Below are 57,671 nucleotides of genomic sequence, written 5' to 3'. Positions count from 1 at the left end.
CGATCGGCGGTCCAGCGGCTCAACACTAAGGGCATCTATGACCTCACAGCAGTACCCGACCCGGTTGCCTTGCGGCAACCGGGTTCTTGATTTGTCCCGTACCCATGTCATGGGTATCCTCAACATCACCCCCGATTCCTTCTCCGATGGCGGGCGCTTCAGCCAGCGCGACGAGGCCCTGCGCCACGCCGAGGCGATGGTGGCGGCCGGCGCGACGCTGATCGACGTCGGCGGCGAGTCCACCCGTCCGGGCGCCCGGGCGGTGTCTCCCACCGAAGAGCTGGAGCGTGTGGCGCCCATCGTCGAGGCGATCGCCAGCCGGCTCGACGTGATCATCTCGGTCGATACCTCCACGCCCGCGGTCATGCGCGAGTCGGCGCGGCTGGGGGCTGGCCTGATCAACGACGTGCGAGCCCTGGAGCGCGATGGTGCGCTCGACGCCGCCGCCGATACCGGCCTGCCGGTGTGCCTGATGCACATGCGTGGCGAGCCGGGCACCATGCAGGACAATCCGCATTACGACGACGTGACCGCCGACGTGACGCGCTATCTTGAAGAGCGTATGGCCGTGTGCGCGGCGGCTGGCATCGACGCCGGGAAGATCATCCTCGACCCGGGGTTCGGTTTCGCCAAGACGCTCGATCACAACCTGAGCCTGTTCAAGCACATGGAAGCGCTCTACCGCCTGGGTCGCCCCCTGCTGGTGGGTGTCTCGCGCAAGAGCATGATCGGCCTGACGCTCGATCGCCCGGTCGGCGAACGCCTCTATGGCAGCCTGGCGCTGGCGGCATTGGCCATGACCAAGGGTGCCAGCATCCTGCGTGTGCACGATGTGGCCGAGACCGTCGACGTGGTGCGCATGATCGCCGCGGTGCAGAACGCCGAATAAGAACATTGGAGTCCCTATGAGCAGAAAATACTTTGGTACCGACGGTATCCGTGGCCGCGTCGGCGAATACCCCATCACCCCCGACTTCATGCTGAAGCTTGGCTGGGCCGCCGGCATGGCGTTCCGCAAGCAGGGCAACTGCCGCGTGCTGGTGGGCAAGGACACGCGGATCTCTGGCTACATGTTCGAGTCCGCGCTCGAGGCCGGGCTTTCCGCGGCCGGCGCCGACGTACTGCTGCTCGGGCCGATGCCGACCCCGGCCATCGCCTACCTGACGCGTACCTTCCACGCCGAGGCGGGCATCGTCATCAGTGCGTCGCACAACCCGCACGACGACAATGGCATCAAGTTCTTCTCCGGGCAGGGCACCAAGCTGCCGGATGAGGTGGAGCTGATGATCGAGGAGTTGCTCGACCAGCCGATGAACGTGGTGGAATCGGGCAAGCTGGGCAAGGTTTCGCGCATCAACGACGCGGCTGGCCGCTACATCGAGTTCTGCAAGAGCAGCGTGCCGACCAGTACCAGCTTCGAAGGGCTCAAGCTGGTGATCGATTGCGCCCACGGTGCGACCTACAAGGTGGCCCCGAGCGTGTTCCGCGAGCTGGGCGCCGACGTCACCGTGCTGCATGCCGAGCCCGATGGCCTGAACATCAACGAAAAATGCGGCTCCACCCATATCGAGTCGTTGCAGGCCGCCGTGTTGGTGGGGCATGCCGACCTGGGGATCGCCTTCGACGGCGATGGCGACCGGGTGCTGATGGTCGATCACACCGGTGCCATCGTCGACGGTGACGAACTGCTGTTCATCATCGCCCGCGACCTGCAGGAGCGCGGCAAGCTGCAGGGCGGGGTGGTGGGCACCCTGATGAGCAACCTGGGCCTGGAGCTGGCGCTCAAGGAGCTGGGCATCCCGTTCGCCCGGGCCAAGGTCGGCGACCGCTATGTCATGGCCGAGCTGCTCGAGCGCGACTGGCAGCTCGGTGGCGAGAACTCCGGGCACCTGGTGTGCTGCAACCACACCACGACCGGCGACGCCATCATCGCGGCCCTGCAAGTGCTCATGGCGCTCAAGCGCCGTGGCGAGAACCTGGCCCAGGCGCGCCAAGCCATCCGCAAGTGCCCGCAGGTGCTGATCAACGTGCGCTTCGGTGCCAGCAAGGTCGATCCGCTGGAAAGCCCCGAGGTGAAGGAGGCCAGTGCCAAGGTCACCGAGGCCATGGCGGGGCGTGGCCGGGTCCTGCTGCGCAAGTCCGGCACCGAGCCGCTGGTGCGTGTGATGGTCGAAGGCGACGACGAAAACCAGGTCCGCGGCCATGCCGAAGCCCTGGCCAAGCTGGTCGCCGAAGTTTGTGCCTGAAAGACGCTTGCCAGCGCAGTTCGGGTTGGGTAAGATCTGCGCCCACTTTGACCGACGAGGTAAAGCATGCGTCGCCCCATGGTAGCTGGTAACTGGAAGATGCACGGTACCCGCGCCAGCGTCGCTGAGCTTATTCGGGGCTTGAGCAATCTGGCCCTGCCGAGCGGTGTGGAGGTCGCGGTGTTTCCGCCGGCCCTGTTCATCAATCAGGTGATTGATGGCCTGGAAGGCAAGGGAATCACCGTTGGAGCCCAGAATTCTGCTGTACAGCCCGAACAGGGCGCGCTGACCGGCGAAATCGCCCCGAGTCAGCTGGCTGAAACGGGTTGCAGGCTGGTATTGGTCGGGCATTCGGAGCGTCGCCAGATCGTCGGCGAGAACGACGACGTGCTCAACCGCAAGTTTGCAGCCGCCCAGGCAAGTGGTTTGAAGCCCGTGCTCTGTGTAGGGGAAACCCTCGAGGAGCGCGAGGCCGGTAAGACGCTCGAAGTCGTGGGGCGTCAACTGAGCAGTATCATCGATGCGTTCGGTGTTACGGCTTTTGCCGATGCGGTAATCGCCTATGAGCCCGTTTGGGCCATCGGTACGGGTCTGACGGCCTCGCCCCAGCAAGCCCAGGATGTGCATGCCGCCATCCGAGCCCAGCTGGCGGCGCAGGACGCCGAAGTTGCCGCGAAAGTGCAGCTTCTGTACGGCGGCAGCGTGAAGGCGGCCAATGCGGCCGAACTGTTCGGCATGCCGGATATCGATGGGGGGCTCATTGGTGGAGCGTCCCTGAACGCAGACGAATTCGGTGCAATTTGTCGCGCCGCAGGAAACTGAACAAATGCTGGAAACAGTCGTAGTTGTTTTTCATCTGTTGGCTGCACTGGCAGTGGTCGTGCTGGTATTGCTGCAACAGGGTAAAGGTGCGGAAGCAGGTGCATCTTTCGGCGCAGGTGCTTCAAATACTGTGTTCGGAAGCCAAGGTTCCGCTACCTTTTTGAGTAAAGTTACTGCTATACTTGCTGCCACTTTCTTTTTGACTGCTCTTGGGTTAGGATACTTCGCTAAAGAGAAAGCTCATCAGCTGACTCAAGCAGGTCTGCCAGATCCAGCAGTACTGGAAGTCAAAGAGCAGAAGCCGGCAGTAAATGATGATGTACCGGTGCTCCAGGAGCAGAAGAGCGAAACCACCAACACTGGTGATGTACCTCCTCCAGCCGAAGAGCAGAAGTAACGGGTTTCAAGTAGTAGTATTGCCGAGGTGGTGGAATTGGTAGACACGCAACCTTGAGGTGGTTGTGCCCATAGGGTGTAGGGGTTCGAGTCCCCTTCTCGGTACCAATTGAAGCATGAGAGCCCGCTTTAGCGGGCTTTCTTGCAGGTGGAGGTCGGATTGACCCTGTAGAGGGTTCGGTCTTATACTTTCGCCCCAGCTTTGACGCGGGGTGGAGCAGCTTGGTAGCTCGTCGGGCTCATAACCCGAAGGTCGTTGGTTCAAATCCAGCCCCCGCAACCAGCCATAGCGGAGCCCCTTTTCAGGGGCTTTTTGCTAGCTGGACAGTTCTTCGCGTCGTTGTCCAACGGCGTTTTCAGGGATGGGCGCTTTGCCCATTTTTTATTTGCACAGCATGCACGAGGGGGTTCAGGTGTCGAGCAAGCTAGAACAGTTGCAGGCCTTGTTGGCCCCGGTTGTCGAGGGTCTTGGCTACGAATGCTGGGGGATCGAGTTCATCTCCCAGGGCAAGCATTCGGTCCTGCGTATCTACATCGACAAGGAAGGCGGTGTCCTGGTGGACGACTGCGAAGTGGTCAGCCGTCAGGCCAGTGGCGTTCTCGACGTGGAAGACCCGATCAGTACCGAATATACCCTCGAGGTGTCCTCTCCAGGCATGGATCGCCCGCTGTTCACCCTTGAACAGTTTGCCAAGCATGCCGGCGAACAAGTGAAGATCAAGCTGCGTACGCCCTTCGAAGGTCGTCGTAACTTCCAGGGCCTTCTCCGCGGCGTGGAGGACCAGGACGTGGTGGTCCAGGTGGACACACATGAGTTCCTGTTGCCGATCGACTCGATCGACAAGGCCAATATTATTCCCAGTTTTGACTGAGACGTGCCGGGCCCGGCGGACTATCCGGGCCCAATGGCTTGCGCAAGGCGAGGCGTACGATGAGCAAAGAAGTACTGCTGGTTGTTGAATCGGTATCCAACGAAAAGGGTGTACCACCCGGCGTCATTTTCGAAGCGCTGGAAGTGGCTCTGGCCACTGCAACCAAGAAACGTTTTGAGGATGAAGTCGACCTGCGTGTGGAAATCAACCGCCACACGGGTAGCTACGAGACCTTCCGTCGCTGGACCGTGGTCGACGAGGACGCGCTCCAGGACCCGGCGATCGAGACTTGGCCGAGCAAGATCCACGAAACCCACCCCGACGCCAAGGTCGGCGACGTGATCGAGGAGAAGATCGAGTCGATCGAGTTCGGTCGTATCGCCGCCCAGACCGCCAAGCAGGTGATCGTGCAGAAGGTCCGCGAGGCCGAGCGCGCCCAGGTGGTCGACGCGTACCGTGAGCGGGTCGGCGAGATCATCTCCGGCACCGTGAAGAAGGTCACCCGCGACAACGTCATCGTCGACCTGGGCAACAACGCCGAGGCCTTGCTGGCCCGTGAAGACATCATTCCACGCGAGACCTTCCGGGTCGGCGTGCGCCTGCGCGCGCTGCTCAAGGAGATCCGTACCGAGAACCGTGGCCCGCAGCTGATCCTGTCGCGTACCGCGCCGCAGATGCTGATCGAACTGTTCCGCATCGAAGTGCCGGAAATCGCCGAGGGCCTGATCGAGGTGATGGCCGCCTCCCGTGATCCGGGATCGCGCGCCAAGATCGCCGTCCGCTCCAAGGACAAGCGTATCGACCCGCAAGGCGCCTGCATCGGCATGCGCGGTTCGCGCGTCCAGGCCGTTTCCGGCGAGCTGGGCGGTGAGCGCGTGGATATCGTCCTGTGGGACGAAAACCCGGCGCAGTTCGTCATCAACGCCATGTCGCCCGCCGAGGTCGCGGCGATCATCGTTGACGAGGACGCCCATGCGATGGACATCGCCGTGGCCGAGGACAACCTGGCCCAGGCCATCGGCCGTGGCGGTCAGAACGTTCGCCTGGCCAGCCAGCTGACCGCCTGGACCCTGAACGTGATGACCGAGAAGGACATCCAGGCCAAGCAGCAGGCAGAAACCGGTGACATCCTGCGTAATTTCATCGAGGAACTGGAAGTCGACGAAGAGCTGGCACAGGTGCTGGTCGACGAAGGCTTCACCAGCCTCGAAGAAATTGCCTACGTACCGTTGGAAGAAATGCTCAACATCGATGGCTTTGACGAGGACATCGTCAACGAGCTGCGTGCTCGTGCCAAGGACCGTTTGTTGACCAAGGCCATCGCTACCGAAGAAAAACTGGCAGACGCCCATCCGGCCGAAGACCTGCTCTCCCTCGAGGGCATGGACAAGGACCTGGCGGCGGAACTGGCGGTGCGCGGCGTGGTTAACCGCGAAGACCTGGCCGAGCAGTCTATAGACGATCTGCTCGACATCGACGGCATCGACGAAGAGCGTGCCGGCAAGTTGATCATGGCCGCCCGAGCCCACTGGTTCGAGTAATTAGGCGTGGCCTGAGGAGAGAAGTGCATGACGCAAGTCACGGTGAAAGAACTGGCCCAAGAGGTCGAGGCACCGGTAGAGCGCCTGCTGCAGCAGATGCGTGAGGCAGGTCTGCCGCACACCGACGCCGGTCAGGTAGTGACCGATAATGAGAAGCAGGTTCTGTTGACCCATTTGAAAAGTAGCCACAAGAGCAAGGTGGAAGAGCCGCGCAAGATCACGTTGCAGCGCAAGACCACCAGCACCCTGCGTGTCGCCGGTAGCAAGAGCATCAGCGTAGAAGTACGCAAGAAGAAAGTTTTCGTGCAGCGCAGCCAGGAAGAGATCCAGGCCGAGCAGAAGCGCGAGCTGGAAGAGCGCCGCGCGGCCGAGAACGCCGCCCGCGAGAAGGCCGACGCCGAAGCGCGCCAGCGTGCCGAGGAGCAGGCCCGCCGCGACGCGGCCGAGGTCGCCAAAGCCGCGCCGGCGCCTGCGCCTGCCTCTGAGCCTGCACCGGCTCCGGTAGCGGTCGAGGCACCTGCCGTCGACGAGGCCCCGCGTGCGGCCGAGCGCAAGAAGGACGACAGCCGCCGCAGCGACAGCCGTGGCCGCGACGACGACCGCCGTGGTGGCGAGCGTCGTGGCGAAGCGCCGCGTGTCTCGATCAAGGTCAAGGTCAAGGAGAAGGAAAAGGCGCCGACTCCACGTGCCGCACCGCGCACCACCGACGAAGAGAGCGATGGCTTCCGTCGTGGCGGCCGTGGCAAGGGCAAGCTGAAGAAGCGCAACCAGCATGGCTTCCAGAACCCGACCGGCCCGGTCATCCGCGACGTCACCATCGGCGAGACCATCACCGTCTCCGAGCTGGCGCAGCAGATGTCGGTCAAGGCCGCCGAAGTCGTCAAGTTCATGTTCAAGCTCGGTACCCCGGTCACCATCAACCAGGTGCTTGACCAGGAAACCGCCCAGCTGGTAGCCGAGGAACTGGGCCACAAGGTGACTCTGATCAGCGATACCGCCCTGGAAGACTCCCTGGCCGAATCGCTGAAGTTCGAAGGCGAGATCGAGCCGCGTGCGCCGGTAGTGACCGTCATGGGCCACGTCGACCACGGCAAGACCTCGCTGCTCGACTACATCCGTCGCGCCAAGGTCGCCGCGGGCGAGGCCGGTGGCATCACCCAGCACATCGGTGCCTACCACGTGGAAACCGATCGCGGCATGATCACCTTCCTCGACACCCCGGGCCACGCCGCGTTCACCGCGATGCGTGCCCGTGGTGCCAAGGCCACCGACATCGTCATCCTGGTGGTGGCGGCCGATGACGGCGTGATGCCGCAGACCATCGAGGCCGTGCAGCACGCCAAGGCCGCCGGTGTTCCGCTGGTGGTGGCCGTGAACAAGATCGACAAGCCGGGCGCCAACGACGAGCGTATCCGCAACGAGCTGGCCGTTCACGGCGTGACCTCCGAGGAGTGGGGTGGCGACACCCCGTTCGTCAAGGTTTCGGCGAAGATGGGCACCGGTGTCGACGACCTGCTCGAGGCCGTGCTGCTGCAGGCCGAGATCCTCGAACTCACCGCCACCCCGACCGCGCCTGGTCGTGGTGTCGTGGTCGAATCGCGCCTGGACAAGGGCCGTGGCCCGGTGGCCACCATCCTGGTCCAGGACGGTACCCTGCGCCAGGGCGACATGGTCCTGGTCGGCTCCAACTATGGCCGCGTGCGCGCCATGCTCGACGAGAACGGCAAACCTGTGAAGGAAGCCGGCCCGTCGATCCCGGTCGAGATCCTCGGCCTGGATGGCACGCCGGAAGCCGGTGACGAGCTGTCCGTGGTCGCCGACGAGAAGAAGGCCCGCGAGGTCGCCCTGTTCCGCCAGGGCAAGTACCGCGAGGTCAAGCTGGCCCGTGCCCACGCCGGCAAGCTGGAAAACATCTTCGAGACCATGGGTCAGGAAGAGAAGAAGACCCTCAACATCGTCCTCAAGACCGATGTGCGCGGCTCCCTCGAGGCGCTGCAGGGCTCGCTCGGCGGCCTGGGCAACGACGAAGTGCAGGTCCGCGTGGTCGGTGGCGGCGTCGGTGGTATCACCGAGAGCGATGCCAACCTGGCCCTGGCGTCCAACGCGGTGCTGTTCGGGTTCAACGTGCGTGCCGATGCCGGTGCGCGCAAGATCGTCGAGCAGGAAGGTCTGGATATGCGTTACTACAACGTGATCTACGACATCATCGAAGACGTCAAGAAGGCCCTGACCGGCATGCTCGGCAGCGATGTCCGCGAGAACATCCTGGGTATCGCCGAGGTGCGTGACGTGTTCCGTTCGCCGAAGTTCGGCGCCATCGCCGGCTGTATGGTCATCGAGGGTACCGTGTACCGCAACCGTCCGATCCGCGTACTGCGCGAGGACGTGGTGATCTTCGAAGGCGAGCTGGAGTCGCTGCGTCGCTTCAAGGACGACGCTGCCGAGGTTCGTTCGGGCATGGAGTGCGGCATTGGCGTCAAGAGCTACAACGACGTCAAGGTCGGCGACAAGATCGAAGTCTTCGAGAAAGTCCAGGTGGCCCGTACCCTCTGAGGCGCGGGCATGGCGAAAGCCCCGCCCCAGGGCGGTCGGCGGAGCCTCTGAAGGTGGCGCCCGGTCAGGCATGAGCCTGTCCGGGCGTTTGCCGCTTTAGTTACAGGTAGCAAGAATGGCAAAAGAATATAGCCGTACCCAACGCATCGGCGACCAGATGCAGCGCGAGCTGGCCGAACTGATCCGTCGTGAAGTCAAAGATCCGCGCGTCGGCCTGGTGACCATCACCGCCGTCGACGTCAGCCGCGACCTGGGCCATGCCAAGGTCTTCATCACGGTCATGGGGGCGGACGGCTCCGATGCGGTCGGGCAGTCGCTCAAGGCCCTCGGTAGCGCCGCGAGCTTCCTGCGCCTGCAACTGGGCAAGGTGATGAAGCTGCGCAGCGTGCCGCAACTGCATTTCCACTTCGACGAGAGCATCAGCCGGGGCGCCCACCTGTCGGCGCTGATCGAGCGGGCGATGGCCGAAGACCGCCTGCACAAGGATGCCGACAAAGCGGACGCCGAGGAGTAACCGGTGGCCCAGGTCAAACGAATCCGCCGCAATGTCAGCGGCATCATCCTGCTCGACAAGCCCCTGGGCTTTACCTCCAACGCGGCGCTGCAGAAGGTCCGTTGGCTGCTCAACGCCGAGAAGGCCGGCCATACCGGCAGCCTCGATCCCTTGGCCAGCGGTGTGCTGCCGTTGTGCTTCGGCGAGGCGACCAAGTTTTCCCAGTACCTGCTCGACTCCGACAAGGGCTACGAAACGGTCATGCAACTGGGGCAGACGACCAGCACCGCGGACGCCGAGGGCGAAGTCCTGCAGACCCGCGAAGTGACCGTTGGTCGCGCCGATATCGAGGCCGTGCTGCCGCGTTTTCGCGGGCAAATCAGCCAGGTACCGCCGATGTACTCGGCGCTCAAGCGTGACGGCCAGCCGCTTTACAAACTGGCGCGTGCAGGAGAGGTAGTGGAGCGCGAGGCGCGTTCTGTTACTATTAGCCGCTTGGAATTGCTCGAGTGCGAAGGCACCCGCGTGCGCCTGTCGGTCGGTTGCAGCAAGGGCACCTATATCCGCACCCTGGTGGAGGATATCGGCGAAGCCCTGGGATGCGGCGCCTATGTCGCTGAACTGCGTCGAACCCACGCCGGGCCTTTCGAGCTGGCACAGACCGTGACCCTCGAGACGCTCGAGCAGGCCCATGCCGAAGGTGGCAACGAAGCGCTCGACCGCTTCCTGATGCCGTCCGACAGCGGGCTGCAGGACTGGCCACTGGTGCGTCTCTCCGAGCACAGCGCGTTCTACTGGCTGCACGGGCAGGCGGTACGTGCCCCGGATGCACCGCAGTTCGGCATGGTCCGGGTACAGGATCACAATGAACGCTTCATCGGTATCGGTGAAGTGAGCGAAGACGGGCGCATCGCGCCGCGTCGACTGATTCGGTCGGAATGACCGGAACCGCAGGCCGAGGCCCTGGCTGAAACCTGCGTAATCGAGGGTGGCTGTTAATAGGCACGGTCACGCCTCTTCTATTAATACGGGGATTCGTCCCTGGCCTATTGGAGCCCGTTCGCGGGCCCCTTGATCAGGAGAAGCCAAATGGCCCTCAGCGTTGAAGAAAAAGCTAAGATCGTTGCCGAATACCAGCAAGCCGCCGGCGATACCGGTAGCCCGGAAGTGCAGGTTGCTCTGCTGACCGCCAACATCAACAAGCTGCAAGGCCACTTCAAGGCCAACGAGAAAGACCACCACTCCCGTCGTGGCCTGATCCGTATGGTCAACCAGCGTCGTAAGCTGCTGGACTACCTGAAGGGCAAAGACACCACTCGTTACAGCGCCCTGATCGGTCGCCTGGGCCTGCGTCGCTAATAGCGGCCTGGCCAGTGGTGTGCATGGCGTGTCGCATGCTTCGGGAGCGCTGCCTGGCAGCGTTGCCGTCGGACACGCCACGCGTATCTGCGAGGTTGGCAGCCTGGTGTTGCTGAGCGGATTTTCCGCCCGGTGGCCAGGCTCCCAGCCTCGTGTTGTATCTGGACGGTCAATGGGGCCGATACCCCGTTCTGCCCAAGCATTCGCAAGAGCAAGTTCCCCCAGAGCCACTGAAAAAAGGTAGGAAACCGTGAACCCGGTAATCAAGAAATTCCAGTTCGGTCAGTCGACCGTTACTCTCGAGACGGGCCGCATCGCCCGCCAGGCGACCGGCGCCGTGCTGGTCACCGTCGACAACGACGTCACCGTGCTGGTGACCGTGGTCGGTGCCAAGCAGGCCGATCCAGGCAAGGGCTTCTTCCCGTTGTCGGTCCACTATCAGGAAAAGACCTACGCTGCCGGCAAGATCCCTGGCGGCTTCTTCAAGCGTGAAGGCCGTCCTTCCGAGAAGGAGACCCTGACCTCGCGCCTGATCGACCGTCCGATCCGCCCGCTGTTCCCCGAAGGGTTCATGAACGAAGTGCAGGTCGTCTGCACCGTGGTTTCCACCAGCAAGAAGACCGATCCGGACATCGCTGCGATGATCGGTACCTCGGCTGCCCTGGCCATTTCCGGTATTCCGTTCGAAGGCCCGATCGGCGCTGCCCGCGTCGCGTTCCATGAAAGCACCGGCTACCTGTTGAACCCGACCTACGAGCAACTGCAGGCCTCCAGCCTGGACATGGTCGTCGCCGGTACCGAAAGTGCCGTGCTGATGGTCGAATCGGAAGCCAAGGAGCTGACCGAAGACCAGATGCTGGGTGCCGTCCTGTTCGCCCACGACGAATTCCAGGTCGTGATCCAGGCCGTCAAGGAACTGGCCGCCGAAGCCGGCAAGCCGACCTGGGACTGGCAGCCAGCCGCCGCCAACACCGAGCTGCTGAACCTGGTGCGCGCCGAGTTCGGCGAGGCCATTTCCCAGGCTTACACCATCACCCTCAAAGCCGACCGCTACAACCGCCTCGGCGAGCTGCGCGACCAGGCCGTCGCCCGCCTGTCCAACGAAGAGGCTGGCCCGACCGCCGCGCAGATCAAAGAGATCTTCGGTGAGCTGGAATACCGCACCGTCCGCGAGAACATCGTCAACGGCAAGCCGCGTATCGACGGCCGTGACAACCGCACCGTGCGTCCGCTGAATATCGAAGTCGGCGTACTGCCCAAGACCCACGGTTCGGCCCTGTTCACCCGTGGCGAAACCCAGGCCCTGGTCGTCGCGACCCTGGGCACCGCCCGTGATGCGCAGCTGCTGGACACCCTGGAAGGCGAGAAGAAAGACGCCTTCATGCTGCACTACAACTTCCCGCCGTTCTCGGTGGGCGAGTGTGGCCGCATGGGTGGTGCCGGCCGTCGCGAGATCGGTCATGGCCGCCTGGCCCGCCGTGGCGTCCAGGCCATGCTGCCGAGCGACGACGAGTTCCCGTACACCATCCGCGTGGTTTCGGAAATCACCGAATCCAACGGTTCCAGCTCCATGGCCTCGGTCTGCGGTGCTTCCCTGGCACTGATGGACGCTGGTGTGCCGATGAAGGCGCCGGTGGCCGGTATCGCCATGGGCCTGGTCAAGGAAGGCGACAAGTTCGCGGTCCTGACCGACATCCTGGGTGACGAAGACCACCTGGGCGACATGGACTTCAAGGTAGCCGGTACCGCCAAGGGCGTCACCGCGCTGCAGATGGACATCAAGATCAACGGCATCACCGAAGAGATCATGGAAATCGCCCTGGGCCAGGCCCTGGAAGCGCGCCTGAACATCCTCGGGCAGATGAACCAGGTGATCGCCCAGTCGCGCAGCGAGCTGTCGGCCAACGCCCCGACCATGCTGTCGATGAAGATCGATACCGACAAGATCCGCGACGTCATCGGCAAGGGTGGCGCCACCATTCGAGCCATCTGCGAAGAGACCAAGGCCTCGATCGACATCGAAGACGATGGCTCGATCAAGATCTTCGGCGAGACCAAGGAAGCTGCCGAGGCCGCCCGCCAGCGCATCCTGGGCATCACCGCCGAGGCCGAGATCGGCAAGATCTACGTCGGCAAGGTCGAGCGCATCGTCGACTTCGGTGCCTTCGTCAACATCCTGCCGGGCAAGGACGGTCTGGTGCACATCTCCATGCTCAGCAACGAGCGTGTCGAGAAGGTCACCGACGTGCTGAAGGAAGGCCAGGAAGTCGAAGTACTGGTGCTGGACGTGGATAACCGCGGCCGCATCAAGCTGTCGATCAAGGACGTTCCGGCTGCCAAGGCTTCCGGCGTCTAAGCGACACGGCTGACGAAAAAGACCCTGCGATCCCTTTTGGGGACGCAGGGTCTTTTTTTAGCTGCAAGCTGCCAGATGCAAGAAAGAGGCAGGCGGCGATCATGAGGGCCGAGCGCTGTCAGGGCATTCTGCGCCGATCAGCTTGAAGCTGGAAGCTTGCGGCTTGACGCTCGGGAGGACTTGCATCTTGCATGCAGGATTGTGCCAGGGCTTGCAAAATGCACGACCAAGAGGGCAAGTGTTTTTTGTAAGCCTTTGATTTAAAAGAAGTTAAGCGAACCGGAAAAGCTGGCACACGCCGTGCAACATCACTCATACCTGACGCCAGGAATCTCGGCGCAGACCTTTCGAAAAACAGGAGTGTCTCGTATGAAGAAGTTCGCCATTGCTGCCGCTACTGCTACCGCTCTGACCCTGACCATGGCTAACGCGGCATTCGCCCAACAGCCCGCCCAGGCCCCGATGATGCTGGCGGCCGGTGAGGTGACCAAGACCAAGGAAGCGGCCTCCGATACCTGGATCACCACCAAGGTCAAGGCCGACCTGATGACCGAGAAAGGTATTCCTGGCAGTGACATCAAGGTCGAAACCAACAAGGGTGTGGTGTCCCTGTCGTCCGATGTGGCCATTACCGCGTCGCAGAAAGAGCAGGCGATCGCCATCGCCCAGAAGATCGAAGGCGTGCAGGCCGTGTCGGCTGACGGTCTGAAAGCCGAATAAGGGATTGTCCCGTCGGCCAAAGGGAATTGGCCATCCTAATTCCTGGGGCGCGAAGCGGCCCCAGGCTCTCTCTCACCCCACCGGATTACGCACCACCACATCGCTCTCGAAACATACCTGCTCGACGATCAACGGCTCCACCAACGGCCGGCTGTCGCGAAAATGCGCAGTCTGGGTATGCGCCTCGTACGCCGCATCGTCGCGGTAGATCTCGTACAGGTAGATCACATCCGGATCCTCGCGATCCTGCGACACATCGAACACCAGGCAACCGGGTTCGTTGGCCACCGAGGCAGCGGCATTGACTTTGATGGCATTGAGAAAATCTTCGGCGCTGCCAGGCTTGACGCGGGTCTTGATGAACAGACTGTACACAGGACGTTCCTTTTGTTTTAAATTCGTTTCTGAATTGTATACAAAAAAGGAATCGCGTCCATGTCCGAACTCCCTGTCCGCCCCGGCCGCCTGAACGGCCTACGCCACCTGGCCCTGCTGGTGCCGAACCTGGAAGAGTGCGAGCGCTTCTACGTCGACCTGCTCGGCATGGAAGTGCTGCACCGTGCCAATGAAGACCTGGTCTACCTCACCTGTGGCAACGACAACCTATCCCTGGGGCGCGGTGCCGGCGCCGCCAATGGTTTGCAGACCCTGGACCACTACGGTTTCATCGTCGACAGCGTCGAGGAGCTGGAGGCCTGGTATCAGTACTTCAAGGCCCATGGCGTGACCCTGCTGGACCGTCCCTTCGACCATGGCGACGGGGCGCGCAGCTTCCACCTGCTCGACCCGGCAGGGAACAAGGTACAGCCGCTGTATCACCCGGCGGTGTCCGGGCAGCGGCTGGTCTGAGCAGGGTGTTGGATGTGGGGTAGTTGGGGCGCGAGGCGCCCCAGATTGACGCGTCTGGCTTACTCGGCGTCCAGGTGCATGGGCGTGATCACCCGGCCATCGGCCTCGGCCTGGCCGAGCGTGGTATCGAGGAAGTACACCCGGTCGTCTTCCAGCTGGCCCTTGTCCACCAGGTAGTCCTTGATGCTAGCGGCTCGGGCCTGGCCCAACTGACGCAACAGTGCGGCGTTCTCGGCCCAGGATTTGATCACTGCTTCACGCAACTTGGTGGTGCGCTCGTCGCGGCTCAGCTCCTGCCATTCGGCAGGTGGCTGCTGCTTGAGGCGGGTGCGGTAGATGCCTTCGAGCATGGCGGGCTTGTCATCCTCGTCGACTTCCAACAGGGAGGCGTTGGCCGGTACCTTGTCACCGCGTCGCTGCAGGATCTTGTACCAGATGGTCTGGTATTCGCGCTCCAGGCGCTCCTGGGCAATCAACGGGCCATCGCTGCTCTGGGCGCTGGTTCCCTCGATCTCCAGGCGCAGTTCCGGCCGCTCCTTGAGGGCGGCGGCCAGCTTGTCCAAGGCCGATTGGGCGTCGCCGCTCAGTTCGCTGGAGCCGGCCGTGAAGGCTACGGTGCCGAGGTCCTCCGCTCCCCCTCCGGCGACCAGCCCGCCGATGAACTTGAACGGCGCCTGAGCCGCGCGTAGGACCAGGTTGCGCAAGGTTTGCCAGACGATCGGCATGACGCTGAACTCAGGGTTGTTCAGGTCGCCGGACACCGGCAGCTCGATGGAGATCTTGCCCTCGGTGTCCTTGAGCAAGGCCACCGCAAGGCGGATCGGCAAGTCCACGGCGTCCGGGCTGTCGACTTTCTCCCCCAACTGCAATTGCTCGACCACCACCTTGTTCTCGGCCTTGAGCTGGCCATTGGTGATCAGGTAGTGCAGGTCGAGGTTGAGCCGGCCCTTGCGAATGCGAAAGCCCGCGAACTTGCCGGAGTAGGGTGTCAGGGTGGTCAGCTCGACGCGCTTGAAGCTGGTCGCGATATCCAGGCTGGCCAGTGGGTTGAACGGGTTGAGCGCACCTTTGATGGTCACCGGGGCGTAGCGGTCGACCTTGCCCTTGACGTCCACCTTCGCCGGTGCCGGCTTGCGGTTGTCGATGGTGCCGATCTGGCCGTTGAGCTGCTGGATCGCCGTGGCGAAGTGGGGCCGCAGGGTCAGGTCGGCGAAGTTCGCCGAGCCGTCGTCGATGTCGATCCCGCCGATGCGGATGCCCAGCGGTTTCTCGGCGCTGGCATTGGCCTGGCTGGGAGCGGGCGCGGGGCTGGCCGGTTGCGGGATCAGCAGGTCGTCGACGTTGGTGGTGCGATCCTCGTTGATGATGAAGCGCGCATAGGGCTGCAGCAGGCTCACCTTGTCGATCGACAGGGCATCGCCGTGGACATAGGACAGGCCGTCGAGGTCCAGCCGCTGCCATTTGACGAAGTCCCGGTCCTTGAGGGTATCGAGGGTGTGCAACTGGCTGACCTGGGCCTTGCCGCCAACGCTGAAGGCCAGTGGCTCGGTGCTCTTGAGATCGACCTTCAGGTCGCTGGCGAGCATGCCGCTGCGCAGCTCCAAGCGGATGAACGGGCTGATGTAGGCCTGGGCCACGCGCAGGTCGATGTCGCGGGTGCTGACGTCGAGCTTGGCGGTGACCGGGTCCAGGTTCACCTGCCCCGCGGCCTGCAGCTTGCCCTGCTTGCCGACGCCGGTGTCGAGCTTGAGGGTGAAGGGTGACTGGTTGAGGCTGTCGAAACCCTGCACGTCGAGGTTGAGCGGGCCGACGTCCAGCGCCACGGGTTCCTTCTGGCTACGGTCGGCCAGGTGCACCAGGTAGTTGCGCAGTTGCACGTCCTTGAGCAGCACCTGCCAGGGTTTGGCAGGGGCTTTCGCGGCATTTTCCTCGGGGCTGGGCTCGGCGGCGGCCGGTTCGGTCTTTTCCTGTGGGGTGGCCTTGGCCGGTTGGCTGGCGAACAGCTTCTGCCAGTCGAGCTGGCCGTCGGCTTCCAGCGCGGCCCAGGTTTCGAGTTTTTCGCTGCGCACCTTGCCGACGGTGACCAATTGCTTGGCCAGGTCGATGGACGTCTCGCTCACCTCCAGCGTGGCCAGGCGCGCCAGTGGGCGACCGTCCGGGGCCTTGATGGCGAACGGCGCGATGCGTACCGAGGTCTTGTCCAGCAACAGCTCGGTTTCCTTGGCCAGGTTGAGTTTGTAGTGGGCATCGAGGCTCACCACGCCGTCCTCCAGCACCAGGGGCACGGCGTCGCGCACGTAGGGCCAGAAGGCCTTCATCTTGCCTTCGGTGACCTTGAGGGTGCCTTCCGAGGCGATGGGCGCCAGGCTCAGGGTGCCGCTCCAGTCGATACGGCCGCCGTTCGGGCCGTTGGCCACCAGGCTCATGTCGGCGTTGTCGTCCGGCAGGGTGCTGAGGTTCTTCAGCTCCAGGTTCATGGAGTCGTAGAGGAACTCGATGGGCTCGCTCGGGCGCAGGTCCTGGAAGTGCAGGTAGCCTTCGCTGAGCTTGATGCTGCCGATGCGCAGGGGAAACGGGTCGCCTGCCGGCTCCTGCGGCTCGGGTTCGCTGGGCGGCAGCTTGAACAGCTGGGTCAGGTTGAGGGTACCGTCCTTGGCGAACAGCACCTCGCTGCGCGGCTTGTCCAGTTCGACCGCCTCCAGGTGCAGGGCTCCGGTCCACAGGCTGTCGAGCGAAAGATTCGCATACAGGCGTTCGAAGCCCACCTGTTCCTTGCCGGGCTCGCCGATCTGCAGCCCGTGGAGGGTGAGTTCGAGGCTGAACGGGTTGAGCTCGATGCGCTGCAAGTGCGCCGGCACCGTGGCGTACTGGGCCAACTGCTGGTTGGCGATACGCAGGCCGACGCCGGGAAGAATGAAAAAGCCGAGCAGGCTGTACAAGGCTACGATGGCCAGCAAGGCGCCGAGGGCGCGTGTCAATCCTTTGGGCATGTATGGCGTCATCTATCTGGAGCAGGGGTGCCTTGGAGTATGGCACGTTAAAACGGTTCCAATGAAACGAGCAGAATAGCTCACTCGATGCCCATGCGCCGCCTGGCACGGTGCGCCGAACCGTCGCGCATGGCCCAGCGCAGCACTGGCGCGGTACGTTCGATGCCCAGGCGGATCATGCGGCGCTGCAAGGGGCCCTGGTGCAGGTCGAGCATTTCACGGGCCCAGTCCGGCAGCAGGTCGATGCCGGCACGCAGCATCAGCTTGCCCACCGGTTCGGCCAGGCGGCTGGGCGCGGGCGCTTCGAGCAGGATCTTCATCACTTCATGACTGCGCGCATCGCACTGCAACTGTGGGCGCATGCGTCGCAGGTAATCGTCCACCTGGCGACAGGAGCGCGGTACGTCGCGTGCCCCCAAGCGTTCGGCGATCAGGGCGATCTCGTCGTAGTAGCTGTCCTGGTCGGCGAGTGAGAGGTTGGGGTTGCGGTAACGCAGGTGGGCGGCGAGGAAACTGCTGACCTCGGCGACGTGGACCCAGGTCAGCAGGTCAGGGTCGCTGGCGGCGTAGGAGCGGCCATCGGGCGCGGTACCGACCACTTGGAGATGGATGGTGCGGACCTTGTCGATCAGCCATTCGGCGTCGCGGGTCGAGCCGAAGGTGGTGCCGGAGATGAACTGGCTGGTGCGGCGCAGGCGGCCGAGCAGGTCCTGGCGGAAGTTGGAGTGGTCCCAGACCCCGGCCAGGGCCAGGGGGTGCAGCAACTGCAGCATCAGGGCGCTGATGCCACCGACCAGCATGCTGGGAAAGTCGCCGTGCACCTGCCAACTGATGCTCTGTGGGCCGAACAACCCCGGATCGCCCTTGGGCGACTCCAGGTCGAGCTGGCCGAGGGCCAGCCCAGTAAGGCTCATGACCTGGGTTTCGATGCGGCGGCGTAAGGTTTCCATGGTGACCTGCTGTAAAAGGCAGCCCGCCATGGAGCTGCCGTCATTGATTCAAGCGTTTGTCGATCAGCCCCTGCACGACGCTCGGGTCGGCCAGGGTCGAGGTATCGCCGAGGTTGTCCAGCTCGTTGCAGGCGATCTTGCGCAGTATACGCCGCATGATCTTGCCCGAGCGGGTCTTGGGCAGGGCCGGGGCCCACTGGATCAGCTCTGGCTTGGCGAAACTGCCGATCTCCTTGCTGACCAGGGCCAGCAGTTCGGCCTTGAGCGTGTCGTCCGGGGTGACGCCGTTCATGGGCGTGACGAAGGCGTAGATGCCTTGCCCCTTCAAGTCGTGGGGGTAACCGACCACCGCGGCTTCGGCGATGCTGTCGTGCAGCACCAGGGCGCTTTCCACCTCGGCGGTGCCGATACGGTGGCCGGAGACGTTGATCACATCGTCGACGCGCCCGGTGATCCAGTAGTCGCCATCAGCGTCGCGGCGAGCGCCGTCGCCGGTGAAGTAATAACCGGGCATGGGTTTGAAGTAGGTGTCGACCATGCGCTGGTGGTCGCCGTAGACGCTGCGGATCTGCCCCGGCCAACTGGCCTTGATCGCCAGCAGGCCGGCGCCGGGGCCTTCGATGAGCGTGCCTTTGTCGTCCAGCAGCACCGGTTGCACGCCGAACAGTGGCTGGGTGGCGCAGCCTGGCTTGAGCTGCCGGTTGCCCGGCAGCGGGCTGAGCATGATGCCGCCGGTTTCGGTCTGCCACCAGGTGTCGACGATCGGGCAGCGCTTGAGCCCGACCTCCTCGAAGTACCATTCCCAGGCTTCGGGGTTGATCGGTTCGCCCACGCTGCCGAGCAGGCGCAGGCTCTGCCGCGAGGTGCCCTGCAAGGGGCCTGTGCCTTCGCGCATCAGAGCGCGCAAGGCGGTGGGCGCGGTATAGAAGATGTTGACCTGGTGCTTGTCCACCACCTGCCAGAAACGCGAGCTGTCCGGGTAGTTCGGCACGCCTTCGAACATCAGCGAGATCGCCCCGTTGGCCAGTGGGCCGTAGACGATGTAGCTGTGGCCGGTGACCCAACCGACGTCGGCGGTGCACCAGAACACCTCGCCGTCGCGGTAGTCGAACACCACCTGGAAGGTCAGGGTGGCCTGCAGCAGGTAGCCGGCGGTGGTGTGCAGCACGCCCTTGGGTTTGCCGGTGCTGCCGGAGGTGTAGAGGATGAACAGCGGGTCTTCGGCCGCCATGGCTTCGGGCGGGCAGTCGTCGCCGGCCTTTTCCGTGGCCTCGTGGTACCAGAGGTCGCGGCCCTCGCTCCAGGCCACCTCGGCGCCGGTACGGCGCACCACCAGCACGCTGCTGACGTCGGGACAACTGGCCAGGGCCTTGTCCACGTTCTGCTTGAGCGGGATGCGCTTGCCGCCACGGATGCCTTCGTCGGCGGTGATGACGGTACGGCAGTCGGCATCGAGGATGCGATCGCGCAGGGCATCGGGCGAGAAGCCACCGAACACCACCGAATGGATGGCGCCGATGCGCGCGCAGGCGAGCATGGCATAGGCGGCTTCGGGGATCATCGGCATGTAGATGCACACCCGGTCGCCTTTGCCGACCCCGCGCGCCTTGAGCGCGTTGGCCAGGCGGCAGACCTGGCGGTGCAGCTCGCGGTAGCTGATGGCCCTGGAGTCGTTCGGCTCGTCGCCCTCCCAGAGCAGGGCGGTCTGCTCGCCGCGTGTGGCCAGGTGACGGTCGATGCAGTTATGGCTGACGTTCAGCTGCCCTCCATCGAACCAGCGCGCAGCGCCAGTCCTGAGGTCGCACTGCTGTACAGTCGACCAGGGCTTGATCCAGTCCAGACGCTTGGCCTGTTCGGCCCAGAAGGTATCGGGATCCTCCACCGACTGGCGGTACAGGCGACGGTATTCTTCGGGGGTGAGCTGGGCGGACTGGCTGACGGCCTGGGCCTGGGGATAATCGCGGATATCGAACATGGCGGGTTGTCCTGCTCTTGTCGGGGCGATGGACTGCACGACATGCCGGCGGGCAAGGCAATGACTCGATCGCCGGCAGGATGAGGTGCAACGGCTATTCGATTGGACAGTGTAGCTATAGGAGACGTTCCTGGGTTGATGGGCCCCAACTGGCAGTTGGGGCCCAGGGAAGGGACGATCAGCCGCGGTGACGACCGCGGAAGTAGTTGATCAGCCCCTGGGTCGAGCCATCTTCGGCACTGTCTTCCAGGCTGCCGACCAGGCGCTGGTAGACCCCCTTGCCCAGCTCTTTGCCCAGTTCCACACCCCACTGGTCGAAGGCGTTGATGCCCCAGATGACGCTCTGCACGAACACCTTGTGCTCATACATCGCCACCAGCGCGCCGAGACGGCGTGGGCTGATGCGTTCGACCACCAGGGTATTGCTCGGGCGATTGCCCGGGATCACCTTGTGCGGCGCCAGCTTCTCGATGTCTGCATCGTTGAGCCCCTTGGCACGCAGCTCGGCCTCGGCTTCGGCGCGGGTCTTGCCCAGCATCAGGGCCTGGCTCTGGGACAGGCAGTTGGCATACAGCCATTGGTGATGGTCGGCCACCGGGTTGAAGCTCACCACCGGGACGATGAAGTCCGCTGGGATCAGTTGGGTGCCCTGGTGCAGCAACTGGTGGTAGGCATGCTGGCCGTTGCAGCCGACACCGCCCCAGATCACCGGGCCGGTGTCGGTCTTCACGGGCCTGCCATCTTGCAGCACGCTCTTGCCGTTGGACTCCATGTCCAATTGCTGCAGGTGCTTGGTGATGTTGCGCAGGTAGTGGTCGTACGGCAGGATCGCGTGGCTCTGGGCACCCCAGAAATTGCCGTACCACACGCCCAGCAGGGCCAGCAGCACCGGCATGTTGCTGGCGAACGGCGCGGTCTGGAAGTGCTGGTCCATGGTGTAGGCACCCGACAGCAGTTCCTTGAAGTTGGCTGTGCCGATGGCCAGGGCGATCGGCAGGCCGATGGCCGACCACAGCGAGTAGCGCCCGCCTACCCAGTCCCACATGGGGAAGATGTTCTCTTCGCGGATGCCGAAGGCCACGGCGGCGGCCTTGTTGCTCGAGACGGCGATGAAGTGGCGGTACAGCTCGGCTTCCGAGCCGCCCTGGGCCAGGTACCAGGTACGCGCGGCGGTGGCGTTCTTCAGGGTTTCCAGGGTGTTGAACGATTTCGACGAGACGATGAACAGGGTGGTCTCGGCGCGCAGGTTGGCCGACAGTTCATGGAATTCGCTGCCGTCGATGTTCGCCAGGTAGTGGCAGCGCACGCCACGCTGGGCGTACGGCAGCAGGGCCTCGGAAACCAGCTCGGGGCCCAGGAACGAGCCGCCGATGCCGATGTTCACCACATCGGTGATCGGCTTTTCGCTGTAGCCACGCCACAGGCCGTCATGGATGCGGCCGACCAGCTCGGTGATCTGGTTGAGCACCTTGTGCACTTCCGGCATCACGTTGACGCCATTCACGCTGAGCTTGTCGCCCACCGGGCGGCGCAGGGCGGTGTGCAGCACTGGGCGACCTTCCGATGCGTTGATGATCTCGCCGTCGAACATCGACCTGATGGCGTGCGCAAGGCCCACCTCGTTGGCCAGGTTCACCAGCAGGTCGCGGGTCTGTTCGGTGATCAGGTTCTTCGAGTAGTCGAGGAACAGGCCACAGCTGCTCAGGGAGAATTGTTCGAAGCGCTTGGCGTCGGCGGCGAAGGCTTCGCGCATGCTGAAGCCCTGCATGGCGTCGCGGTGTTGCTGGAGCGCCTGCCAGGCGGGCAGCGCCGTCACATCGTGGGGGGTACGGTAATACGCCATTGCGGATGTTTTCCTTGGTGCGTGGTCTGGCCTTGGACACTGGCAGTTGCTGCCAGTTGCAGGGTGGCCATCATTATAGGCATTGGCGGCTTGGGGGGAATGGGAGAGAGGAGCTGGGGCGCTGTGCGCCCCTTTCGCGACACAAGGCCGCTCCCACAGACACCGAACTGGGTTGCCTGGGGGAGCGGCCCTGTGTCGCGAGGGGCTGCGAGGGTTACGCGGTCTTTTCGTCCAGATGCACGTACAGGTTGTCGATCAAGCGGGTCGTGCCCAGGTAGGCCGCTGCCAGGATCACCAGGTCGCGATCGTCCAGCATGGCCGGGCGCAGGGTCAGGGCGTGGCGCACTTCCAGGTAGTCCGGGCGCAAGCCAGCGGCCACCAGTTGTGCCTGGCCTTCGGCGAGCAGCGCCGGGTAGTCGCGCCGCCCGCGTCGAAGGGCCTCGCCCAGTTCGCTCAGCACGCGGTACAGGGCAGGCGCCGTGGCCCGCTGTTCCGGGGTCAGGTAACCGTTGCGCGACGACAATGCCAGGCCGTCCTCGGCACGTACGGTGGGCTCGCCGATGATCTGGATCGGCATGTTCAGGTCGCGCACCATGGCGCGGATCACCGCCAGTTGCTGGAAGTCCTTCTCGCCGAACACGGCCAGGTCGGGCTGGACCATGTTGAACAGCTTGTTGACCACCGTCGCCACGCCCTCGAAGTGCCCGGGGCGGCTGGCACCGCACAAGCCTTCGGAGAGCTGCGGCACGCTGACCCGGGTCTGCACGGCCATGCCGTCGGGGTACATCTCCTCGACGCCAGGCGCGAACAGCAGGTGGCAACCGGCCTGGAGCAGGCGCTCCTGGTCGGCGGCGAGGGTGCGCGGATACTTGTCGAGGTCTTCGCCCGCGCCGAATTGCAGCGGGTTGACGAAGATGCTGGCGACCACGAAGTCGGCGCGCTGGGCAGCCTTGGTCACCAGGGCGGCGTGGCCGCTGTGCAGGTTGCCCATGGTCGGTACGAAGCCGATGCGCTTGCCCTCGCCGCGGGCACGCGCTACGGCGGCGCGCAATTCTCGGACGGTCTTGACTGTGTTCATGCGCTGAACCCGTGTTCGCTGCCTGGGAAGCTGACGTCCTTGACCGCTGCGACATAGGCGGCGAAGGCGCCCTGGATGTCCGCCTGGCCGGCCATGAAGTTCTTCACGAACTTCGGCACCCGGCCGCTCAGGGACAGGCCGAGCATGTCGTGCATGACCAGCACCTGGCCATCGGTCGCGCTGCCGGCGCCGATACCGATCACCGGGATGCCCACCGCCTGGGTGATTTCTGCGGCCAGCTCGCTGGGCACGCATTCGAGCAGCAGCATGGCCGCACCGGCCTGCTCCAGGGCGATGGCATCGGCACGCATCTGCCGCGCCTGGGCTTCCTGGCGCCCCTGGACCTTGTAGCCACCGAGCACGTTGACCGTCTGTGGGGTCAGGCCCATGTGCGCGCACACCGGCACGCCGCGTTCGGCCAGCAGGCGGATGGTCTCGGCCAGCCAGGCAGCGCCTTCGATCTTGATCATGTGGGCGCCGGCCTGCATCAGCGTGGCGCAGTTGGCGAAGGCCTGCTCGGGGGTGGCGTGGGCCATGAACGGCAGGTCGGCGAGGATCAGCGCACCGTCATTGCCACGCTTGACGCTGGCGGTGTGGTAGGCCATCTCGGCGGTGGTGACGGGCAGGGTGCTGTCATGGCCCTGCAGGACCATCCCCAAGGAGTCCCCCACCAGCAGGACTTCCACGCCGGCCTGGCTGGCGATCTTGGCGAAGGTCGCGTCGTAGCAGGTCAGCATGGTGATTTTCTCACCCTTGGCCTTGAGGCCGTGCAGGGTAGTCAGGGTTACTTCAGGCATGTAGGAAATCCTCGTTCAGGCGCTGTGAAAAACGACTGCGTACAACGCGTGTATTCATCTTCCGGAGCGGCACATCATCGCGTGTGATGTTCGGGGCACAGGTCCGTCCGAGCCTAAATAGGTGATATGCGGCACATCGGCGCCACGGGACGCCTATAGTCGTGAGCGAGGGGGGGGAAGTCAATCACCCTGTTACCGCATTGTTACGATCAGGGTGTTACTGGCGTTACCGCCAGGGGGAACGCCCGGTCTACAGGCGTTCCAGGCCGACGAACGGGCAATCTGCCAGCAGTTGCGCCAAGGCCCGGCCGTCGGCGAGGCGGAAGTCGGCCGGTACCAGCTCGGCCAGCGGGTAGAGCACGAAAGGGCGGGCCTGCATGTGGTAATGCGGGACTTTGAGGCGGGGTACGTCGATCACCTGGTCGCCGTACAGCAGCACGTCCAGGTCGAGGGTCCGCGGGCCCCAGCGTTCCTTGCGCTCGCGGCCCTGATCGTTCTCGATGGCCTGCAGGGCGTCGAGCAGGGCCAGCGGTTCCAGGCTGGTGTCCAGGGCGGCCACGGCATTGGTGTAGCGTGGCTGGCCGGGCAGCAGCGAGTCGCTGGCATAGAAGGCGGACGCCGCCGCCAGGCGGCTAGCGGCGAGGCTATCCAGCGCCCCAAGGGCGCTGCGCAACTGCTCGGCAGGATCGGCCAGGTTGCTGCCCAGGCCGATGTAGGCGCGCGTCGTCATGCTCAGTCCCAGGTCTCGTCAGTGCTGCGCTTGCGCTTTGCACCACTGCGCTTGCGCTTGCGAGGCGCAGCGGCGGCACCCTCGTCGCGGCTGCCCAGCTCGCGGATCATGTCGCGCCGCTCGCTGTCGCTGGCTTCCTGGTAGTCGGTCCACCACTGGCCGAGGTCGTCGGTCTGCTCACCGGCGCTTTCACGCAGCAGCAGGAAGTCGTAGCCGGCGCGGAAGCGCGGGTTGTCCAGCATGGCATCGGCACGTTTGCCGCTGCGCCGTGGCAGGCGCTCCTGCATGTCCCAGATCTCGCGGATCGGCAGGGTGAAGCGTTTGGGAATGGCGATGCGCTGGCATTGCTCGGCGATCAGGTCGTGGGCGGCTTCGTTCATCGCCGGGATCGGCGGCACGCCCTGGCTCTGCAGGTACAGGGCGCGGCCTGGCAAGGCCGGCCAGAGCAGGGCGGCGAACAGGAACGCCGGAGTCACCGGTTTGCCCTGCTTGACCCGCAGGTCGGTGTTGCTCAGCGCCTGGCTGATCAGGGTGTGCGTGTAGGTCGGGCGTTCTTCCAGTGCGTGGGTGCTGGCCGGGAACAGCGGGTCGAACAGTTGCAGGTCGACCAGCATCTCGAAGGAGATCGCCCCTTGGCCGGAGAGGAACAGCTTGAGGCTTTCCTCGAACAGACGCGCCGGGGGGATCTCGCGCAACAGTGGCGCCAGCTCGCGGATCGGTTGCACGGTGTGCTTCTCGATGCCGAAGTCGAGCTTGGCGGCGAAGCGCACGGCACGCAGCATGCGCACCGGGTCTTCCTGGTAGCGCTGGGTCGGGTCGCCGATCAGGCGCAGCAGGCGATTGCGGATATCGTGCACGCCGTTGGCATAGTCGAGGATGCGCTCGCTGACCGGGTCGTAGTACAGGGCGTTGATGGTGAAGTCGCGACGCTGGGCATCGTCTTCCAGGGTGCCGTACACGTTGTCGCGCAGGATACGCCCGCTGGCATTGTGCGACGAACGGTGGCTGTCGCCCTGGTCTTCTTCGGTGTGATGGGCACGGAAGGTGGCGACTTCGATGATCTCACGGCCGAAATGCACGTGGACCAGCTTGAAGCGGCGACCGATGATGCGAGCATTGCGAAACTCGGCGCGCACCTGCTCGGGGGTGGCGCTGGTGGCGACGTCGAAGTCCTTGGGCGTGATGCCCAGCAGCAGGTCGCGGACGCAGCCACCGACCAGGTAGGCCTGGTAGCCGGCGCTCTGCAGGCGCTCGACGATGCTCACCGCGTGGCGGCTGAACTGGCTGCGCTGCAGCGAGTGCTGGCTCTTGTTGATCACTTCAGGCGTGGTGCGCCTGTGGTGTTGACCACGAACGGGAGGACGGAACGACTGGAACAGCTTCTTCAGCATGGGATGCACTGTTTGAAGGAATGTTCGGCCAAGAATAGGAGAATGGCCGCATGATGGGCGGGGATTCTAGCATTTACTCGGGGAATGGTGTAGGCGGTGCGCCAAGGGCTGCAGGCGGGAGAAACGACATGGGGAGCCGAGGCTCCCCAAGAAGTCGTTGCGTGCTCTTGTTGTTCTTCTGCTGGGCTTCTTGTTTTTGTTGAGTGCCCTGCCCACAAATCTCGAAGCTTGTGGACGACCCCCAACCCGGGGGTGAAGAGCAAACGGATTGCTTTGGTCGCTGATGTTATGTTGATCGTTCGATCCAACCAGTTCAGGCGCTGCTTTTTAGTGCAGTTTTTGTTGTTCTCTGCCTGGTTGTGGGGCAAGCCCAAACACAACTCCTCTCCAAAAGAATCAGTTAGCTGCGCCTCCGCCGTCTTGTTTTTATTGTGCGTGAGCCGTTTCGTCTTGTTCTTATTCTGGGTTGCAGTGCTTGTTATTGTTCTTGTGCCAGAGATATAGCAGATGCCGTGCCAACTTTTGAAAACCCAATGAAAACGGGGGCTTGGCAGCATTGAGAGGGATTCGGCGGGCAAAAAATATAGACATTTCGTTACCGTACGCCTCGGCGGATGTTACGTCTGGGTGGGTGGGGTAACAGATTCCGGGGCGTCTTGGGGCTGCCTTGCAGCCCATCGCCGGCCAGCCGGTTCCCATAGAATTGTCTGTATGCCACATGATTGATGGACACCGCAGTCCCCTGTGGGAGCCGGCTTGCCGGCGATGGGGCGCGAAGCGGCCCCAAATGAGATCTGCCACTGGATCGAGTCGATCACAGATGACGGGCTTGCCCGCGAATGGGGGGAGGCCAAGGAGGAGGCAGGAGGACACTCTCCTGCCTATATAGAGGAAGGGCGATCAGTTGTCGCTGGTAGCGTTGCTCTTGCGCCGCGGGATACCCAGGCGCTGGCGCCGCTCCCACAGGCACTTGCGGCTGACGCCCAGCTTGCGGGCCAGCTCGGTCTCGGTCATGTGGTCCTGGTGTTCGAGGACGAAGTGCTGGAAGTAGTCTTCCAGCGAGAGGTCCTCGGTCGGCTCGTGGCTGGCGTTGTTGGCGCTGGCGTTGGATGCGGACGGGCTGCTGTCGAAGGCTTCCTCGTCCTCCAGGTCGCTCAGCTCGATGTCGATGCCCAGCAGGTCGGCGGAGATTTCCGCGCTCTCGCTGAGGATCACCGCGCGTTCCACTGCGTTCTCCAGTTCACGCACGTTGCCCGGCCAGCCGTAGTGGCGGATCGCTTGCTCGGCCTCGCTGGAGAAGTGCAGGTCATCACGCCCGATGCGTGCGCTCTGGCGAGCCAGGAAGGCATTGGCGATCTCGTTGACATCGCTGCCGCGCTCACGCAGGGCCGGCAGTTTCAGGGCGATGACGTGCAGGCGGTAATAAAGGTCTTCACGGAACTGGCCGGCCTTGGCCAGGTTCTTCAGGTCGCGGTGGGTCGCGGCGATCAGGCGTACGTCGACCTTCTGCGACTGCACCGAGCCGACTCGGCGGATCTCGCCTTCCTGCAGCACACGCAGCAGGCGCGCCTGGGCTTCCAGCGGCAGTTCGCCGATCTCGTCGAGGAACAGGGTGCCGCCGTCGGCCGCTTCCACCAGGCCCGCACGGCCGGCGCTGGCGCCGGTGAAGGCGCCTTTCTCGTGGCCGAACAGCTCCGACTCGATCAGGGTTTCCGGAATGGCCGCGCAGTTCACCGAGATCATCGGTGCCTTGGCCCGCCGCGACAGGTTGTGCAGGGCCCGGGCGACCAGTTCCTTGCCGGTGCCGGACTCACCCTGGATCAGTACATTGGAATCGGTGGGCGCGACCTTGCGGATCTTGCCGTACAGGTCTTGCATGGGCGGGCATGAGCCGATGATGCCGATCTCGCCGTTGGCCGCTGCGGCGCTGCTCTTGTCGGCCGTGACGGCCCTGCCGTTGGCCCGTGGTTCGGCGCTGGTGGGGGCGGCCGGGGCGTTTTGCCGGTCGCGCAGGATGCGCGCCACGGCCTGGAGCATCTCGTCGTGGTCGAAGGGCTTGGCGATGTAGTCCACCGCGCCCATCTTCATCGAGTCCACCGCCGAGCGCAGGCTGGCGTAGCTGGTCATGATCAGCACCGGCGTGCCCTGGCCGAGCTTGATCAACTCGGTGCCGGGGGCGCCGGGCAGGCGCAGGTCGCTGACGATCAGGTCGAAGGTGGCAATGCTGAAGCGCTCCTGGGCTTCCTGCACCGAGCCGGCCTCGCTGACCTGGTACTGGTTGCGTTCGAGCAGGCGGCGCAGGGCCGAACGGATGATGGTTTCGTCTTCGACGATCAGAATGTGCGGCATTGATTCAATTCTCTCGACGGTCTCGAATTTCAGGGGACGTCGCTACGACATGCCGGGGCAGGGTCACGCGGATCCGGGTGCCACGCTGCCGTTCGATATCGGCCGGGCTGTCGATGGTGATTTGCCCATAATGCTCTTCCACGATGGAATAGACCAGAGCAAGCCCAAGTCCGGTGCCTTCGCCCGGGTCCTTGGTGGTGAAGAAAGGTTCGAACAGGCGGTCCATGATGTTCTTCGGGATCCCGCTGCCCTCGTCCTCGACGATCAGGTCGACGGTGTGCTCGTTCATTTCGCTGCGCACCCGCACGGCACTGCCGGGCGGCGAGGCGTCACGGGCATTGGAGAGCAGGTTGATCAGCACCTGGGCCAGACGCTGGGGGTCGCCCTCGACCCAGTGCTCGGGGTCGCAGAGGTTGAAGAACTGTACTTCGAAATTGCGCCGGTTCAACGCCAGCAGACCAATGGCATCCTGCGCCACCTCGGCCAGGCACACCGGCTCCTCGCTGTTCTGGTGGCTGCCGCCGGCATGGGCGAAGCTCATCAGCGACTGGACGATGCGCGAGACGCGCTTGGTCTGCTCGATGATCTGGCTGGACAGCTCGGTGATCTCGCCATCGTCCTCGCGCTCCTCGCGCAGGTTCTGCGCCAGGCAGGCGATGCCGGTGATCGGGTTGCCGATCTCGTGGGCCACGCCCGCGGCCAGGCGGCCGATGCTGGCCAGGCGCTCGGAGTGCACCAGCTTGTCTTCCAGGGCCTGGGTCTCGGTGAGGTCCTCGACCAGCAGCACCAGGCCGCTGTTGCCGGGCGACAGCGGTTCGGCGATGGCGGCCTTGTGCAGGTTGAGCCAGCGGGTCTGGCCGTCCAGGGCCAGGCGCTGCTTGTGCAGGTGTTCGTCGGGCACGTTGATGAAGTTCTGCAGCAGGCTGCGCCAGGGCTCCGCGACGGTGACCAGGCGCGAGCCGACCACGTGCTTGGCGGCGACCCCGGTCAGCTCCTCCATGGCCTTGTTCCACATCAGGATCTCCTGGTCCTTGGCCAGCGAGCAGACGCCCATGGGCAGTTCCTGCAGGGTCTGACGGTGGTAGCGGCGCAGGGCATCGAGTTCGGCGGCAAGGCCGGTCAGGCGCGAGTGGTAGTCTTCCAGGCGGCTTTCGATGAAGTGAATGTCTTCGGTGACGTAGTTCTCGTTGCCGGACTTGTACGGCAGGAAGGTCTCGACCATGTCCTGGGCCACGCTCGGGCCCATCAGGCCGGACAGGTTGGCCTCGATGCGGTCGCGCAGCCGGCGCAGGGCATAGGGGCGACGCTCGTCGAAGGGCAGGTAGAGGTCGCGCAGGGCCTGTTCGACTTCCTTCTGCGCAGCCTTGGCGCCCAGTGGCTTGGCCAGCTGGGTGGCGAACTCCTGTGGCGAGGCGGCGTGCAGTTCGCGGCGCTGGGGGCGGCGCACGTTGTCCACCGCACAGGCCTCGGCCGCGCTGACTTCTTCGCTGCTGGCATTGGTGAACAGCGAGATCAGGGTGAACAGCAGGACGTTGGCCGCCAGCGAGGCGATCGCCGCCATGTGCCAGCTGGTGTCGTCCAGCACGTAGATCATGTTCAGCAACGGGATATAGAAGCCTTGCAGGTTGCCCAGCAGGGGCAGCAGCATGGTCACCATCCACACCGAGATGCCCGCCAGCAGGCCGGCGATGAAACCGCGCCGGTTGGCGGTCGGCCAGTACAGCACCGAGAGCACGCCGGGCAGGAACTGCAAGGTGGCGACGAAGGCGACGATACCCAGGTTGGCCAGGCTCTGGTGGTAGTTCTGGGTCAGGTAGAAGACGAAGCCTGCGGCGATGATGGCGACGATCAGGGCGCGCCGGGTCCACTTCAGCCAGCGGTAGATGTTGCCTTCGGCCGGCGGCTGGTAGAGCGGCAGCACCAGGTGGTTGAGGGCCATGCCCGAGAGGGCCAGGGTCGTGACGATGATCAGCCCGCTGGAAGCGGATAGCCCACCGACATAAGCCAGCAGGGTCAGGGCCTGGTTGTCGGCGGCGATCCCCAGGCCGAGGGTGAAGTACTCCGGGTTGGTGCTCGCCCCCAGGCGCAGGCCTGCCCAGAGGATCAGCGGCACGGCCAGGCTCATCAGCAGCAGGAACAGCGGCAGGCCCCAGCTGGCGCTGACCAGCGAGCGGGGGTTGAGGTTCTCGGTGAAGGCCATGTGGTACATGTGCGGCATGACGATGGCCGAGGCGAAGAACACCAGCAGCAGGGTGCGCCATGGCCCCTCCTGCAAGGGTGTGTGCAGCGCAGCCAGCGCGGTCTGGTTCTGCAGCAGCCAGACTTCCAGCTGGTGCGGGCCACCGAACACGCCGTACAGCGCGTACAGGCCGATGCCGCCCAAGGCCAGCAGCTTGATCACCGATTCGAAGGCGATGGCGAACACCAGGCCTTCGTGCTTCTCGCGCGTGGCGATGTGGCGCGAGCCGAAGAAGATGGTGAAGAGAATGATCAGCACACAGAAGGCGAAGGCCACCCGGGCCTTCACCGGCTCACCGGTAAGGATGCTGATCGAGTCGGCTACCGCCTGGATCTGCAGCGCCAGCAGAGGCAGCACGCCGACCAACATGAAGATGGTGGTCAGCGCACCGGCCCAGGTGCTGCGGAAACGAAATGCCAGCAGGTCGGCCAGCGACGAGAGCTGGTAGGTGCGGGTGATCTTGAGGATCGGGTAGAGCAGCACCGGTGCCAGCAGGAAGGCCCCGGAGACCCCCAGGTAGCAGGCCAGGAAGCCATAGCCGTACTGGTAGGCCAGGCCCACCGAGCCGTAGAACGCCCAGGCACTGGCATAGACGCCCAGCGACAGGGTGTAGGTCAGTGGGTGGCGGATGAGCGAACGCGGGATCAGCCCTCGTTCGCTGATCCAGGCCACGCCGAACAGCACCAGCAGGTAGGCGGCGCTGATCAGGATCATCTGGGTCAGGCTAAAGCTCATCGGCATCTCGTTGGCTCTGCAGGATGAAGGTGACGACGATCAGGATCAGCCAGAGCAGGTAGGGGCGGTACCAGGCACCGGTCGGTTCGATCCACCAGTCCATGATGGCCGGGGAGAACAGGTAGATCCCCACGACCAGAAGCAGGACCAAACGATAGATGTACATGCTGGCCTCGATGGTTGGGCGCTGCGGGCTTGGACTTATTATTGGCGCAAATGGCTGCGGCGATGCTAGCGGGATTCAGCCTTGCTCGGCAACAATTTGAATTTGTTGGATTTTTCCAAGCGCTCTCCACTTATCCCTGGAGCCCCTTGGCCATCAATGCAGCTCGGCCTCTGGCAGGGTGCGCTGCCGTGCGATGGCCTCGGGGCGCCAGCGCTGGCGCGCCACCGCCAGCACTTCGGCGGGGCTGGCGCTTTCCAGCGCCGGCTCCGTGACCTGGCCCAGGGCCCGCAAGGCGCGCAACAGCAGCGGCGTGGCCTGGTCGGCCGCCAGTGGCGGCGAGCGATACGACTTGCCCAGCTTGTGCCCGTCCGGCTGCACGATCAAGGGAATGTGCAGGTAACGCGGCTGGGAAAATCCCAGCAGTTCCTGCAGGTACAGCTGGCGTGGGGTGTTGTCCAGCAGGTCGGCGCCGCGCACGATGTCGGTGACGCCCTGCCAGGCATCGTCCAGCACTACTGCCAGTTGGTAGGCATAGAGCCCGTCCCGGCGCTGGATGACGAAGTCGCCCACGTCGCGGCCCAGGTGCTGTTGGAAATCGCCCTGGACCCGGTCGGTGAAGCGGTAGACCAGCTCCGGCACCCGCAGGCGGATCGCCGCTCCTTCGCGGGCATGGCCCGCGTTGCGGCACAGCCCCGGGTACACCCCGCCATAAGCTTCGAGCTGCTTGCGCGAACAGCTACAGGCGTAGGCCAGGCCCATGCTCAGTAGGCGTTCGACCACCTCGGCATAGGCTTCGTGGCGCAGGCTCTGGTACACCACCTCGCCATCCCATTCCAGGCCATAGCGCTCCAGGGTTTGCAGGATGGCATCCCGGGCGCCGGGCATCTCCCGCGGTGGGTCGGTGTCTTCCACGCGCAGCAGCCAGCGGCCTGCGGCGGCGCGGGCATCGAGCCAGGAGGCGAGGGCGGCGACCAGCGAGCCGAAGTGCAGGAAGCCACTGGGGGTGGGGGCGAAACGCCCAATGTAGCGGGAGTCGTTCATGGTTTTTTGCAGGGCTACCAAATGAAACGGGGCGCCTATAGCGCCCCGTTCGGTCGGGAATCAGGTCAACCCTTGCCGACCTGCTTTTCCTTCTTCTCCGCCAGCTCCTTGCAGTCGAAGCACAGGTCGGCGGTAGGGCGGGCCTCCAGGCGGCGCAGGCCGATTTCGACGCCGCAGGCCTCGCACCAGCCGTACTCTTCGTCCTGGATGGACTGCAGGGTCTTGTCGATCTTCTTGATCAGCTTGCGCTCGCGATCGCGGTTGCGCAGTTCCAGGGCGAACTCTTCTTCCTGGCTGGCACGGTCGGCGGGGTCGGGGAAGTTGGCCGCTTCATCCTTCATGTGGTCTACGGTCCGATCCACACTGGTCATCAGCTCTTGCTTCCAGGCGCTCAGGAGCTTGATGAAATGCTTGCGCATGGGTTCACCCATGTACTCCTCGCCCGGTGTTTCCTTATAGGGTTCGACACCGTACATGGTCTGACCGGCTTTTTGCTTTTCTACGGTGGACATGAATAGACCGCCTCTCACTCATCTGATCCAATGCGCAGGCTGCTCCATCTCCGGCGACCGCCGGCCCTGCGACTGCGAGCCGCCGAACTTACCAGATAGATCGGGGGTGCGCTACCCCGCCCGATCCTAGGAATTGACAGCAGCGCTAGCCGCGCGTTCGATGCTGCGCAAGGGTAGAATCAACAGTTTAGACCCAATTGAGAGAAGGCCCATGGCCCAGCCCCACAGTGCGCGTAGTCGCGCCATCGAACCCTTCCACGTCATGGCCTTGCTGGCACGTGCCAACGAGTTGCAGGCGGCCGGCCATGATGTCATTCACCTGGAGATCGGCGAGCCGGACTTCACCACCGCCGAGCCCATCGTGGCAGCGGGCCAGGCGGCGCTGGCCGCCGGCCATACCCGTTACACCGCCGCCCGTGGATTGCCGGCGCTGCGCGAGGCGATCGCCGGCTTCTATGGTCAGCGCTATGGCGTCGACCTCGACCCCGAACGCATTCTCATCACGCCGGGTGGCTCCGGTGCTCTGCTGCTGGCCAGCAGCCTGCTGGTCGACCCTGGCAAGCACTGGCTGCTGGCAGACCCTGGCTACCCGTGCAATCGTCACTTCCTGCGCCTGGTAGAAGGCAGTGCGCAGCTGGTACCGGTGGGCCCCGAAGTCAACTACCAACTGACCGCCGACCTGGTCGAGCGCCACTGGGACAAGGACACCGTGGGCGCCCTGGTGGCTTCGCCGGCCAACCCCACCGGTACGGTGCTCGACCGTCAGGCCCTGGCCAGCCTGTCCCAGGCCACCCGCGAACGCCATGGCCACCTGGTGGTGGACGAGATCTACCATGGCCTGACCTATGGCATGGACGCGCCGAGCGTGCTGGAAGTGGATGACCAGGCGTTTGTCCTGAATAGTTTTTCCAAGTATTTCGGCATGACCGGCTGGCGGCTTGGCTGGCTGGTGACGCCACCCTCTGCGGTGGGCGACCTGGAAAAGCTGGCGCAGAACCTCTACATCAGTGCCCCGAGCATGGCCCAGCATGCCGCGCTGGCGTGCTTCGAGCCGCAGACCCTGGCGACTCTCGAGGCGCGTCGCGCCGAGTTCGCCCGCCGTCGCGACTTCCTGCTGCCGGCCCTGCGCGAGCTGGGCTTCGGCATTGCCGTGGAGCCCCAGGGCGCTTTCTACCTGTACGCCGACATCAGTGCCTTCGGCGGCGATGCCTTCGCCTTCTGCCGGCATTTCCTGGAGACCGAGCACGTGGCATTCACCCCGGGCCTGGATTTCGGCCGCCACCAGGCCAGCCACCATGTGCGTTTCGCCTACACCCAGAGCCTGCCGCGCCTGGAAGAGGCGGTGCAGCGTATCGCCCGTGGCCTGCGGAGCTGGCAAGGCTGATGCTGTTCTTTCCCGAACTCGAACAGGCGCGCCTGCTGCGTCGCTACAAACGCTTCCTGGCCGACATCGAGCTGGCCAACGGCGAACAGTTGACCATCCACTGCCCCAACACCGGCTCCATGCTCAACTGCATGCGTGAAGGCGGGCAGGTCTGGTTCAGCCGCTCCAACGACCCCAAGCGCAAGCTGCCGGGCACCTGGGAGATCAGCGAGACACCCCAGGGACGCCTGGCCTGTGTCAACACCGGCCGGGCCAATGCCCTGGTCGAGGAGGCGCTGCGCGCCGGGCTGATCGCCGAACTGGCCGGGTTCACCGCGCTCAGGCGTGAAGTGGCCTATGGCGAGGAGGGCAGCCGGGTGGATTTTCGCCTGGAGTTCGCCGAGGGCCCGGCCTATGTGGAGGTCAAGAGCGTCACCCTGGGCTACCCGGACACCCCGGTCGCCGCCTTCCCCGATGCGGTGACCCAGCGCGGTGCCAAGCACCTGCGTGAGTTGGCGGCCCTGGCGCGCCAGGGTATCCGTGCGGTGCAGCTGTATTGCGTGAACCTCACCGGGATAGAAGCGGTGCGCCCAGCTGAGGAGATCGACGCCGCCTACGCCCAGGCCCTGCGCGCCGCGGTGGCGGATGGTGTCGAGGTCCTGGCCTATGGCACACGCCTGGATGCCTCGCGAATCGTCATCGACCGCCCGCTGCCGGTGCTGCTCACGCCTTGAGCCAGATGCCCTGGCTGTCTTCCAGGCAGTCCAAGGCTTGTAGCCGGTCACCTTCGCAGGGGCCGGCCACGCATTCGCCGCTCTCGATCAGGAACAGTGCCCCATGATGGGCGCAATGGATCAGGCTGGCGCTGTCGTCGAGAAAGGCGTTTTCATCCCAGTTCAGGGCGATGCCCCGGTGCGGGCAGCGGTTGCGATAGAGATAGACCCGGCCCTGGCGGCGCACGCCGAACAGTCGTTCGCCAGCTACGCTGAAGGCGCGGCTGTGGCCTTCGGCGAGGTCGGTGGAGGTGCAGAGAAAATGCATCGCAGGGTACGGCTCGTGTAACGAAGGGATGGCTTGACGCTTCAATGCGAATAATTATCAAATTGCCCGCATGCGCTGTGTACGCCTGCCTATGGTGCGCAGTTCCGCCGTCCGCCACAAGGCGTGCGGCCTGCCTTCTGCAAAGGAATACGATGATGCGTCGTCCCGCTGCCCTGGCCGCCTTGTGCGCCGGCCTTGTCCTCGCCACCCAGGCCCTGGCCGCCGAGCTGCCGCAACGCTGGGTCAGTGCCGGTGGCGCCTTGAGCGAGTGGATCAGTGCCTTGGGCGGCGAGCAGCGCCTGGTGGGCGTCGATACCACCAGCCAGCACCCCGAATCGCTCAAGGCCTTGCCCAGCATCGGCTACCAGCGCCAGTTGTCTGCCGAGGGCATTCTCAGCCTGCGTCCGGATGTGCTGGTCGGCACCGAGGAGATGGGCCCGCCACCGGTGCTGGCGCAGATCCGCAAGGCCGGTGTGCGGGTCGAGCTGTTCTCCAGCAAGGCCGAACTGGGGGCCGTGGACGAGAACCTCAAGCATTTGGGCAGCCTGCTGGGGGCCGAGCAGAAGGCCGCCGAGCTCGCCGCCGGGTACCACCAGCAGCTCGACGCGTTGCAGGCCAAGGTCAAGCAGGCCCAGGCCAGCCAGCAGGCGCCGGGCGTGCTGCTGCTGGTCGGCCATGCCGGCGCCAAGCCGCTGATCGCCGGGCAAGGCACGGCCGGCGACTGGCTGCTGCGCCAGGCCGGCGCGCGCAACCTGGCCGATCACCAGGGCTACAAGAACTTTTCCGTGGAGGCCTTGGCGGCCCTGGACCCGGATGTGGTGGTGTTCTCCGACCGCAGCCTGAGCGGCGAGCAAGCCTTGCAGGCGCTGCTCAAGGAGAACCCGGCCCTGGCCGCTTCCCGGGCGGTGCGTGACAAACGCCTGGTGTCCCTCGATCCGACCCTGTTGGTCGGTGGCCTGGGGCCGCGCCTGCCGGCCACCCTGCATGAGCTGGCTGGCGCCTTCTATCCGGCGGCCAAGGGCTCGCTCGCCCAATGAAGCGGCGGGTCCAGCCGCGCACGCTGTTCATCTGCCTGACCCTGCTGTGCCTGCTGGCGATCTGGCTGTCGCTGGCCCTGGGCCCGGTAAGCCTGCCGTTGTTCGACACCTTGCGCGCCGGCTTGCACCTGTTGGGGCTGCCCATCGCCGCCGAGGGCCTGGAGCAGGCCGGGATGATCCTGGGGCAGATCCGCCTGCCGCGTACCTTGCTGGGGCTGGCGGTCGGGGCGGTGTTGGCGCTCTGCGGGGTGGCCATGCAGGGGCTGTTCCGCAATCCCCTCGCCGACCCGGGGTTGGTCGGGGTCGCCAGTGGTGCGGCCCTGGGGGCGGCGGTGGCGATCGTCGGCGGTAGCTGGCTGGGCGGTATTCCGGAAGTGCTCGCACCTTACCTGTTGTCGGTCTGTGCGTTCATCGGCGGCCTCGGGGTGACGGCGCTGGTCTACCGCCTGGGCCGTCGCGACGGCCAGACCAATGTCGCCACCATGCTGCTGGCCGGGATCGCCCTGACCGCCCTGGGCGGCTCGGCGGTCGGCCTGTTCACCTACCTGGCCGACGACGCCACCCTGCGTACCTTGACCTTCTGGAACCTGGGCAGCCTCAATGGCGCCAGCTACGAACGCCTGTGGCCCTTGCTGCTGGTGGCCGTGGCGGTGGCACTGTGGCTGCCGCGGCGTGCCCAGGCACTCAATGCCTTGTTACTGGGTGAGTCGGAGGCGCGCCATCTGGGGATCGAGGTGGAGTCGCTCAAGCGCGAACTGGTGTTCTGTACCGCCCTGGGCGTGGGCGCGGCCGTCGCTGCTGCCGGGCTCATCGGTTTCATCGGCCTGGTGGTGCCGCACTTGGTACGCCTGGTGGCAGGGCCCGATCACCGGGTGCTGTTGCCGGCTTCGTTGCTGGCGGGTGGCTCGCTGCTGCTGTTCGCCGACCTGGTGGCACGCCTGGCCCTGGCGCCGGCGGAGCTGCCGATTGGTATCGTCACGGCTTTCATCGGCGCGCCGTTCTTCCTGTTCCTGCTGGTTCGAGGGCGGCACTGATGCTTGAAGTCGAAGGCCTGCACCTGCGCCGTGGCGCGACCGAGGTGCTGCACGATATCCGGTTGGAACTGCGCCCCAGCCAGGTCCTGGGTGTGCTCGGGCCCAACGGTGCCGGCAAGAGCAGCCTGCTGGCCGCCTTGTGCGGGGAGCTGGCGCCCAGCCAGGGCCGGGTACGCTTGCTGGGGCGCGAGCTGGGGGATTGGACAGGGCAGGAGCGGGCCCGTCGCCTGGCCGTGCTGCCGCAGGTTTCCAACCTTGGCTTTGCCTTTCGCGTCGAGGAAGTGGTTGGCCTTGGCCGGTTGCCCCACGCCAGCGGCCAGCAGCGCGACCGGGAAATCGTCGAAGCGGCCCTGCGCGCGGCGGATGCCAGCCATCTGGTGGAGCGCAGTTACCTGGCGTTGTCCGGGGGCGAGCGCCAACGGGTGCACCTGGCTCGGGTCCTGGCCCAGCTGTGGCCGGGCGAGGAGGGCACCACGCTGCTGCTGGACGAACCGACCTCGATGCTCGACCCGCTGCACCAGCACACGACCCTGCAGGCGGTGCGCAGCTTCGCCGACCGTGGCGCGGCAGTGCTGGTGATCCTGCATGACCTGAACCTGGCGGCGCGCTACTGTGACCATATCCTGTTGCTGGAGCAGGGCCGCTGCCATGCCCTGGATACCCCGCAGCGGGTCCTGACTCCCGATGCGCTCAAAGCGGTGTTCGGCATCGACGTGCTGGTCCAGCCGCATCCGGAGCGTGGTCATCCGCTGATCATCACCCGCTAGGAGGCTTCCCCCATGCGCCATCCCTTGTTGTGCGGCCTGCCGATCCTGCTGGCCCTGGTGCTGGTGGGCTGCCAGGCCAGCTTGCCAGCCCTGCCTGCGTGGCAGAGCAGCGAGGGGCGCGACAGTACGCAACTGGGGCAGATCCGTGACCTGGCCAGTGGCGAGGTGCTCAGCCCCGGGCAACTGGTGGCGCGCCTGGCCCAGGCGCCACGGGTACTGGTGGGAGAAAAGCACGACAACCCCGATCATCACGCCCTGCAACTGTGGTTGCTGCGTGCCCTGGAAGCCCACCGTCCCCAGGGCAGCCTGCTATTGGAGATGCTGCAGCCTTCGCAGCAGCCGCTGGTCGATGCGCTGCAAGGCCAGGCGACGCTGCCCGAGGACCTGCCCAAGGCCTTGGCCTGGCAGGAGGGCTGGGACTGGCAGGTGTACGGGCCGATCGTGCGGGAGGCGTTGCGGCGCCCCGTCCCGCTGCTGGCGGCCAACCTGTCGCAGGATGAAGTACGCCAGGCCTATCGCGATTCGCCGGTGTTGCCAGGAGAGCGCTCGAATGCGCCGGTCGTGAAGGCTGCGCTGCTCGAGCAGGTGCGCGCCGGGCACTGTGGCCTGCTGCCTGAAACGCAGCTACCCGCCATGCTGGCTGTCCAGCAGCAACGTGATCGGCGTATCGCCGAGCGGGTACTCGCCGCTGCGCAACCGGCCTTGCTGTTCACGGGCAGCTACCACGCGCGCAAGGACCTGGGGGTACCACTGCATCTGGCCGACCTGGGGGCCCAAGGCGAGACGAAGGTGCTGTTGCTGGCGGAGGTTGGCGAGCAGGTTGGGCCGGGCATGGCCGATTATGTGTGGTACACCGCAGCCTTGCCGGAGCAGGACTACTGTGCCCAGTTGCGGCGCTGATCGCGCTCGGCCGGGGTCGGAATTTCCAGGCAAAAAAAGACCCGGCAAATTGCCGGGTCAATAACCGTGATTAGCCTGATGAGGAGATAATCTGAAAGTCCGAACCAGGGGCTGTCAGTTTATCCAACCAGTCTCGCGACCAGTTGTGATAATCATAACGATTCTCATTTCGTCGTCAATACCTTCGCTCCGATTATTTTGATTTTTTTTGCGTAGGGCTCTTGGCATCCAGTTGTTGGTCGAGTGCCTGCTTGCGCTCGGGCGGCAGGTCGTTCCAGTGCATGTCGAGCAGTGCCGCCTCGATCGAGTACAACAGCACCTTCGAGGCCCGGAAGCCCCGCGACTTCACGGCCTGGTAGGCACCGACCGCGCCCAGCCGGCGCAGGTCCGAGGCACTGTGGATGCCGACGGCGTGGAGCCATTGCGCGGAGGTCTTGCCAAGATTTCTCAGATGCTGCAATTCATCGTTCATCGGGCCTCCTTGCGATGGCTGAACGAGTGTCGTGGGGATAAATCGCGAGCAGGTCAGAGAGGAGTGTAGCGGGGGTTGGGAAATACGCGGCCTTTTGCCATCGGCGAGGGGCGAGGTAGGGCTGCGCGATGCCAGGAATCGGGACTGCTTCGCAGTCCATCGCCGGCAAGCCCACACGCAGGGTGCAGCGGTGCTCACACCACATCATCAGCCATGCAGAGGGCTGTGGGGGAGTCGGCTTGCCGGCGATGGGGCATACCCAGGGCCCGAGCCAACCACGAATGATGCGGCTTGCCGGGGCATCTTGTGGGAGCGGCCTTGTGTCGCGAAAAGACTGCTTAGCAGCCCCAGGATCCCCGCCGCCCCACCAGGATCCTGGTTGTGCCTCAGATACCCGGCAGGCGCTGGCGGATCTGCTCGATCAACTGGTCCATGCTGGCGCTTTCCTGAGTGTCCACACGCTTGCTGTGTTGCTGTTCATTGGCATCCAGCGGGTCGCGGCTGGCCTGTTGCGCCTTGATCACCTCCAAGGTGGCGTCGGAGGGGTCGTCGTTCGCCGCCTGGCGCTGTTCCAGCCAGCTGGCGATGACCGCATCCGGGGCATGGCAGTCGAGGATCAAGAAAGGCACGCCAGTCTCGCTGGCGACCTCTGCCGCCGCCTGGCGCTGCTCATGCTTGAGGTAGGTGGCATCGAGCACCACCGGGAAACCGGCACGCAGGATGATCGCGGCCAGGTCATGCAGGCGCTGGTAGGTGGCGCGGCTGGCGTCCTGATCGTAGATCCCGGTTTGCACCTGCCCGCTGTTCTGCGGCGTCTGCTCGCCGAACAGGCGCTTGCGCTCGACATCCGAGCGCACGCGGATCGCCCCCAGCGACTCGACCAGGCGCATGGCCACGTGGCTCTTGCCCACTGCCGAGACACCGTGGGTGATGGCCAGCAGGCGCGAGGGGATGGCGCTGTAGCTCTCTGCCAGGTTGGCGTAGTTGCGATAGGTACGCAGGGTGGTGGCGCGCTGCACGCCATCGGCTCCGGCCGGCATGCTGAACAGGGCGACCTTGGCGCGTACCAGGGCGCGGTAGGCCTTGTAGAAGTTGAGCAGCTCCAGGCCTTCGTAGTCGCCGGTCAGTTCCAGGTACTGGCTGATGAAACGCCGGGCCAGGCATTTGAGGCCGCGGTCTTCCAGGTCCATGGCCAGGAAGGCGGTATCGGCGTAGACATCGGTCAGGCGGAACGGCTCGTTGAACTCGATGCAGTCGAAGATCACTACCTTGCCGTCGATCAGGGTGGCGTTGCCCAGGTGGACGTCGCCGTGGCATTCGCGGATGAAGCCGTTGGCCTTGCGTGCCGCGAGCAGGTCGTACAGGCGGTCGAAGCTGGCGCGGGCCCAGGCCTGCAGGTTGTCCAGCTGCTGCAGGTCGGCCTTGTCGTTGAGGAACGGACGGATCTGCTCGAAGTTCTGCTCCACCGGCGCCATGACGCTTTCCGGCGTACCCAGCGGGTGTTCGACCGGGACCCTGGGCGCCTGCAGGTGGAATTCGGCGAGCTGCCGAGCCATCTGGTCGATGTGGCCGGCGTTCAGTTCACCGTTGGCCTGCAAGGTCGCGAGCATCTGGCCCTGGGGGAACTGGCGCATCTTCAGGGCGTACTCGATCGGCTCGCCTTCGCCATCCAATTGCGGGGCCTCGGGGCTACCGGTGATCGGCAACACTTCCAGGTACAGACCGTCGGTCAGGCGCTGGTTCAGGCGCAGTTCTTCGTGGCAGAAGTGGCGGCGCTGGTCCAGGGCGGTGAAGTCGAGGAAGCCGAAGTTCATCGGCTTCTTGATCTTGTAGGCGTACTCGCCGGTCAGCAGCACCCAGGAGATATGCGTCTCGATGAGTTGGAACCCGTCTACCGGATGCGGGTAGAGGGCGGGGTTCTGCAGTGCGCTGATCAGGGCTTGGCTCACGGGCAATCCTTCAGGAGTCAGGGAATTCGAAAGCGACATTATGGTCAATGGTGCCGTCCCTGCATACCGCCGGAAATACTGGCGATCGTACGCGGTTGTCCGAATCGGCCCACAGGCCACCAGCCCTTGCAAAGTGCGTATAATCCGCCGCCATGACTCGTACCCGAAATCCCCGTACCCCCAAGAAACGCCCCGGTGGCCGCTCCCGCGCCTGGCTGGGCTGGGCCCTGAAGCTCAGCCTGGTCGGCCTGGTCGTGGTCGCCGGCTTTGCGATCTACCTCGATGCCGTCGTCCAGGAGAAGTTCTCCGGCAAGCGCTGGACCATCCCGGCCAAGGTGTATGCCCGGCCGCTGGAGCTGTTCGTCGGCCAGAAACTGAGCCGCAACGACTTCCTCACCGAGCTCGATGCCCTTGGCTATCGTCGCGAGAACGCCGCCAACGGCCCTGGCGCCGCCTCGGTCAACGGCAATACCGTCGAGCTCAATACCCGCGGCTTCCAGTTCTACGAGGGCATGGAGCCGGCGCAGTTCGTCCGTGTGCGCTTCTCCGGTGACTACGTGGCGGGCCTGTCCGGGGCCAACGGCGGCAAGCTCGATGTGGTTCGCCTGGAGCCGCTGATGATCGGCGGCATCTATCCGAAGAACCTCGAAGACCGCATCCTGATCAAGATCGACCAGGTGCCGCCGTACCTGCTGGAAACCCTGGTGGCCGTGGAAGACCGCGACTTCTACAGCCATTTCGGTGTCTCGCCCAAGTCCATCGTCCGGGCTGCCTGGGTCAACACCTCGTCGGGTTCCATGCGCCAGGGCGGCAGTACCCTGACCCAGCAGTTGGTCAAGAACTTCTACCTGACCAACGAGCGCAGCCTCAGCCGTAAGCTGACCGAAGCCATGATGGCCGTGTTGCTCGAACTGCACTACGACAAGCGCGAGATCCTCGAGGCCTACCTCAACGAGGTTTTCGTCGGCCAGGATGGCCAGCGCGCGGTGCATGGCTTCGGCCTGGCCAGCCAGTTCTTCTTCAGCCAGCCGCTGTCGGAGCTCAAGCTGCACCAGATCGCCCTGTTGGTGGGCATGGTCAAGGGACCGTCCTACTACAACCCGCGCCGCTATCCCGAGCGCGCCCTGGCCCGTCGCAACCTGGTGCTCGACCTGCTGGCCGAGCAGGGCGTGGCCAGCCAGGCGGTGGTCGATGCGGCGAAGAAGATGCCGCTGGGCGTGACCAAGCGCGGCAGCCTGGCCGACAGCTCGTTCCCGGCCTTCCTCGACCTGGTCAAGCGTCAGCTGCGCCAGGACTACCGCGACGAAGACCTGACCGAAGAAGGCCTGCGCATCTTCACCAGCTTCGACCCGATCCTGCAGATGAAGGCCGAGACGGCCATGAGCGAGACGTTCAAGCGCCTGGCCGGGCGCAAGGGCGCCGAGGCCGTGGAGTCGGCGATGGTGGTGACCAATCCGGAAACCGGCGAGGTCCAGGCGTTGATCGGCAGCCGTCAGTCCGGTTTCGCTGGCTTCAACCGTGCCATCGACGCGGTGCGGCCGATCGGCTCGCTGGTCAAGCCGGCGGTCTACCTGACGGCTCTGGAAAAACCGAGTCGCTACACACTGACCAGCTGGGTGCAGGACGAGCCGTTCTCGGTGAAAGGGGCCAACGGCCAGGTGTGGCGCCCGCAGAACTACGACCGCCGTCCCCACGGCACCATCTACCTGTACCAGGGGCTGGCCAACTCCTACAACCTGTCCACCGCCAAGATCGGCCTGGAAGTAGGGGTGCCCAATGTGATCAAGACCATTGGCCGGCTCGGCGTGGACGTCGACTGGCCGGCGTTCCCATCGATGCTGCTGGGGGCCGGTGGCATGTCGCCGATGCAGGTCGCGACCATGTACCAGACCATCGCCAATGGTGGTTTCAACACCCCGATACGGGGCATCCGCAGCGTGCTCACCGCCGAGGGCGAGCCGCTCAAGCGCTATCCGTTCCAGATCCAGCAGACCTTCGATCCGGGGGCCATCTACCTGGTGCAGAACGCCATGCAGCGGGTCATGCGCGAAGGCACTGGGCGCTCGGTCTACAACGTGCTGCCTCGCTCCCTGACCCTGGCGGGCAAGACCGGCACCAGCAACGACTCGCGCGACAGCTGGTTCTCCGGCTTCAGCCAGGACCTGCTGGCGGTGGTCTGGCTGGGCCGTGACGACAACGGCAAGACCCCCTTCACCGGCGCCACCGGTGCCTTGCAAGTCTGGACCAGCTTCATGCGCAAGGCAGACCCGCTGCCGCTGGACATGCCGCAGCCGGACAATGTCGTGCAGGCCTGGATCGATCCGTATAGCGGGCAGGGTTCGAACCGCAGCTGTCCGGGGGCGGTGCAGATGCCGTATATTCAGGGGAGCGAACCGCCCGCCGGGGCTGCCTGTGGCGGCGAGCAGAATCCGGCCGAGTCGGTCATGGACTGGGTCAAGGGCTGGATGAATTGAGCACAGGCTGCATTTGAAGAGGTGTGAAGTGAACAAGTGGTGGTTTCCTGCCTTGGCGGCGCTGGCTGTGCTCCACGGCTGTGCCAGCGTGCCGCGCGGCAATATTCCAGTGGTCGACTCGGGCTCCCCGGTATCCAACGGTGAGCGCGTCTCGGCCAACCGTAACGCGACCTATCCGACCAGCGGTGGCACCAGCCAGGCGCAGTCGCTGCCCGAGGACTCCGGGGTGACCGTGATGATCCCGCAGGGCACGGGCTCCACGCCGATCCAGGCTTTCCCGGCCGGCAGCGGCGCCGCACCGATCAGCACCGGGCCGATCACGACCAACCCCAACCCGGTTGCCGACGAGCCGTTCGACATCGCCTCGATGAACAGCGCGCCCAGTCCATCCAGCGCCCCGACCGGCATTCCGTCGGGCAACGTCTCCAGTGGCGGCCTGGCGGCCGACGAGCAGCTCGACGGCCCGGTTCTGGCGCTGCTGACCACCGCTCAGCAACAGCAAGGTGGTGGTGATTTCAACGGTGCGGCCTCGAGCCTGGAGCGCGCCCAGCGCATCGCCCCGCGCGAGCCGCAGGTGCTGTTCCGCCTGGCCCAGGTACGCCTGGCGCAAGGGGATGCGGCGCAGGCCGAGCAACTGGCGCGACGCGCCCTGACTTACGCCAACGGTCGTCCCGACTTGCAGGCCGAGCTGTGGAACACCATCGCCCAGGCCCGCGAGAAGCAGGGCGACAGCGCCGGTGCCGCCCTGGCGCGGCAGAAGGCGCAGGTCAAACTGTGATGGAACAGCGCATCCTCGATATCGCCGATCATTTGCTATTGATCGAGCGCGAGCTGCAGGTCCAGGGCTGGTGGAGCGCCGAACCGCCGAGCGAGCAGGCGCTGGCCAGCGTGGCGCCTTTCGCGGTCGATACCATGAGCTTCGAGCAGTGGTTGCAATGGATCTTCCTGCCGCGCATGAAGTTCATCCTCGAGCACGGCGATCCCCTGCCCAATGCGTCCGGCATCCTGGTCATGGCCGAAACGGTGTTCGTCGATCGTCCGCAAGAGAGTCGTGAGCTGCGGCGCCTGCTGGCAGCGTTCGACCAATTGATCAGCCCTTCCGCCTGATTTCTTCTCTTTTTCCTTCAAGGGCCGCAGATTGTGGCCCTTTTTTGTGGAAATCTTTATTTTTCTGCTGCTGGCTACCTTTTTCGTGGTGGCAGGAATTCATCCTGGGTGAAAATTGGCAATAATTTTTCTTGACTTGCGCGCGGCGAATCAGAAGAATCCAGTTTCCGCTGTAGGGGGACTGCCAGAAGCAGACCCGCTAAGCAGATCATGAGGCGCACACCCGCGCCGACTCGTTACACCCCGCAACGCGTTACCTCGCGCTGGGTGGGAAGACCCCGCAACACTCTGGGGCGATCCCAATACTTGCTCAGTCAGTGCTGACGTTCGCTCATGCTCTGCTTGGCAGTAAACCTATTAAGACCCGCCCGCGTGGGCGGTATTCTGGCGTTTTAGAGGTGAACAACGTGGAGCTTTTATCTGGCGCTGAGATGGTCGTCCGCTTCTTGCGTGACGAAGGCGTTAAGCACATCTACGGGTACCCTGGTGGTGCTCTCCTTCATGTTTACGACGCCCTGTTCAAGGAACCGGAGATCAATCACATCCTGGTTCGCCACGAGCAGGCTGCCACCCATATGGCGGACGGCTACGCCCGTGCCACCGGCAAGGCCGGCGTGGTGCTGGTGACCTCCGGCCCAGGCGCGACCAATGCCATCACTGGCATTGCCACCGCCTACATGGATTCGATCCCGATGGTCATCCTGTCCGGCCAGGTGCCCAGCACCATGGTGGGCACCGATGCCTTCCAGGAAACTGACATGATTGGTATTTCCCGGCCGATCGTGAAGCACAGCTTCATGGTCAAGCATGCCTCGGAAATCCCGGAAGTTCTGAAAAAAGCCTTCTACCTGGCGCAATCCGGCCGTCCCGGCCCGGTCGTGGTCGACATTCCAAAAGATATGACCAACCCGGCCGAGAAGTTCGAATACGTCTATCCGAAGAAGGTCAAGCTGCGTTCCTACAGCCCGGCCGTTCGGGGCCACTCCGGGCAGATCCGCAAGGCGGCCGAGATGCTCCTGGCGGCCAAGCGCCCGGTGGTCTACTCCGGCGGCGGCGTGGTTCTCGGCGGTGGCTCCGAAGCCCTCACCGAGATCGCCAAGTCGCTGAACCTGCCGGTCACCAACACCCTGATGGGTCTGGGTGGCTTCCCGGGTACCGATCGTCAGTTCCTCGGCATGCTCGGCATGCATGGCAGCTACACCGCCAACATGGCCATGCACCATGCCGACGTGATCTTCGCGGTCGGCGCGCGCTTCGATGACCGTGTGGTCAACGGCCCGGCCAAGTTCTGCCCGAATGCCAAGATCATCCACATCGATATCGACCCTGCGTCGATCTCCAAGATGATCAAGGCCGACGTGCCGATCGTCGGGCCGGTCGAGAGCGTGCTGAACGAGATGCTGACCATCCTCAAGGAAATCGGCGAGCAGCCTGAGAAGGCGGCGCTGGATGCCTGGTGGAAGCAGATCGACGAATGGCGCGGCGATCGCGGCCTGTTCCCCTACGACAAGGGCGACGGCAGCATGATCAAGCCGCAGACCGTGATCGAGACCCTCTGCGAAGTGACTAACGGCGATGCCTTCATCACCTCCGACGTGGGCCAGCACCAGATGTTCGCGGCGCAGTACTACCGCTTCAACAAGCCCAACCGTTGGATCAACTCCGGTGGCCTGGGCACCATGGGCTTCGGTTTCCCGGCGGCGATGGGCATCAAGCTCAACTTCCCCGACCAGGACGTGGCCTGCGTGACCGGTGAAGGCAGCATCCAGATGAACATCCAGGAACTGTCCACCTGCATGCAGTACGACCTGCCGGTGAAGATCGTCAACCTGAACAACGGTGTGCTGGGCATGGTGCGCCAGTGGCAGGACATGTCCTACAACGGTCGTCACTCGCACTCCTACGTGGAGTCGCTGCCTGATTTCGTCAAGCTGGTCGAGGCCTATGGCCACGTGGGTATCCGCATCACCAGCCTGAAGGATCTCAAGCCGAAGCTGGAAGAGGCCTTCGCGATGAAAGACCGCCTGGTGTTCATCGATATCGCGGTCGACAGGACCGAGCACGTCTACCCGATGCAGATCAAGGACGGCTCGATGCGTGACATGTGGCTGAGCAAGACGGAGCGTACCTGATATGCGGCACATCATTTCCCTGCTGCTGGAAAACGAACCCGGTGCCTTGTCTCGCGTGGTCGGCCTGTTCTCCCAGCGCAACTACAACATCGAAAGCCTGACCGTGGCGCCGACCGAGGATCCAACCCTGTCGCGCCTGACCCTGACCACCGTTGGTCATGACGAAGTGATCGAGCAGATCACCAAGAACCTGAACAAGCTGGTGGAAGTGGTCAAGCTGGTCGATCTGTCGGAAAGTGCTCACATCGAGCGCGAACTGATGCTGGTCAAGGTCAAGGCCACCGGTGCCCAGCGCGCCGAGATCAAGCGCACCACGGACATCTTCCGTGGCCAGATCGTCGATGTCACCTCCAGCGTGTACACCGTGCAGCTCAGCGGTACCAGCGACAAACTGGACAGCTTCATCCAGGCCATCGGCACCGCGTCGATCCTGGAAACCGTGCGCAGCGGCGTCACCGGCATCGCCCGTGGCGACAAAGTGCTCAGCATCTGAATACTGCAAGACAAGAATCAGTGATGGCTCCGTGAGCCGAGATATAACAGGGGTATTTCATGAAAGTTTATTACGACAAAGACTGCGACCTTTCGATCATCCAGGGCAAGAAAGTCGCCATCATCGGTTACGGCTCCCAGGGCCACGCCCAGGCGTGCAACCTGAAGGACTCCGGTGTGGACGTTACCGTCGGTCTGCGTAAAGGTTCGGCCACCGTCGCCAAGGCAGAAGCCCATGGCTTGAAAGTCGCCGACGTCGCTACCGCCGTCGCCGCTGCCGACCTGGTCATGATCCTGACCCCGGACGAGTTCCAGGGCGCCCTGTACAAGAGCGAGATCGAGCCGAACATCAAGCAGGGTGCTACCCTGGCCTTCTCCCACGGCTTCTCGATCCACTACAACCAGGTCGTGCCGCGTGGCGACCTCGACGTCATCATGATCGCGCCGAAGGCCCCGGGCCACACCGTTCGCTCCGAGTTCGTCAAGGGCGGCGGTATCCCTGACCTGATCGCTGTCTACCAGGACGCTTCCGGCAACGCCAAGAACGTCGCGCTGTCCTACGCCGCTGGCGTCGGCGGTGGCCGTACCGGCATCATCGAAACCACCTTCAAGGACGAGACCGAGACCGACCTGTTCGGTGAGCAGGCCGTTCTGTGCGGCGGTACCGTCGAGCTGGTCAAGGCCGGTTTCGAAACCCTGGTCGAAGCGGGCTACGCGCCAGAAATGGCCTACTTCGAGTGCCTGCACGAGCTGAAGCTGATCGTCGACCTCATGTACGAAGGCGGCATCGCCAACATGAACTACTCGATCTCCAACAACGCCGAGTACGGTGAGTACGTCACGGGCCCAGAGGTCATCAACGAAGAATCCCGCAAGGCCATGCGCAACGCTCTGAAGCGCATCCAGGACGGCGAGTACGCGAAGATGTTCATCTCCGAGGGTGCTACCAACTACCCATCGATGACCGCCAAGCGTCGTAACAACGCCGCTCACGGCATCGAAGTCATCGGCGAGCAACTGCGCTCCATGATGCCTTGGATCTCGGCCAACAAGATCGTCGACAAGACCAAGAACTGATCCTGGTCCGGCGAGATGAAAAACGCGGCTTCGGCCGCGTTTTTTCGTTTACGCGCCCCGCTTCTGGTATAAAGCGACCAACGGCTTGCTGTCAGCACCTGTTTCGCAAGCCCATGTCGAACATTTTCCATCCTGCAAGGTATTTTTCATGAGCGAACGTCCCGAAGAGCCGAACAAGCCCTCCGACGCCGAAAGCCTGCTACCTGTCGATGAACACATCGAGGAAGGGCACGACGCCGAAGGACGCAAGGTCCGGCACCGCGGTATCTACCTGCTGCCCAACCTGTTCACCACCGCCAATCTGTTCGCCGGCTTCTATTCGATCGTCAGCTCCATCAGCGCCCATGGTTATCTCAGCGCGGGCGATCCGCGCGAGGCGAGCAAGTACTTTGCCTTCGCCGCGATCGCCATCTTCGTGGCCATGGTCCTCGACAGCCTGGACGGCCGCGTGGCGCGCATGACCAACACCCAGAGCGCGTTCGGCGCCGAGTACGACTCGCTGTCGGACATGGCCGCTTTCGGCGTGGCGCCCGCATTGCTGGCGTTCGTCTGGGCCCTGGGCGACATGGGCAAGGTCGGCTGGATGGTCGCCTTCATCTATGTGGCGGGGGCCGCGCTGCGCCTGGCGCGCTTCAACACCCAGGTCGGCACCGCCGACAAGCGCTACTTCATCGGCTTGGCCAGCCCGGCAGCCGCAGGCGTGGTCGCCGGTATCGTGTGGGCGTTCAGCGACTACGGTATCCAGGGCTCGAAGCTGTCGTTCCTGGTGGCCTTGCTGGTGGCTGCCGCCGGCATGCTGATGGTGAGCAACATCAAGTACAACAGCTTCAAGGAACTGGACCTCAAGGGCCGTGTGCCGTTCGTGGCGATCCTGGCCGTGGTGCTGGTGTTCGCCGTGGTATTCAGCGACCCGCCACGTATCCTGCTGCTGATCTTCCTCGGCTATGCGATCTCCGGCCCCGTGCAGTACCTGCTGCGCCGTCGCAAAGCCTGACAACGATTTAATGATGCAATAACCTGCCGGCTCCATAGTCTTACTGGTACATCCGTCACCTGTGCTGTGGAGCCGTCATGCTGATCAAGCTTCCCAGATCGTCCGACTGCAAAGGGTCGGAGATCACCCCCGAAGGTCTTTATCTTTCCCGGCGCACCCTGCTCGGTGGTTCCCTGGCCGGGTTGGCCCTTGGTACGTTGCCGGGCATCGCGCAGGCGGTCGAGGCGTCGCGCTATGCCGATGTCGCGCCAGGTGCCGCACCTGGCTGGTTCATCGACAAGCTCGGCGATACCCGCTGGCAGGCGGTGACGGTCAAGGACGAGGCGATCACGCCGTTCAAGGATGCCACCCACTACAACAACTTCTATGAGTTCGGGCCCGACAAGGGCGATCCGGCGGCCAATGCCGGCAGCCTGAAGACCGAGCCCTGGAGTCTGGTGGTCGATGGCGAGGTCGGCAAGCCCGGACGCTATGCGCTCGAAGACTTCGTCAAGCCTCACCAGCTCGAGGAGCGCATCTACCGGCTGCGCTGTGTCGAGGCGTGGTCGATGGTCATTCCCTGGCTGGGCTTTCCGTTGGCGGCGGTGCTCGAGCAGGTCGAGCCGACCTCCAGGGCGCGCTATGTGCGCTTCGAGACCCTGCAGGACCCACAGAACATGCCCGGGCAGCGCTCAGGCTTCGCCCTGATCGACTGGCCCTACGTGGAAGGCTTGCGCCTGGACGAGGCGATGAACCCGCTGGCGATCATGGCGGTGGGCATGTATGGCCGGGAGCTGCCCAACCAGAACGGTGCGCCGCTGCGCCTGGTGGTGCCATGGAAGTACGGGTTCAAGAGCATCAAGTCGATCGTGCGCATCAGCCTGGTAGCGGATCAGCCGCGGACCACCTGGGAGAGCCTGGCGCCCGATGAGTACGGCTTCTATGCCAACGTCAACCCGACGGTCGATCATCCACGCTGGAGCCAGGCCCGGGAGCGGCGCTTGCCCAGTGGCCTGTTCAGCCCCAATGTGCGCGATACCTTGATGTTCAATGGCTATGCCGATGAAGTGGCGTCGCTGTATACCGGGCTCGACCTGCGGAAGCACTACTGATGCGCTACCCCTGGTTTCGCTTGGCGATCTTCCTGGTGGGGTGTTTCTTTCCCGCCTGGTGGCTGTACGAGGCGGCGATGGACCTGCTCGGCCCGGACCCGGGAAAGATCCTGGTGGATCGCCTGGGGCTGGGGGCGCTGATCTTTCTTTTGGTCACCCTTGCCATGACGCCCTTGCAGCGGTTGACGGGGTGGTCGGGCTGGATCGTCGTGCGCCGGCAGCTCGGCCTGTGGTGCTTTGCCTATATCGTGTTGCACATGACGGCCTACATGGTGTTCATCCTGGGGCTGGATTGGGGGCAGTTGGGCGTGGAGTTGCGCAAGCGCCCCTATATCATCGTCGGCGCCCTTGGTTTTCTCGGGCTGCTGGCGTTGGCCGTCACCTCCAACCGCTACAGCCAGCGGCGTCTGGGCGCCCGTTGGAAGACGTTGCACAAGCTCGTCTACGTGATCCTGGGGTTGGGATTGCTGCATTTCCTGTGGGTGGTGCGTTCCGACCTGAAGGAGTGGGTGCTGTATGCCGCTATCGGGAGTTTTTTGTTGGTGCTGCGGATTCCGGCGGTCTGGCGACGTGTGCCCCGCTTGTTCGGGCGGCGGGGTAGGGCGGCATAAGCACTGCCTGGATTGCGCTGAGCCCGGGGAGCCGGCTTGCCGGCGATGCGCTCGGGCATATTGTTGAAGTTTATTAAGGATTTATGAAAATAACGGTTGACGGGGTTTCGAATCCCCTTATAATGCGCCCCACTTCCGACGTAGTCGAAACGAAAAACTCCTTGAGATTCAACGAGTTGAACGCTTCAGGTAGTGTCGGAAGGGCTTCGGTCCTTCGATCGGCAGCGGTGCAAAAGGCAGTTGACAGCAGGCGGTAACGCTGTATGATTCGCCTCCCGCTACGAGCGATCGCAGCGAGTCAAGTGGTTGAAGTGAAACGAAAAACTTCAAAACAAACGCTTGACAGACTCTGAGGAAAGCGTAGAATGCGCGCCTCGGTTGAGACGAAACGCTCTTGACCAAACGCTCTTTAACAATCGAATCAAGCAATTCGTGTGGGTGCTTGTGAGTACGGACTGATAGTCGCCAAGATTATCAGCATCACAAGTGGCCATATGAGAAATCACATAGTCATTTGAGATTGCTGAGCCAAGTTTAGGGTTACTTAAAAACCCAAGCAGTATTGAACTGAAGAGTTTGATCATGGCTCAGATTGAACGCTGGCGGCAGGCCTAACACATGCAAGTCGAGCGGATGAAGTGAGCTTGCTCATGGATTCAGCGGCGGACGGGTGAGTAATGCCTAGGAATCTGCCTGGTAGTGGGGGACAACGTTCCGAAAGGGGCGCTAATACCGCATACGTCCTACGGGAGAAAGTGGGGGATCTTCGGACCTCACGCTATCAGATGAGCCTAGGTCGGATTAGCTAGTTGGTGGGGTAATGGCTCACCAAGGCGACGATCCGTAACTGGTCTGAGAGGATGATCAGTCACACTGGAACTGAGACACGGTCCAGACTCCTACGGGAGGCAGCAGTGGGGAATATTGGACAATGGGCGAAAGCCTGATCCAGCCATGCCGCGTGTGTGAAGAAGGTCTTCGGATTGTAAAGCACTTTAAGTTGGGAGGAAGGGCAGTAAGCGAATACCTTGCTGTTTTGACGTTACCAACAGAATAAGCACCGGCTAACTCTGTGCCAGCAGCCGCGGTAATACAGAGGGTGCGAGCGTTAATCGGAATTACTGGGCGTAAAGCGCGCGTAGGTGGTTCGTTAAGTTGGATGTGAAAGCCCCGGGCTCAACCTGGGAACTGCATCCAAAACTGGCGAGCTAGAGTACGGTAGAGGGTGGTGGAATTTCCTGTGTAGCGGTGAAATGCGTAGATATAGGAAGGAACACCAGTGGCGAAGGCGACCACCTGGACTGATACTGACACTGAGGTGCGAAAGCGTGGGGAGCAAACAGGATTAGATACCCTGGTAGTCCACGCCGTAAACGATGTCAACTAGCCGTTGGAATCCTTGAGATTTTAGTGGCGCAGCTAACGCATTAAGTTGACCGCCTGGGGAGTACGGCCGCAAGGTTAAAACTCAAATGAATTGACGGGGGCCCGCACAAGCGGTGGAGCATGTGGTTTAATTCGAAGCAACGCGAAGAACCTTACCAGGCCTTGACATGCAGAGAACTTTCCAGAGATGGAGAGGTGCCTTCGGGAACTCTGACACAGGTGCTGCATGGCTGTCGTCAGCTCGTGTCGTGAGATGTTGGGTTAAGTCCCGTAACGAGCGCAACCCTTGTCCTTAGTTACCAGCACGTCATGGTGGGCACTCTAAGGAGACTGCCGGTGACAAACCGGAGGAAGGTGGGGATGACGTCAAGTCATCATGGCCCTTACGGCCTGGGCTACACACGTGCTACAATGGTCGGTACAGAGGGTTGCCAAGCCGCGAGGTGGAGCTAATCTCACAAAACCGATCGTAGTCCGGATCGCAGTCTGCAACTCGACTGCGTGAAGTCGGAATCGCTAGTAATCGCGAATCAGAATGTCGCGGTGAATACGTTCCCGGGCCTTGTACACACCGCCCGTCACACCATGGGAGTGGGTTGCACCAGAAGTAGCTAGTCTAACCTTCGGGAGGACGGTTACCACGGTGTGATTCATGACTGGGGTGAAGTCGTAACAAGGTAGCCGTAGGGGAACCTGCGGCTGGATCACCTCCTTAATCGAAGACATCAGCCTGCTGATGAGCACCCACACGAATTGCTTGATTCCTTGAAGAAGACGATGTGACGCGACCCTGTGATAGGTCTGTAGCTCAGTTGGTTAGAGCGCACCCCTGATAAGGGTGAGGTCGGCAGTTCAAATCTGCCCAGACCTACCAATTTGTTGTGGTGCAGCCTGTATACGGGGCCATAGCTCAGCTGGGAGAGCGCCTGCTTTGCACGCAGGAGGTCAGCGGTTCGATCCCGCTTGGCTCCACCATGTTGCCGTTACCTGCAGAACTTAGAAATGAGCATTCGTGAATGAATGTTGATTTCTGACTTTTGTCAGATCGTTCTTTAAAAATTCGGATATGTGATAGAAAGACTGATGACGCACTTTCACTGGTGTGGCATCAGGCTAAGGTAAAATTTGTGAGTTCCGCTCGAAAGAGCGACATGCGAATTTTCGGCGAATGTCGTCTTCACAGTATAACCAGATTGCTTGGGGTTATATGGTCAAGTGAAGAAGCGCATACGGTGGATGCCTTGGCAGTCAGAGGCGATGAAAGACGTGGTAGCCTGCGATAAGCTTCGGGGAGTCGGCAAACAGACTGTGATCCGGAGATCTCTGAATGGGGGAACCCACCTAGGATAACCTAGGTATCTTGTACTGAATCCATAGGTGCAAGAGGCGAACCAGGGGAACTGAAACATCTAAGTACCCTGAGGAATAGAAATCAACCGAGATTCCCTTAGTAGTGGCGAGCGAACGGGGACCAGCCCTTAAGCTGGCTTGAGATTAGTGGAACGCTCTGGAAAGTGCGGCCATAGTGGGTGATAGCCCCGTACACGAAAATCTCTTGTCAGTGAAATCGAGTAGGACGGAGCACGAGAAACTTTGTCTGAACATGGGGGGACCATCCTCCAAGGCTAAATACTACTGACTGACCGATAGTGAACCAGTACCGTGAGGGAAAGGCGAAAAGAACCCCGGAGAGGGGAGTGAAATAGAACCTGAAACCGTATGCGTACAAGCAGTGGGAGCCTACTTTGTTAGGTGACTGCGTACCTTTTGTATAATGGGTCAGCGACTTATATTCAGTGGCGAGCTTAACCGAATAGGGGAGGCGTAGCGAAAGCGAGTCTTAATAGGGCGTTTAGTCGCTGGGTATAGACCCGAAACCGGGCGATCTATCCATGGGCAGGTTGAAGGTTAGGTAACACTGACTGGAGGACCGAACCGACTACCGTTGAAAAGTTAGCGGATGACCTGTGGATCGGAGTGAAAGGCTAATCAAGCTCGGAGATAGCTGGTTCTCCTCGAAAGCTATTTAGGTAGCGCCTCATGTATCACTGCTGGGGGTAGAGCACTGTTTCGGCTAGGGGGTCATCCCGACTTACCAAACCGATGCAAACTCCGAATACCAGCAAGTGCCGAGCATGGGAGACACACGGCGGGTGCTAACGTCCGTCGTGAAAAGGGAAACAACCCAGACCGTCAGCTAAGGTCCCAAAGTCATGGTTAAGTGGGAAACGATGTGGGAAGGCTTAGACAGCTAGGAGGTTGGCTTAGAAGCAGCCATCCTTTAAAGAAAGCGTAATAGCTCACTAGTCGAGTCGGCCTGCGCGGAAGATGTAACGGGGCTCAAACCATGCACCGAAGCTACGGGTGTCACTTAGGTGACGCGGTAGAGGAGCGTTCTGTAAGCCTGTGAAGGTGAGTTGAGAAGCTTGCTGGAGGTATCAGAAGTGCGAATGCTGACATGAGTAACGACAATGGGTGTGAAAAACATCCACGCCGAAAGACCAAGGTTTCCTGCGCAACGTTAATCGACGCAGGGTTAGTCGGTCCCTAAGGCGAGGCTGAAAAGCGTAGTCGATGGAAAACAGGTTAATATTCCTGTACTTCCGGTTATTGCGATGGAGGGACGGAGAAGGCTAGGCCAGCTTGGCGTTGGTTGTCCAAGTTTAAGGTGGTAGGCCGAGATCTTAGGCAAATCCGGGATCTCAAGGCCGAGAGCTGATGACGAGTGCTCTTTAGAGCGCGAAGTGGTTGATGCCATGCTTCCAAGAAAAGCTCCTAAGCTTCAGATAACCGGGAACCGTACCCCAAACCGACACAGGTGGTCGGGTAGAGAATACCAAGGCGCTTGAGAGAACTCGGGTGAAGGAACTAGGCAAAATGGCACCGTAACTTCGGGAGAAGGTGCGCCGGCGAGGGTGAAGGACTTGCTCCGTAAGCCCATGTCGGTCGAAGATACCAGGCCGCTGCGACTGTTTATTAAAAACACAGCACTCTGCAAACACGAAAGTGGACGTATAGGGTGTGACGCCTGCCCGGTGCCGGAAGGTTAATTGATGGGGTTAGCGCAAGCGAAGCTCTTGATCGAAGCCCCGGTAAACGGCGGCCGTAACTATAACGGTCCTAAGGTAGCGAAATTCCTTGTCGGGTAAGTTCCGACCTGCACGAATGGCGTAACGATGGCGGCGCTGTCTCCACCCGAGACTCAGTGAAATTGAAATCGCTGTGAAGATGCAGTGTATCCGCGGCTAGACGGAAAGACCCCGTGAACCTTTACTATAGCTTTGCACTGGACTTTGAGCTTGCTTGTGTAGGATAGGTGGGAGGCTTTGAAGTGGGGACGCCAGTTCCCATGGAGCCATCCTTGAAATACCACCCTGGCAACCTTGAGGTTCTAACTCAGGTCCGTGATCCGGATCGAGGACAGTGTATGGTGGGTAGTTTGACTGGGGCGGTCTCCTCCCAAAGAGTAACGGAGGAGTACGAAGGTGCGCTCAGACCGGTCGGAAATCGGTCGCAGAGTATAAAGGCAAAAGCGCGCTTGACTGCGAGACCCACACGTCGAGCAGGTACGAAAGTAGGTCTTAGTGATCCGGTGGTTCTGTATGGAAGGGCCATCGCTCAACGGATAAAAGGTACTCCGGGGATAACAGGCTGATACCGCCCAAGAGTTCATATCGACGGCGGTGTTTGGCACCTCGATGTCGGCTCATCACATCCTGGGGCTGAAGCCGGTCCCAAGGGTATGGCTGTTCGCCATTTAAAGTGGTACGCGAGCTGGGTTTAGAACGTCGTGAGACAGTTCGGTCCCTATCTGCCGTGGACGTTTGAGATTTGAGAGGGGCTGCTCCTAGTACGAGAGGACCGGAGTGGACGAACCTCTGGTGTTCCGGTTGTCACGCCAGTGGCACTGCCGGGTAGCTATGTTCGGAAGAGATAACCGCTGAAAGCATCTAAGCGGGAAACTCGCCTCAAGATGAGATCTCACTGGGGTCTTGAACCCCCTGAAGGGCCGTCGAAGACTACGACGTTGATAGGTCGGGTGTGTAAGCGCTGTGAGGCGTTGAGCTAACCGATACTAATTGCCCGTGAGGCTTGACCATATAACACCCAAGCAATTTGCGTGCAGCGGATTGCGGTGGTGAAGACGCAAGGCCGAAAGTTCGCAACCACAAAGATCACGTATCCGAATTGGCTGGAGTGTCCATCTGGATGTTCTGGCAACAGAATTTCTTGACGACCATAGAGCATTGGCACCACCTGATCCCATCCCGAACTCAGCAGTGAAACGATGCATCGCCGATGGTAGTGTGGGGTTTCCCCATGTGAGAGTAGGTCATCGTCAAGATTCATTTCGCAAAACCCCTATCTGCGCGAGCAGGTAGGGGTTTTGTCTTTCTGGCGCTGGGCTGGGGATTGGCGGTGGCCCCATCGCTGGCAAGCCAGCTCCCACAGGTACAGCGCAGACCTGCAAGCCAGCGCCATCCCTGTGGGAGCCGGCTTGCCGGCGATGGGGCGCGAAGCGGCCCCAAAGGCCAGCTCAGCCGCCACCCCTCCAACTTTGCCTATGCAAGCCTTTCGTTCAACCCGCCAGGTGTCCCTTTCTTCGAGCCAGAACACTAGAATAGGGCCCACGTATCCATTCAGACCTTCGATATGCCCAATCCTGTCGATCCCGAAGCGCTGCCCCAATTACCGCTGGACGAACTCGTGGCCTGTCACGAATGCGACCTGCTGATGCGCA

At 63.1% G+C, this 57,671-nt stretch carries 47 protein-coding genes, 4 tRNA genes and 3 rRNA genes (2 of these 54 only partly in view); 37 read left to right on the top strand and 17 right to left on the bottom strand.

The window, feature by feature from the left end; all coding sequences use genetic code 11:
* The 15 genes from ftsH to ACDI39_RS13090 form a co-directional block, all read left to right on the top strand.
* Positions 1–29 carry the final stretch of an ATP-dependent zinc metalloprotease FtsH gene (gene ftsH / locus ACDI39_RS13160; protein ID WP_225790261.1) on the top strand. Its footprint begins 1,879 nt before the window's first position, so 29 of the gene's 1,908 nt are visible here — the last part of the coding sequence; its start codon lies off the left edge, out of view; it ends in the stop codon at positions 27–29.
* A gap of 8 nt (positions 30–37) precedes the next feature.
* On the top strand, positions 38–889 hold the full coding sequence (gene folP, locus ACDI39_RS13155; RefSeq protein ID WP_253080732.1) for a dihydropteroate synthase: 852 nt from the start codon (positions 38–40) through the stop codon (positions 887–889).
* A 16-nt stretch (positions 890–905) separates the two neighbouring features.
* Positions 906–2,246, top strand: coding sequence for a phosphoglucosamine mutase (gene glmM, locus ACDI39_RS13150; protein ID WP_253167996.1), 1,341 nt, complete (start codon positions 906–908; stop codon positions 2,244–2,246).
* Between the two features lie 66 nt (positions 2,247–2,312).
* Positions 2,313–3,068, top strand: coding sequence for a triose-phosphate isomerase (tpiA, locus tag ACDI39_RS13145; protein ID WP_253080734.1), 756 nt, complete (start codon positions 2,313–2,315; stop codon positions 3,066–3,068).
* 4 nt (positions 3,069–3,072) lie between these two features.
* Complete coding sequence (secG, locus tag ACDI39_RS13140) at positions 3,073–3,465, top strand: preprotein translocase subunit SecG (protein ID WP_225790257.1); 393 nt, start codon at positions 3,073–3,075, stop codon at positions 3,463–3,465.
* A 21-nt stretch (positions 3,466–3,486) separates the two neighbouring features.
* A tRNA-Leu gene (locus ACDI39_RS13135) sits at positions 3,487–3,572 on the top strand.
* A gap of 98 nt (positions 3,573–3,670) precedes the next feature.
* Positions 3,671–3,747, top strand: a tRNA-Met gene (locus tag ACDI39_RS13130).
* Between the two features lie 130 nt (positions 3,748–3,877).
* Positions 3,878–4,336, top strand: coding sequence for a ribosome maturation factor RimP (gene rimP, locus ACDI39_RS13125; RefSeq protein WP_225790256.1), 459 nt, complete (start codon positions 3,878–3,880; stop codon positions 4,334–4,336).
* Between the two features lie 59 nt (positions 4,337–4,395).
* Positions 4,396–5,877 carry a transcription termination factor NusA gene (gene nusA, locus ACDI39_RS13120; protein ID WP_225790255.1) on the top strand — a complete coding sequence of 494 codons (1,482 nt, stop codon included), beginning with the start codon at positions 4,396–4,398 and terminating at the stop codon, positions 5,875–5,877.
* Positions 5,878–5,904: 27 nt separating this feature from the next.
* Positions 5,905–8,430, top strand: coding sequence for a translation initiation factor IF-2 (infB, locus tag ACDI39_RS13115; protein ID WP_225790254.1), 2,526 nt, complete (start codon positions 5,905–5,907; stop codon positions 8,428–8,430).
* Positions 8,431–8,545: 115 nt separating this feature from the next.
* Positions 8,546–8,944, top strand: a complete 399-nt coding sequence (gene rbfA, locus ACDI39_RS13110; RefSeq protein WP_225790253.1) for a 30S ribosome-binding factor RbfA — start codon at positions 8,546–8,548, stop codon at positions 8,942–8,944.
* Between the two features lie 3 nt (positions 8,945–8,947).
* Positions 8,948–9,865 carry a tRNA pseudouridine(55) synthase TruB gene (gene truB / locus ACDI39_RS13105; RefSeq protein ID WP_225790252.1) on the top strand — a complete coding sequence of 306 codons (918 nt, stop codon included), beginning with the start codon at positions 8,948–8,950 and terminating at the stop codon, positions 9,863–9,865.
* Positions 9,866–10,012: 147 nt separating this feature from the next.
* A complete protein-coding gene (rpsO, locus tag ACDI39_RS13100) occupies positions 10,013–10,282 on the top strand; it encodes a 30S ribosomal protein S15 (protein WP_225790251.1) in 270 nt (89 codons plus the stop codon).
* A gap of 250 nt (positions 10,283–10,532) precedes the next feature.
* Positions 10,533–12,638, top strand: a complete 2,106-nt coding sequence (pnp, locus tag ACDI39_RS13095; RefSeq protein WP_225790250.1) for a polyribonucleotide nucleotidyltransferase — start codon at positions 10,533–10,535, stop codon at positions 12,636–12,638.
* Positions 12,639–13,007: 369 nt separating this feature from the next.
* Positions 13,008–13,358, top strand: coding sequence for a BON domain-containing protein (locus ACDI39_RS13090; RefSeq protein ID WP_225790249.1), 351 nt, complete (start codon positions 13,008–13,010; stop codon positions 13,356–13,358).
* Positions 13,359–13,430: 72 nt separating this feature from the next.
* Here the strand turns inward: ACDI39_RS13090 and ACDI39_RS13085 are convergent, their stop codons facing one another.
* Positions 13,431–13,733 carry a heme-binding protein gene (locus tag ACDI39_RS13085; protein ID WP_225790248.1) on the bottom strand — a complete coding sequence of 101 codons (303 nt, stop codon included), beginning with the start codon at positions 13,731–13,733 and terminating at the stop codon, positions 13,431–13,433.
* 60 nt (positions 13,734–13,793) lie between these two features.
* Between ACDI39_RS13085 and ACDI39_RS13080 the strand changes: the two genes are divergently transcribed.
* A complete protein-coding gene (locus ACDI39_RS13080) occupies positions 13,794–14,207 on the top strand; it encodes a VOC family protein (protein WP_225790247.1) in 414 nt (137 codons plus the stop codon).
* Between the two features lie 59 nt (positions 14,208–14,266).
* Here the strand turns inward: ACDI39_RS13080 and ACDI39_RS13075 are convergent, their stop codons facing one another.
* From ACDI39_RS13075 to dksA, 13 genes are all read right to left on the bottom strand, one after another.
* Complete coding sequence (locus tag ACDI39_RS13075) at positions 14,267–17,197, bottom strand: DUF748 domain-containing protein (RefSeq protein WP_486538854.1); 2,931 nt, start codon at positions 17,195–17,197, stop codon at positions 14,267–14,269.
* Between the two features lie 80 nt (positions 17,198–17,277).
* Positions 17,278–18,147 (bottom strand): oxygenase MpaB family protein, encoded by an 870-nt coding sequence (locus tag ACDI39_RS13070; protein ID WP_225790245.1) that lies wholly within the window; start codon positions 18,145–18,147, stop codon positions 17,278–17,280.
* Between the two features lie 40 nt (positions 18,148–18,187).
* Complete coding sequence (gene acs, locus ACDI39_RS13065; RefSeq protein WP_225790244.1) at positions 18,188–20,122, bottom strand: acetate--CoA ligase; 1,935 nt, start codon at positions 20,120–20,122, stop codon at positions 18,188–18,190.
* Between the two features lie 178 nt (positions 20,123–20,300).
* Entirely contained in the window at positions 20,301–21,965 is a 1,665-nt protein-coding gene (gene pgi / locus ACDI39_RS13060) for a glucose-6-phosphate isomerase (protein WP_225790243.1), read from the bottom strand.
* A gap of 214 nt (positions 21,966–22,179) precedes the next feature.
* Positions 22,180–23,043, bottom strand: coding sequence for a pantoate--beta-alanine ligase (gene panC, locus ACDI39_RS13055; RefSeq protein WP_253091394.1), 864 nt, complete (start codon positions 23,041–23,043; stop codon positions 22,180–22,182).
* Positions 23,040–23,840, bottom strand: a complete 801-nt coding sequence (gene panB / locus ACDI39_RS13050) for a 3-methyl-2-oxobutanoate hydroxymethyltransferase (RefSeq protein ID WP_225790241.1) — start codon at positions 23,838–23,840, stop codon at positions 23,040–23,042. Before panB ends, panC begins: the two co-directional genes overlap by 4 nt.
* A 250-nt stretch (positions 23,841–24,090) precedes the next feature.
* Positions 24,091–24,570 (bottom strand): 2-amino-4-hydroxy-6-hydroxymethyldihydropteridine diphosphokinase, encoded by a 480-nt coding sequence (gene folK, locus ACDI39_RS13045; protein ID WP_253080738.1) that lies wholly within the window; start codon positions 24,568–24,570, stop codon positions 24,091–24,093.
* Positions 24,571–24,572: 2 nt separating this feature from the next.
* Positions 24,573–25,961 (bottom strand): polynucleotide adenylyltransferase PcnB, encoded by a 1,389-nt coding sequence (locus ACDI39_RS13040; protein WP_225790239.1) that lies wholly within the window; start codon positions 25,959–25,961, stop codon positions 24,573–24,575.
* Positions 25,962–26,861: 900 nt separating this feature from the next.
* A complete protein-coding gene (locus tag ACDI39_RS13035) occupies positions 26,862–28,310 on the bottom strand; it encodes a sigma-54-dependent transcriptional regulator (RefSeq protein WP_368816662.1) in 1,449 nt (482 codons plus the stop codon).
* Between the two features lie 4 nt (positions 28,311–28,314).
* Entirely contained in the window at positions 28,315–31,290 is a 2,976-nt protein-coding gene (locus ACDI39_RS13030) for a sensor histidine kinase (RefSeq protein ID WP_486538849.1), read from the bottom strand.
* Positions 31,274–31,450 (bottom strand): hypothetical protein, encoded by a 177-nt coding sequence (locus ACDI39_RS13025; RefSeq protein WP_003250005.1) that lies wholly within the window; start codon positions 31,448–31,450, stop codon positions 31,274–31,276. Before ACDI39_RS13025 ends, ACDI39_RS13030 begins: the two co-directional genes overlap by 17 nt.
* Positions 31,451–31,603: 153 nt before the next feature.
* Positions 31,604–32,491, bottom strand: coding sequence for a tRNA glutamyl-Q(34) synthetase GluQRS (gene gluQRS, locus ACDI39_RS13020; RefSeq protein ID WP_486538847.1), 888 nt, complete (start codon positions 32,489–32,491; stop codon positions 31,604–31,606).
* Between the two features lie 65 nt (positions 32,492–32,556).
* Positions 32,557–33,003: an RNA polymerase-binding protein DksA gene (gene dksA, locus ACDI39_RS13015; protein WP_225790235.1), complete on the bottom strand. Its 447-nt coding sequence runs from the start codon at positions 33,001–33,003 to the stop codon at positions 32,557–32,559.
* Positions 33,004–33,214: 211 nt separating this feature from the next.
* Between dksA and ACDI39_RS13010 the strand changes: the two genes are divergently transcribed.
* A complete protein-coding gene (locus tag ACDI39_RS13010) occupies positions 33,215–34,387 on the top strand; it encodes a pyridoxal phosphate-dependent aminotransferase (RefSeq protein WP_486538844.1) in 1,173 nt (390 codons plus the stop codon).
* A complete protein-coding gene (gene sfsA / locus ACDI39_RS13005; RefSeq protein WP_225790233.1) occupies positions 34,387–35,100 on the top strand; it encodes a DNA/RNA nuclease SfsA in 714 nt (237 codons plus the stop codon). Before ACDI39_RS13010 ends, sfsA begins: the two co-directional genes overlap by 1 nt.
* Here sfsA and ACDI39_RS13000 read toward each other — a convergent pair.
* Positions 35,090–35,407 carry a Rieske (2Fe-2S) protein gene (locus ACDI39_RS13000; RefSeq protein ID WP_225790232.1) on the bottom strand — a complete coding sequence of 106 codons (318 nt, stop codon included), beginning with the start codon at positions 35,405–35,407 and terminating at the stop codon, positions 35,090–35,092. The two genes, sfsA and ACDI39_RS13000, sit on opposite strands and share 11 nt — an antisense overlap.
* 152 nt (positions 35,408–35,559) lie before the next feature.
* On the opposite strand from ACDI39_RS13000, the gene ACDI39_RS12995 reads away from it, so the two are divergent.
* The 4 genes from ACDI39_RS12995 to ACDI39_RS12980 are packed head-to-tail and all read left to right on the top strand — an operon-like array spanning position 35,560 to position 39,145.
* Positions 35,560–36,444 (top strand): heme/hemin ABC transporter substrate-binding protein, encoded by an 885-nt coding sequence (locus ACDI39_RS12995; RefSeq protein WP_225790231.1) that lies wholly within the window; start codon positions 35,560–35,562, stop codon positions 36,442–36,444.
* Between the two features lie 50 nt (positions 36,445–36,494).
* Entirely contained in the window at positions 36,495–37,478 is a 984-nt protein-coding gene (locus ACDI39_RS12990) for a FecCD family ABC transporter permease (protein WP_225790294.1), read from the top strand.
* Complete coding sequence (locus ACDI39_RS12985; RefSeq protein ID WP_225790230.1) at positions 37,478–38,245, top strand: heme ABC transporter ATP-binding protein; 768 nt, start codon at positions 37,478–37,480, stop codon at positions 38,243–38,245. Before ACDI39_RS12990 ends, ACDI39_RS12985 begins: the two co-directional genes overlap by 1 nt.
* 12 nt (positions 38,246–38,257) lie before the next feature.
* Positions 38,258–39,145, top strand: coding sequence for a ChaN family lipoprotein (locus tag ACDI39_RS12980; protein WP_253080740.1), 888 nt, complete (start codon positions 38,258–38,260; stop codon positions 39,143–39,145).
* A 193-nt stretch (positions 39,146–39,338) separates the two neighbouring features.
* Here the strand turns inward: ACDI39_RS12980 and ACDI39_RS12975 are convergent, their stop codons facing one another.
* Positions 39,339–39,617: a TfoX/Sxy family protein gene (locus ACDI39_RS12975; protein ID WP_225790228.1), complete on the bottom strand. Its 279-nt coding sequence runs from the start codon at positions 39,615–39,617 to the stop codon at positions 39,339–39,341.
* A gap of 386 nt (positions 39,618–40,003) precedes the next feature.
* Positions 40,004–41,566, bottom strand: coding sequence for a bifunctional aminoglycoside phosphotransferase/ATP-binding protein (locus tag ACDI39_RS12970; RefSeq protein ID WP_253080742.1), 1,563 nt, complete (start codon positions 41,564–41,566; stop codon positions 40,004–40,006).
* 152 nt (positions 41,567–41,718) lie between these two features.
* On the opposite strand from ACDI39_RS12970, the gene mrcB reads away from it, so the two are divergent.
* The 15 genes from mrcB to ACDI39_RS12895 all read left to right on the top strand — a co-directional run.
* The gene (gene mrcB, locus ACDI39_RS12965; protein WP_486538840.1) at positions 41,719–44,040 is read left to right on the top strand and encodes a penicillin-binding protein 1B; all 2,322 of its coding nucleotides are present in this window, start codon (positions 41,719–41,721) and stop codon (positions 44,038–44,040) included.
* Positions 44,041–44,068: 28 nt separating this feature from the next.
* Complete coding sequence (locus ACDI39_RS12960) at positions 44,069–44,818, top strand: tetratricopeptide repeat protein (RefSeq protein ID WP_225790225.1); 750 nt, start codon at positions 44,069–44,071, stop codon at positions 44,816–44,818.
* Complete coding sequence (locus tag ACDI39_RS12955; RefSeq protein ID WP_225790224.1) at positions 44,815–45,147, top strand: YqcC family protein; 333 nt, start codon at positions 44,815–44,817, stop codon at positions 45,145–45,147. Before ACDI39_RS12960 ends, ACDI39_RS12955 begins: the two co-directional genes overlap by 4 nt.
* 407 nt (positions 45,148–45,554) lie before the next feature.
* A complete protein-coding gene (locus tag ACDI39_RS12950; RefSeq protein ID WP_225790223.1) occupies positions 45,555–47,279 on the top strand; it encodes an acetolactate synthase 3 large subunit in 1,725 nt (574 codons plus the stop codon).
* Position 47,280: 1 nt separating this feature from the next.
* Positions 47,281–47,772 carry an acetolactate synthase small subunit gene (gene ilvN, locus ACDI39_RS12945; protein ID WP_225790222.1) on the top strand — a complete coding sequence of 164 codons (492 nt, stop codon included), beginning with the start codon at positions 47,281–47,283 and terminating at the stop codon, positions 47,770–47,772.
* 59 nt (positions 47,773–47,831) lie between these two features.
* Positions 47,832–48,848, top strand: coding sequence for a ketol-acid reductoisomerase (gene ilvC / locus ACDI39_RS12940; protein WP_225790221.1), 1,017 nt, complete (start codon positions 47,832–47,834; stop codon positions 48,846–48,848).
* A gap of 148 nt (positions 48,849–48,996) precedes the next feature.
* The gene (pssA, locus tag ACDI39_RS12935; RefSeq protein ID WP_225790220.1) at positions 48,997–49,842 is read left to right on the top strand and encodes a CDP-diacylglycerol--serine O-phosphatidyltransferase; all 846 of its coding nucleotides are present in this window, start codon (positions 48,997–48,999) and stop codon (positions 49,840–49,842) included.
* A gap of 77 nt (positions 49,843–49,919) precedes the next feature.
* On the top strand, positions 49,920–50,933 hold the full coding sequence (gene msrP / locus ACDI39_RS12930) for a protein-methionine-sulfoxide reductase catalytic subunit MsrP (RefSeq protein WP_225790219.1): 1,014 nt from the start codon (positions 49,920–49,922) through the stop codon (positions 50,931–50,933).
* A complete protein-coding gene (gene msrQ, locus ACDI39_RS12925; protein WP_225790218.1) occupies positions 50,933–51,544 on the top strand; it encodes a protein-methionine-sulfoxide reductase heme-binding subunit MsrQ in 612 nt (203 codons plus the stop codon). The genes msrP and msrQ overlap by 1 nt, the downstream gene beginning before the upstream one ends.
* Positions 51,545–52,108: 564 nt before the next feature.
* Positions 52,109–53,645 (top strand): 16S ribosomal RNA (locus ACDI39_RS12920).
* Between the two features lie 82 nt (positions 53,646–53,727).
* A tRNA-Ile gene (locus tag ACDI39_RS12915) sits at positions 53,728–53,804 on the top strand.
* Between the two features lie 25 nt (positions 53,805–53,829).
* A tRNA-Ala gene (locus tag ACDI39_RS12910) sits at positions 53,830–53,905 on the top strand.
* A 234-nt stretch (positions 53,906–54,139) separates the two neighbouring features.
* Positions 54,140–57,030, top strand: a 23S ribosomal RNA gene (locus ACDI39_RS12905).
* A gap of 129 nt (positions 57,031–57,159) precedes the next feature.
* A 5S ribosomal RNA gene (gene rrf / locus ACDI39_RS12900) occupies positions 57,160–57,275 on the top strand.
* The 16S, 23S and 5S rRNA genes sit together here with 2 tRNA genes alongside, the layout of an rRNA operon.
* A gap of 308 nt (positions 57,276–57,583) precedes the next feature.
* Positions 57,584–57,671: the 5' end (the start) of a paraquat-inducible protein A gene (locus ACDI39_RS12895; protein WP_225789508.1), read on the top strand. Its footprint extends 572 nt past the window's final position; the window shows 88 of its 660 coding nt (coding positions 1–88); it begins with the start codon at positions 57,584–57,586; its stop codon lies beyond the right edge, outside the window.

Source organism: Pseudomonas sp. Tun-23181 (assembly GCF_057415455.1).
This window is presented reverse-complemented; position numbering and strand designations above follow the sequence as displayed.

Bases quoted from the DNA above. Each gene is read 5' to 3' on its own strand.
- ACDI39_RS12995 (WP_225790231.1), top strand. From the start codon at position 35,560: ATGATGCGTCGTCCCGCTGCCCTGGCCGCCTTGTGCGCCGGCCTTGTC.
- rpsO (WP_225790251.1), top strand. From the start codon at position 10,013: ATGGCCCTCAGCGTTGAAGAAAAAGCTAAGATCGTTGCCGAATACCAG.
- glmM (WP_253167996.1), top strand. From the start codon at position 906: ATGAGCAGAAAATACTTTGGTACCGACGGTATCCGTGGCCGCGTCGGC.
- ACDI39_RS13040 (WP_225790239.1), bottom strand. From the start codon at position 25,961: ATGCTGAAGAAGCTGTTCCAGTCGTTCCGTCCTCCCGTTCGTGGTCAA.
- ACDI39_RS13035 (WP_368816662.1), bottom strand. From the start codon at position 28,310: ATGCCGCACATTCTGATCGTCGAAGACGAAACCATCATCCGTTCGGCC.
- mrcB (WP_486538840.1), top strand. From the start codon at position 41,719: ATGACTCGTACCCGAAATCCCCGTACCCCCAAGAAACGCCCCGGTGGC.
- pgi (WP_225790243.1), bottom strand. From the start codon at position 21,965: ATGGCGTATTACCGTACCCCCCACGATGTGACGGCGCTGCCCGCCTGG.
- ACDI39_RS13000 (WP_225790232.1), bottom strand. From the start codon at position 35,407: ATGCATTTTCTCTGCACCTCCACCGACCTCGCCGAAGGCCACAGCCGC.
- panB (WP_225790241.1), bottom strand. From the start codon at position 23,840: ATGCCTGAAGTAACCCTGACTACCCTGCACGGCCTCAAGGCCAAGGGT.
- rbfA (WP_225790253.1), top strand. From the start codon at position 8,546: ATGGCAAAAGAATATAGCCGTACCCAACGCATCGGCGACCAGATGCAG.
- secG (WP_225790257.1), top strand. From the start codon at position 3,073: ATGCTGGAAACAGTCGTAGTTGTTTTTCATCTGTTGGCTGCACTGGCA.
- ACDI39_RS13090 (WP_225790249.1), top strand. From the start codon at position 13,008: ATGAAGAAGTTCGCCATTGCTGCCGCTACTGCTACCGCTCTGACCCTG.
- folP (WP_253080732.1), top strand. From the start codon at position 38: ATGACCTCACAGCAGTACCCGACCCGGTTGCCTTGCGGCAACCGGGTT.
- infB (WP_225790254.1), top strand. From the start codon at position 5,905: ATGACGCAAGTCACGGTGAAAGAACTGGCCCAAGAGGTCGAGGCACCG.
- ACDI39_RS12975 (WP_225790228.1), bottom strand. From the start codon at position 39,617: ATGAACGATGAATTGCAGCATCTGAGAAATCTTGGCAAGACCTCCGCG.
- msrP (WP_225790219.1), top strand. From the start codon at position 49,920: ATGCTGATCAAGCTTCCCAGATCGTCCGACTGCAAAGGGTCGGAGATC.
- ACDI39_RS12985 (WP_225790230.1), top strand. From the start codon at position 37,478: ATGCTTGAAGTCGAAGGCCTGCACCTGCGCCGTGGCGCGACCGAGGTG.
- ACDI39_RS13070 (WP_225790245.1), bottom strand. From the start codon at position 18,147: ATGGAAACCTTACGCCGCCGCATCGAAACCCAGGTCATGAGCCTTACT.
- folK (WP_253080738.1), bottom strand. From the start codon at position 24,570: ATGACGACGCGCGCCTACATCGGCCTGGGCAGCAACCTGGCCGATCCT.
- panC (WP_253091394.1), bottom strand. From the start codon at position 23,043: ATGAACACAGTCAAGACCGTCCGAGAATTGCGCGCCGCCGTAGCGCGT.
- ACDI39_RS13025 (WP_003250005.1), bottom strand. From the start codon at position 31,450: ATGTACATCTATCGTTTGGTCCTGCTTCTGGTCGTGGGGATCTACCTG.
- pssA (WP_225790220.1), top strand. From the start codon at position 48,997: ATGAGCGAACGTCCCGAAGAGCCGAACAAGCCCTCCGACGCCGAAAGC.
- tpiA (WP_253080734.1), top strand. From the start codon at position 2,313: ATGCGTCGCCCCATGGTAGCTGGTAACTGGAAGATGCACGGTACCCGC.
- sfsA (WP_225790233.1), top strand. From the start codon at position 34,387: ATGCTGTTCTTTCCCGAACTCGAACAGGCGCGCCTGCTGCGTCGCTAC.
- ACDI39_RS12980 (WP_253080740.1), top strand. From the start codon at position 38,258: ATGCGCCATCCCTTGTTGTGCGGCCTGCCGATCCTGCTGGCCCTGGTG.
- nusA (WP_225790255.1), top strand. From the start codon at position 4,396: ATGAGCAAAGAAGTACTGCTGGTTGTTGAATCGGTATCCAACGAAAAG.
- acs (WP_225790244.1), bottom strand. From the start codon at position 20,122: ATGTTCGATATCCGCGATTATCCCCAGGCCCAGGCCGTCAGCCAGTCC.
- ilvC (WP_225790221.1), top strand. From the start codon at position 47,832: ATGAAAGTTTATTACGACAAAGACTGCGACCTTTCGATCATCCAGGGC.
- ACDI39_RS13010 (WP_486538844.1), top strand. From the start codon at position 33,215: ATGGCCCAGCCCCACAGTGCGCGTAGTCGCGCCATCGAACCCTTCCAC.
- gluQRS (WP_486538847.1), bottom strand. From the start codon at position 32,491: ATGAACGACTCCCGCTACATTGGGCGTTTCGCCCCCACCCCCAGTGGC.
- ACDI39_RS13080 (WP_225790247.1), top strand. From the start codon at position 13,794: ATGTCCGAACTCCCTGTCCGCCCCGGCCGCCTGAACGGCCTACGCCAC.
- dksA (WP_225790235.1), bottom strand. From the start codon at position 33,003: ATGTCCACCGTAGAAAAGCAAAAAGCCGGTCAGACCATGTACGGTGTC.
- ACDI39_RS13075 (WP_486538854.1), bottom strand. From the start codon at position 17,197: ATGCCCAAAGGATTGACACGCGCCCTCGGCGCCTTGCTGGCCATCGTA.
- msrQ (WP_225790218.1), top strand. From the start codon at position 50,933: ATGCGCTACCCCTGGTTTCGCTTGGCGATCTTCCTGGTGGGGTGTTTC.
- ilvN (WP_225790222.1), top strand. From the start codon at position 47,281: ATGCGGCACATCATTTCCCTGCTGCTGGAAAACGAACCCGGTGCCTTG.
- ACDI39_RS13030 (WP_486538849.1), bottom strand. From the start codon at position 31,290: ATGCCGATGAGCTTTAGCCTGACCCAGATGATCCTGATCAGCGCCGCC.